General features: G+C 39.5%; 37 protein-coding genes and 1 tRNA gene. 16 read left to right on the forward strand and 22 right to left on the reverse strand.

Features of this window, described 5'->3' with window-relative positions:
* The 7 genes from ybeY to EO766_RS15635 all read left to right on the forward strand — a co-directional run.
* On the forward strand, positions 1–370 hold a 370-nt coding region (gene ybeY / locus EO766_RS15605; protein ID WP_287101495.1), incomplete at its 5' end, for an rRNA maturation RNase YbeY.
* A gap of 119 nt (positions 371–489) precedes the next feature.
* Complete coding sequence (gene mnmG / locus EO766_RS15610) at positions 490–2,358, forward strand: tRNA uridine-5-carboxymethylaminomethyl(34) synthesis enzyme MnmG (RefSeq protein WP_074420921.1); 1,869 nt, start codon at positions 490–492, stop codon at positions 2,356–2,358.
* Positions 2,359–2,395: 37 nt separating this feature from the next.
* Positions 2,396–3,436 carry a proline iminopeptidase-family hydrolase gene (locus EO766_RS15615; RefSeq protein ID WP_074420922.1) on the forward strand — a complete coding sequence of 347 codons (1,041 nt, stop codon included), beginning with the start codon at positions 2,396–2,398 and terminating at the stop codon, positions 3,434–3,436.
* Between the two features lie 159 nt (positions 3,437–3,595).
* Positions 3,596–6,670 carry an amidohydrolase family protein gene (locus EO766_RS15620; RefSeq protein WP_218330799.1) on the forward strand — a complete coding sequence of 1,025 codons (3,075 nt, stop codon included), beginning with the start codon at positions 3,596–3,598 and terminating at the stop codon, positions 6,668–6,670.
* Positions 6,671–6,721: 51 nt separating this feature from the next.
* Entirely contained in the window at positions 6,722–8,041 is a 1,320-nt protein-coding gene (locus tag EO766_RS15625; protein ID WP_287101496.1) for an amidohydrolase family protein, read from the forward strand.
* Between the two features lie 99 nt (positions 8,042–8,140).
* A complete protein-coding gene (gene polA, locus EO766_RS15630; protein WP_218330797.1) occupies positions 8,141–10,969 on the forward strand; it encodes a DNA polymerase I in 2,829 nt (942 codons plus the stop codon).
* A gap of 10 nt (positions 10,970–10,979) precedes the next feature.
* Complete coding sequence (locus tag EO766_RS15635) at positions 10,980–11,663, forward strand: peptidylprolyl isomerase (RefSeq protein WP_287101497.1); 684 nt, start codon at positions 10,980–10,982, stop codon at positions 11,661–11,663.
* 51 nt (positions 11,664–11,714) lie between these two features.
* On the opposite strand, the gene EO766_RS15640 is transcribed toward EO766_RS15635, so the two are convergent.
* The 5 genes from EO766_RS15640 to glk form a co-directional block, all read right to left on the reverse strand.
* Positions 11,715–12,113 carry a lipocalin-like domain-containing protein gene (locus tag EO766_RS15640; RefSeq protein WP_218330796.1) on the reverse strand — a complete coding sequence of 133 codons (399 nt, stop codon included), beginning with the start codon at positions 12,111–12,113 and terminating at the stop codon, positions 11,715–11,717.
* Between the two features lie 11 nt (positions 12,114–12,124).
* Entirely contained in the window at positions 12,125–12,631 is a 507-nt protein-coding gene (locus EO766_RS15645) for a DUF2480 family protein (protein WP_218330795.1), read from the reverse strand.
* 124 nt (positions 12,632–12,755) lie between these two features.
* On the reverse strand, positions 12,756–14,855 hold the full coding sequence (locus EO766_RS15650; protein ID WP_218330794.1) for a peptidylprolyl isomerase: 2,100 nt from the start codon (positions 14,853–14,855) through the stop codon (positions 12,756–12,758).
* 211 nt (positions 14,856–15,066) lie between these two features.
* On the reverse strand, positions 15,067–15,849 hold the full coding sequence (locus tag EO766_RS15655; protein ID WP_141676770.1) for a murein L,D-transpeptidase catalytic domain family protein: 783 nt from the start codon (positions 15,847–15,849) through the stop codon (positions 15,067–15,069).
* A 107-nt stretch (positions 15,850–15,956) separates the two neighbouring features.
* Positions 15,957–17,000 carry a glucokinase gene (gene glk / locus EO766_RS15660; protein ID WP_074419277.1) on the reverse strand — a complete coding sequence of 348 codons (1,044 nt, stop codon included), beginning with the start codon at positions 16,998–17,000 and terminating at the stop codon, positions 15,957–15,959.
* Between the two features lie 214 nt (positions 17,001–17,214).
* Here glk and EO766_RS15665 point away from each other — a divergent pair, with 214 nt between their 5' ends.
* A complete protein-coding gene (locus tag EO766_RS15665; RefSeq protein ID WP_141676771.1) occupies positions 17,215–19,581 on the forward strand; it encodes an ATP-dependent helicase in 2,367 nt (788 codons plus the stop codon).
* Positions 19,582–19,804: 223 nt separating this feature from the next.
* The gene (locus EO766_RS15670) at positions 19,805–20,404 is read left to right on the forward strand and encodes a NifU family protein (protein ID WP_074418088.1); all 600 of its coding nucleotides are present in this window, start codon (positions 19,805–19,807) and stop codon (positions 20,402–20,404) included.
* Between the two features lie 56 nt (positions 20,405–20,460).
* Here the strand turns inward: EO766_RS15670 and EO766_RS15675 are convergent, their stop codons facing one another.
* Both EO766_RS15675 and EO766_RS15680 read right to left on the reverse strand, forming a co-directional pair.
* Entirely contained in the window at positions 20,461–21,366 is a 906-nt protein-coding gene (locus EO766_RS15675) for a hypothetical protein (RefSeq protein ID WP_074419276.1), read from the reverse strand.
* A gap of 75 nt (positions 21,367–21,441) precedes the next feature.
* Positions 21,442–22,581 (reverse strand): AI-2E family transporter, encoded by a 1,140-nt coding sequence (locus tag EO766_RS15680; RefSeq protein ID WP_074419275.1) that lies wholly within the window; start codon positions 22,579–22,581, stop codon positions 21,442–21,444.
* A 646-nt stretch (positions 22,582–23,227) separates the two neighbouring features.
* Here EO766_RS15680 and EO766_RS18470 point away from each other — a divergent pair.
* A complete protein-coding gene (locus EO766_RS18470; RefSeq protein ID WP_218058131.1) occupies positions 23,228–23,398 on the forward strand; it encodes a DUF2200 family protein in 171 nt (56 codons plus the stop codon).
* 128 nt (positions 23,399–23,526) lie between these two features.
* Here the strand turns inward: EO766_RS18470 and EO766_RS15685 are convergent, their stop codons facing one another.
* A complete protein-coding gene (locus EO766_RS15685) occupies positions 23,527–24,423 on the reverse strand; it encodes a helix-turn-helix domain-containing protein (RefSeq protein WP_074418091.1) in 897 nt (298 codons plus the stop codon).
* Positions 24,424–24,580: 157 nt separating this feature from the next.
* On the opposite strand from EO766_RS15685, the gene EO766_RS15690 reads away from it, so the two are divergent.
* The 3 genes from EO766_RS15690 (at position 24,581) to EO766_RS15700 (ending at position 27,402) form a co-directional block, all read left to right on the forward strand.
* Positions 24,581–25,486, forward strand: coding sequence for an MBL fold metallo-hydrolase (locus EO766_RS15690; RefSeq protein ID WP_218836730.1), 906 nt, complete (start codon positions 24,581–24,583; stop codon positions 25,484–25,486).
* 100 nt (positions 25,487–25,586) lie between these two features.
* Entirely contained in the window at positions 25,587–26,354 is a 768-nt protein-coding gene (locus EO766_RS15695; protein WP_287101499.1) for a carboxymuconolactone decarboxylase family protein, read from the forward strand.
* A gap of 37 nt (positions 26,355–26,391) precedes the next feature.
* Entirely contained in the window at positions 26,392–27,402 is a 1,011-nt protein-coding gene (locus EO766_RS15700; RefSeq protein ID WP_245634890.1) for an aldo/keto reductase, read from the forward strand.
* A 206-nt stretch (positions 27,403–27,608) separates the two neighbouring features.
* On the opposite strand, the gene EO766_RS15705 is transcribed toward EO766_RS15700, so the two are convergent.
* Positions 27,609–28,580, reverse strand: a complete 972-nt coding sequence (locus tag EO766_RS15705; protein WP_074419274.1) for a phytanoyl-CoA dioxygenase family protein — start codon at positions 28,578–28,580, stop codon at positions 27,609–27,611.
* A gap of 199 nt (positions 28,581–28,779) precedes the next feature.
* On the opposite strand from EO766_RS15705, the gene EO766_RS15710 reads away from it, so the two are divergent.
* The gene (locus tag EO766_RS15710) at positions 28,780–29,628 is read left to right on the forward strand and encodes a helix-turn-helix domain-containing protein (protein ID WP_074418600.1); all 849 of its coding nucleotides are present in this window, start codon (positions 28,780–28,782) and stop codon (positions 29,626–29,628) included.
* A gap of 36 nt (positions 29,629–29,664) precedes the next feature.
* Here the strand turns inward: EO766_RS15710 and moaCB are convergent, their stop codons facing one another.
* The 12 genes from moaCB to EO766_RS15770 all read right to left on the reverse strand — a co-directional run bounded on the left by moaCB (position 29,665) and on the right by EO766_RS15770 (position 40,190).
* The gene (gene moaCB, locus EO766_RS15715; protein WP_074420308.1) at positions 29,665–30,573 is read right to left on the reverse strand and encodes a bifunctional molybdenum cofactor biosynthesis protein MoaC/MoaB; all 909 of its coding nucleotides are present in this window, start codon (positions 30,571–30,573) and stop codon (positions 29,665–29,667) included.
* 1 nt (position 30,574) lies between these two features.
* Positions 30,575–31,018: a molybdenum cofactor biosynthesis protein MoaE gene (locus tag EO766_RS15720; protein ID WP_074419272.1), complete on the reverse strand. Its 444-nt coding sequence runs from the start codon at positions 31,016–31,018 to the stop codon at positions 30,575–30,577.
* Positions 31,019–31,021: 3 nt separating this feature from the next.
* The gene (locus EO766_RS15725; protein WP_074419271.1) at positions 31,022–32,107 is read right to left on the reverse strand and encodes a HesA/MoeB/ThiF family protein; all 1,086 of its coding nucleotides are present in this window, start codon (positions 32,105–32,107) and stop codon (positions 31,022–31,024) included.
* A 2-nt stretch (positions 32,108–32,109) separates the two neighbouring features.
* Positions 32,110–32,337 (reverse strand): MoaD/ThiS family protein, encoded by a 228-nt coding sequence (locus EO766_RS15730; RefSeq protein WP_074419270.1) that lies wholly within the window; start codon positions 32,335–32,337, stop codon positions 32,110–32,112.
* A gap of 15 nt (positions 32,338–32,352) precedes the next feature.
* Entirely contained in the window at positions 32,353–33,078 is a 726-nt protein-coding gene (locus tag EO766_RS15735) for a sulfite exporter TauE/SafE family protein (protein WP_218330781.1), read from the reverse strand.
* Between the two features lie 12 nt (positions 33,079–33,090).
* A complete protein-coding gene (locus EO766_RS15740) occupies positions 33,091–34,266 on the reverse strand; it encodes a molybdopterin molybdotransferase MoeA (RefSeq protein WP_074419279.1) in 1,176 nt (391 codons plus the stop codon).
* An 11-nt stretch (positions 34,267–34,277) separates the two neighbouring features.
* The gene (gene moaA / locus EO766_RS15745; RefSeq protein WP_245634891.1) at positions 34,278–35,267 is read right to left on the reverse strand and encodes a GTP 3',8-cyclase MoaA; all 990 of its coding nucleotides are present in this window, start codon (positions 35,265–35,267) and stop codon (positions 34,278–34,280) included.
* Positions 35,248–35,859, reverse strand: a complete 612-nt coding sequence (locus tag EO766_RS15750; protein ID WP_074419280.1) for a nucleotidyltransferase family protein — start codon at positions 35,857–35,859, stop codon at positions 35,248–35,250. Before EO766_RS15750 ends, moaA begins: the two co-directional genes overlap by 20 nt.
* The gene (locus EO766_RS15755; RefSeq protein ID WP_074419281.1) at positions 35,856–36,959 is read right to left on the reverse strand and encodes an XdhC family protein; all 1,104 of its coding nucleotides are present in this window, start codon (positions 36,957–36,959) and stop codon (positions 35,856–35,858) included. Before EO766_RS15755 ends, EO766_RS15750 begins: the two co-directional genes overlap by 4 nt.
* 20 nt (positions 36,960–36,979) lie before the next feature.
* On the reverse strand, positions 36,980–37,390 hold the full coding sequence (locus EO766_RS15760; RefSeq protein ID WP_074418472.1) for a c-type cytochrome: 411 nt from the start codon (positions 37,388–37,390) through the stop codon (positions 36,980–36,982).
* A gap of 111 nt (positions 37,391–37,501) precedes the next feature.
* Positions 37,502–39,709 (reverse strand): xanthine dehydrogenase family protein molybdopterin-binding subunit, encoded by a 2,208-nt coding sequence (locus tag EO766_RS15765; RefSeq protein WP_074419282.1) that lies wholly within the window; start codon positions 39,707–39,709, stop codon positions 37,502–37,504.
* 19 nt (positions 39,710–39,728) lie between these two features.
* Positions 39,729–40,190 carry a (2Fe-2S)-binding protein gene (locus EO766_RS15770; protein ID WP_074418470.1) on the reverse strand — a complete coding sequence of 154 codons (462 nt, stop codon included), beginning with the start codon at positions 40,188–40,190 and terminating at the stop codon, positions 39,729–39,731.
* A 1,308-nt stretch (positions 40,191–41,498) separates the two neighbouring features.
* Between EO766_RS15770 and EO766_RS15775 the strand changes: the two genes are divergently transcribed.
* A complete protein-coding gene (locus EO766_RS15775; protein ID WP_218330777.1) occupies positions 41,499–42,182 on the forward strand; it encodes an IS982 family transposase in 684 nt (227 codons plus the stop codon).
* Between the two features lie 538 nt (positions 42,183–42,720).
* Here the strand turns inward: EO766_RS15775 and EO766_RS15780 are convergent.
* Positions 42,721–42,793, reverse strand: a tRNA-Lys gene (locus EO766_RS15780).
* 141 nt (positions 42,794–42,934) lie between these two features.
* Here EO766_RS15780 and EO766_RS18475 point away from each other — a divergent pair.
* Positions 42,935–43,091 (forward strand): carboxyltransferase domain-containing protein (locus tag EO766_RS18475; RefSeq protein WP_353744843.1); only part of this gene is annotated, 157 nt, incomplete at its 3' end.

The following is a 43,091-nucleotide window of genomic DNA, read 5'->3' on the forward strand; positions in this document are numbered from 1 at the left end:
TTTTCTTACTACCATTTTTAAAAAAGAAAAACATTTGGGCAAACGGGTGGATTATATTTTCTGTTCCGATGAACACCTACTGTCTATGAACCAGCAATTCCTGCAACATGATACTTATACCGATATTTTAACGTTCAATTTAACCGAAGAACCTGCTTCCGGTATTGTAGCGGAAATTTATATCAGTACCGATCGCGTGAAGAAAAATGCTGTGCAACATGGCACCACATATCAGGAAGAACTACTCCGTGTGATGATACATGGTATCCTGCATTTATGTGGGTATCGCGATAAAACGGCAAGCGAAAAGACCTTGATGCGGGAAAAAGAGGCCTTTTATATCAATGCTCTTGAATCCATTTCCCAATAAATCCTACCCGTTTCACGTGGAACAAATTAGTGTGATTGAATGGAGTGGTTTCACGTGGAACAATTCCATGCATCCATAAAACCCCTATTCGGGTGTACATTTGCAAAAAACAAAACAAGATGTTTGCTGAATACGATGTGATTGTAGTAGGTGCCGGACATGCCGGTTGTGAGGCTGCTGCCGCCGCTGCCAATATGGGCAGTAAGGTTTTATTGATTACCATGAATATGCAAACCATTGCCCAAATGAGCTGTAATCCGGCCATGGGGGGTATTGCTAAAGGACAAATTGTACGGGAGATAGATGCTCTGGGGGGCTATAGCGGTATTGTAACCGATAAAAGCATGATTCAGTTTAGAATGCTGAATAAGAGCAAAGGACCGGCCATGTGGAGTCCAAGGGCACAAAACGACCGTATGTTGTTTGCCGCCACTTGGCGGGTAATGCTGGAAAACACACCCAATGTAGATTTTTACCAGGATATGGTACGCCAACTCATGATTCACAACAACAAAGCCTGTGGGGTAATTACCCAATTGGGTCATGAAATTAAGGCCAAAGCAGTGGTAGTAACCAGCGGTACTTTTTTAAATGGGGTGATTCATATAGGTGAAAAACAGTTTGGCGGTGGCCGTGTAGCCGAAAAAGCGGCTATCGGTATTACCGAACAATTGGTAGCCGAAGGCATGGAAAGCGACCGATTGAAAACTGGAACACCCCCAAGGGTTGATGGTAGAAGTTTAGATTATACCAAAATGGAAGAACAAAAAGGGGATGACACCATTACCGGATTTTCTTATTTACCCCATGTACCCATTCGCCCCGAACAACAAAAAAGTTGCTTTATTACCTATACCAATACCACCGTTCATGATATTTTAAAAACAGGATTCGATAGAAGTCCGATGTTCCAGGGTAGAATTGAAGGTGTAGGCCCAAGATATTGCCCCAGTATTGAAGACAAAATTAACCGATTTGCAGAGCGCGACAGGCACCAGCTATTTGTAGAACCCGAAGGATGGCATACGGTAGAGATCTACGTAAATGGTTTTTCTACTTCTTTACCTGAAGAAGTACAAATACAGGCACTAAAGCAGGTTCCCGGATTTGAAAACTGTAAAATATTCCGCCCAGGTTATGCCATTGAATATGATTTCTTCCCCCCTACTCAATTAACCCATTCATTAGAAACCAAAACCATACAAAACCTGTTTTTTGCCGGCCAGATCAATGGTACCACCGGTTACGAAGAAGCCGCCTGCCAGGGTATTATGGCCGGTATCAATGCCCACTTAAAAACCAAAGCCGAAGCGCCATTTATTTTAAAAAGAAGCGAAGCCTATATTGGGGTGTTAATTGATGATTTAATTAGTAAGGGCACCGAAGAACCCTACCGCATGTTTACCAGCCGCGCCGAATTTAGAACACTGCTGCGGCAGGACAATGCTGACCTGCGCCTTACCGAAATAAGTTACCGCATGGGCCTGGCTGGTCAGGAAAGAATGGACCGGGTACAACAGAAAAGAATTGCTGTAGCTCAAATTACTGAACAACTGCAACAATACAATGTAGAACCAGATACGATAAATGATTATTTAGAAAGCGTTGCCTCTGCCCCATTGAATGAAAAACAAAAAGCGGCTAAATTATTATTGCGCCCTTCGGTTAATCTTTCAGCAATGTTACAAAGCTTGCCTGAACTACAGGCTGTTTTCAACAACAAAGATGCCGACCATTTAGAGCAGGCAGAAATTCAAATAAAGTACGAACGTTATATTGCTAAAGAACAAGAACTGGTAGAAAAAATGAGCCAAATGGAAGATTTAATCATTCCGGATAGTTTTGATTACGATAGGCTGCAAGCCCTTTCCTCTGAAGCCAGACAGAAATTTAAAAAAGTAAAACCACGAACCATTGGGCAGGCCGGTAGAATTAGTGGCGTAAATCCCAGCGATATTCAAATACTCATGGTGTATATGGGCCGATAATTCCTTAATTTTAAGGTATTCATCTAAACAAACACTTATGCACAAGAAAATTTGGTTACCTGCATTATTGCTAATGCTGATGGCCGCCGGTGGTTTAATGGCCTGTCATACATCGCCTAAATCTGTTACCGTACAAGAATACTTTGCACCACAAGATTCCGGGGTACAAACCGCCGGAATTAAAATGATCCCTATTCAAACCCCTGTGGGCACTTTTCGGGTATGGACCAAACGGATTGGTAACAATTCCACCATTAAAGTATTATTGTTACATGGCGGTCCGGCTATGACGCATGAATACTTAGAATGTTTTGAAAGCTTTTTTCCCAAAGAGGGATTTGAAATGATTGAATACGATCAGTTAGGCTCTTATTACAGCGACCAGCCCACCGATAGCAGTTTATGGACACTGCCCCGCTTTGTGGAAGAAGTAGAACAGGTTAGAAAGGCATTGGGATTGAATAAAGATAATTTTTATTTGCTGGGTAATTCTTGGGGCGGCATTCTGGCTATGCAATATGCCCTGAAATACCAGCAAAACCTGAAGGGATTGATTATTTGTAACATGATGAGCAGTTGTCCGGATTACGGCAAATATGCCGATCAGGTACTGGCCAAACAAATGGATCCAAAAGTATTGGATACCATTCGTGCCATAGAAGCCCGCGGCGATTATAAAAATCCCAAATACATGCAACTGCTGTTACCCAATTTCTACAAACAGCACCTGTGCCGTTTAGCCGAATGGCCCGATCCGGTAAACCGCGCCTTTAAACATGTAAATGAAACCATTTATACCATGATGCAGGGCCCTTCAGAATTTGGCATTGCAGGCCGCTTAGCCAATTGGGATATCAAAGACCGCCTGAAAGAAATTGTCGTACCTACTTTGGTGGTAGGCGCCAAATACGATACAATGGACCCCGACCACATGAGCTGGATGAGCAAACAGGTACAACATGGCCGCTATTTGTATTGCCCCGAAGGCAGCCATTTAGCCATGTGGGATGACCAGCAACATTTTTATCCCGGCGTTATCAGCTTTATTAAAGAGGTGGACAATGGCAATCTTAAATAATATAATATTTTAATATAATTAAAAGCGAGGAGTTTTTCCCTCGCTTTTTTTATGGCGTTAACCGTAAAAATCAGGTTTATCACCGAAAAAATGATGAGCGGTTTTATTCCTAAATCAAAAATAGTAGCTTTAAACATCCTTACTTCAAAACCAAAGATTATGAGAAAAGTACAACTTCTGCTACTGGGGCTTATTATTGGCCTACTGGTACATGCACAGGAAACCTTTCCGGTAAACGGGGTAGCAGACCCCCGAACCCGAGCGTATGCGTTTATTAATGCCACCATTGTTAAAGATGCGCAAACCACCCTTAACAATGCCACTTTATTGATAAAAGAGGGCAAGATACTGGCAGTTGGCAATGCAGTAACCATACCTGATGATGCGGTAGTAGTAGATTGCAAGAACAAATACCTTTACCCTTCGTTTATAGATGTCTATACCGATTATGGCGTAACCGAACCCATCCGTCCTTCCGGCGGCTTTAATTATATGGCTCCCACCCAGTTTACTTCGAATATCAAAGGCGCTTATGGCTGGAACCAGGCCATTAAGCCACAGGTAAATGCCATTGATCAGTTTAATGCCGACGATAAAAAAGCCGAATCCTATCGGATGATGGGTTTTGGTACCGTATTAACCCATGTAAAAGATGGGATAGCCCGCGGAACCGGTACAGTGGTTACTTTAGCCAATGAGGCCGATAATTTTGTGGTAGTGAAAGAAAAAGCATCTGCCCATTATTCCTTCAGCAAAGGCAGTTCCACCCAAAGCTACCCTACCAGTTTAATGGGTTCCATAGCATTATTGCGCCAAACCTATTTAGATGCCAAATGGTATAAAAATAAACCGGCCACTGAAGGTACCAATTTGTCTTTAGAAGCCTGGAATAATATTCAGTCGTTACCACAAATATTTGAAGCAGACGATAAATGGAACGATTTACGTGCCGATAGAATTGGGGATGAATTTGGAGTACAATATATTATTAAAGGTGGTGGTAATGAATATCAGCGCATGCCCGAAATAATTGCTTCTAAAGCAACGTATATTTTACCGCTTAATTTTCCCCAGGCATTGGATGTAGAAGACCCCAACGATGCCCGCTTTGTGTCGCTGGCCGATATGAAAAACTGGGAACTGGCTCCCACCAATCCCGCTGCTTTTGAAAAAGCCAATGTGCTTTTTTGTTTAACCACCAGCGATTTAAAAGATGTAAAACAATTTATGCCCAACTTACGGAAAGCCATTGCCGATGGTCTTTCTGAAAAAACCGCATTGGAAGCATTAACCAAAATACCCGCTACCCTGCTGAATGTGTACGATAAAGTAGGCAGCTTAGATGCAGGTAAATTAGCCAACTTTATTATTACCACTGGTCCGGTATTTGATGAGAATACCAAAATAGTTGAAAACTGGATCCAGGGAAAAAACTATGCCATTAACCCTGCAGAATGGAACACCGTTAGTGGAGAATATACTTTGACGATTCATACACCCAAGGGAACACAGCAATACAATTTGTTGGTAAAAAACAGCACTACTGCACAAATACTACAAGCCGATACCGTTGGTGTGAAATTGAGCTATGATGGTAAAGCAGTAAAAATGCAATTTGCTTTGGAAGGCAATAAAAAAGCTGAAGGCGAACGCCCACACCGAACCGGACAATATTTATTAAGCGGCCTGGCACTGAAAGAAAACTGGAGTGGTACCGGAAAAGATGATATGGGCAATGCCTTTACCTGGACAGCCACCTATACCAAACCATTACCTGCAGAAACAGCCAATAACAGAAAAAGAATGCAAAGCAGACCAATGGCAAAAGTAACCTATCCGTTTGATGGTTATGGCTTTGAAGAAATGCCGAAACAACAAACCCTGCTCATTAAAAATGGTACGGTATGGACCAACGAAAAAGAAGGGGTAGTTACCAATACCGATATATTAATTAAAAATGGCAAAATATCCAAAGTGGGTAAAAATTTAAGCGACCCCTCAGCCAAAGTAATTGATGCAACCGGTATGCACGTAACACCGGGCATCATCGATGAACACTCGCATATTGCTGCTGCCTCAATTAATGAAGGCGCACAATCTGTTACTTCTGAAGTAAGAATTGGCGACAACCTGAATCCTGACGATATTAATATTTACCGCCAGTTAAGTGGTGGCGTAACTACCTCGCATATATTACATGGATCGGCCAATACCATTGGCGGCCAAACCCAATTAATTAAATTACGGTGGGGCGCCGATGATGAGCAGTTGAAGTTTGCAGGCGCTGATCCCTTTATCAAATTTGCATTGGGCGAAAACGTTAAACGCACCACATCGCCTGCCAATAACCGTTTCCCTGATACACGTATGGGGGTAGAACAGGTATTGGTAGATGCCTTTACCCGTGCATTGGATTATGAAGCTGCCATGAAAAAAGATCCTGCAGGTACCCGGAGAGATTTGGAATTAGATGCATTGGTCGAAATTCTCAATAAAAAACGATTTATCACCTGCCATTCCTATGTACAAAGCGAAATTACTTCGGCAATGCGGGTAGCAGAACGTTTTGGTTTTCGTTTCAACACCTTCACCCATATTTTAGAAGGATATAAAGTGGCCGATAAAATGAAAGCACATGGTGCCAACGCTTCTACCTTCTCTGATTGGTGGGCGTATAAAAATGAAGTAAAAGATGCCATTGCATACAATGCTTCTATTATGCATAAAGTAGGATTGAATGTTTGTATCAATTCAGATGATGCAGAAATGGCACGCCGTTTAAATCAGGAAGCAGCCAAATCAATTAAATATGGCGGCATGAGCGAAGAAGATGCTTTGAAAATGGTAACCATTAATCCCGCCAAAGCTTTACATGTAGATAACAAAGTGGGCAGTATTAAAGAAGGCAAAGATGCAGATATAGTAATTTGGTCAGCAAATCCGTTGAGCATTTATGCTTCGGCACAAAAAACCATTGTGGATGGTATTGTTTATTTTGACAGGGAAAGAGATGCACAATTGCGAAAAAAAATTCTGGAAGAGCGCAACCGCCTTATTCAGAAAATGATTGGTGAAAAAAGAAACGGCACTCCGGTAATACCGGCACAACCCAGTTGGCAATATGTATTAAGTTGTGGTGATCACGACCATCATGATGGCATGATAACAATTGATATTAGCGAAGACGATGGTATTTCATCCGCCACTTTAGAAACCATTTCTCAAAACAAATAAATCAATTCATTCCAATCATAGAATGAACCTTACATCAAAAAATTAGGAATCATGAAAAATATTAAAATAACCCTCATGCTTGCAGCCTTGTTCCTGATGAACGCTGCCGCCTTTGCGCAAGATGATGTTTTGCCTGCAAAACCCTATATGGGTCGGTTGTTTATTACCAATGGTACCGTACATGTTGGCAATGGCAGTGTAATCGATAAAGCTACTATTGAAGTAAACAATGGAAAAATAGTGGCAATACATACCACAGAAGTTACCATACCTGCCGATGCCAAAAAAGTAGATGCTACCGGCAAACAGGTATATCCCGGCTTAATTTTATCCAATACCGATTTAGGTTTAAAAGAAATAGCCAATGGCGTACGTGGCAGTAATGACTATTTAGAATTGGGCGACTTGAATCCGAATGTACGGTCTATAGTAGCTTATAATACCGATTCAAAAATCATTAATACACTTAAAGCCAACGGTATACTATTGGCGAGTGTAACACCCGAAGGCGGCAGCATTAGCGGCTCCTCTTCTGTTGTACAATTAGATGCCTGGAATTGGGAAGATGCCGCTTATAAAATGGACAATAATATTCACATGAATATGCCCAGCTTTATTCGTCGCCCCGGTAGAAGATTTGGTGCCGTAAACCCAGTTAATATGACCGACCCCGCTAAAGCTGCCTACGAAAAAATAGAAGAATTGAAAAACTTCTTTCGTCAGGCTAAAGCTTATTTGGCAGAAAGCAAACATGCACAAACCAATTTAAAGTTTGAAGCCGTAAAAGGCTTGTTCAATCAAAGTAAACATTTGTTCGTTCATGCTGATCAGGTAAAACAAATGCTGGCTGCCATTGATTTTGCAAAAGAATTTGGATTTAAAGTAACCATTGTAGGCGCCAGCGATAGCTACCAGATTGCCGATTTATTGAAAGCCAATGATATTTCAGTAATTTTAAATCAGGAACACGCCTTGCCTACAACAGAAGATGATGATGTAGACCAGCCCTATAAAACCCCCGGCGAATTGCAAAAAGCCGGCGTTTTATTTGCTTTGAACGATGCATTTGATGAAGCCCGATACCGCAACCTGATGTTTAATGCCGGAACGGCAGCTACTTATGGATTAACCAAAGAACAGGCTTTACAAGCCATTACCCTAAACAGCGCCAAAATTTTAGGCATTGATGACAAAACCGGTTCTATTGAAGCAGGGAAAGATGCCAATATTGTTGTAAGTGATGGAGATATATTAGATATGCATTCCAGCATCATCCGCCATGCCTTTATTCAGGGTAGAGAAGTGAGTTTAGAAAACAAACAAACCGAACTGAACAGAAAATATTTAACCAAATATGGTTTAACGCAGTAGTGGAGCCCAATATGCACAAAAACCAAAAAGAGGTTGCCACACCACAAATGGCAGCCTCTTTTCTTTTTCGCCTCCGCGCATTTCTATACCTTAGCTGTTATGCAGAAAAAATTGTTTTTATTAGATGCGTTTGCGCTCATTTTTCGCGCTTATTATGCATTGATACGCAGCCCCAGAATAACCAGCAAAGGCAAAAATACCAATGCGCAGTTTGGATTTACCAATACATTAATTGAGTTAATGAACAAGGAAAAGCCTACCCATTTGGCCGTATGCTTTGACATGGAAGGGCCTACCGAGCGGCACACCGATTTTGCAGATTATAAAGCCAACCGTCAGGAAACTCCGGAAGATTTACTGGCTGCCATTCCTGATATAAAAAAAATTATACAAGCCTTCAACATTCCCGTTATCGGTATTCCCGGTTATGAAGCAGATGATGTAATTGGTACACTGGCCTGGGAAGCACACGATGCAGGCTATGAAGTATTTATGGTAACCCCCGATAAAGATTATGGCCAGTTGGTACGCGATGGCATTACGATTTATAAACCGGCCTACCAGGGGGGTAATGTAGAATTGATGGGCCCGAAAGAAGTTTGTGAAAAATGGAATATCGATAGCATTAGTCAGGTAGTTGATATGTTAGGTTTAATGGGCGATGCAGTAGACAATATTCCCGGTATACCCGGAATTGGCGAAAAAACAGCCGCCAAATTATTAAAAGAATATGGCACGCTGGAAAATGTATTGGACAACGCCGACAATATTAAAGGAGCACTGGGTGAGAAAATCAGAGCCGGGAAAGAAAGCGCCATCATCAGTAAAAAATTGGCTACCATTATTACCAATGTGCCGGTTAGCTTTCATGAAGAAAATTTTCGATTAAAGCCATTCGATAAAGAAAAACTAATTGAAGTATTTACCGATTTAGAATTTAAAACCTTAGGCAAAAGAGTATTGGGAGAAGATTTGCCCGCATTTACCACTGCGCCGCAGGCCATACAAACCGATTTGTTTGGTGCACCGGTGGCTACTCAAACAAACAATGGTAGCAAACCGACCACCTACGTCAGCCCTACACCGTCAGTTGAAAATTTTGGAATAAAAGACAGCAGCAATACAGAACACACTTATCATTTAGTGAACACACCTGCTGCTATTCACAATTTAGTGGGAACCTTATTGCAGCAAAAAGAAATAGCATTTGATACCGAAACAACAGGCTTAGATGCAAATCTGGCGCAAATGGTAGGTATGAGTTTTGCCTATCGCCCACACGAAGCCTTTTACGTACCGGTGTCCAAAGAAAAAATAGCCGCCGCTGCATTGTTACAACAGTTCCTGCCACTATTTAATCATGAAGCTGTTTTGTGGATAGGCCAAAATATTAAATACGATTTATTGGTTTTAAAATGGCAGGGTATTGAGTTAAAAGGTAAAATTTTAGATACCATGTTGGCTCATTATGTAATTGAGCCCGATGGCAAACACAATATGAATGGATTGAGCGAACAGTATTTACATTATCAACCCATTTCTATAGAAACACTGATTGGCAAAAAGGGTAAAGGGCAAGGCAATATGCAGGATGTAGAATTGGAAAAGATAAAAGAATATGCGGCAGAGGATGCTGATATAACCCTGCAATTAAAACAGGTTTTGTTGCCGTTGGTAAAAGAAAAACAAGTGCAGCAGGTATTGGACCAGATAGAAAATCCGCTGGTGCCCGTACTTACCCGGATGGAATATGAAGGCGTAGCCGTTGATGTTGATTTTTTAAATGCTTACAGTAAAACCTTAGCCACCGAAGCCAAAGCGGCAGAAGAAAGCGTGTACCAACAAGCCGGCGTTCGGTTTAACCTCGCCTCACCCAAACAATTGGGCGAAGTGTTATTTGATAAACTGCAATTAGACCCATCTGCCAAAAAAACAAAAACCGGCCAATACCAAACAGGTGAAGATGTATTGACCAAGCTGGCGGCAAAGGGCCATAAAATTGTAGAAGATATTCTGGCATTCCGGGAGCTCACCAAACTGAATTCTACCTATGTAGAGGCGCTGCCTGCATTAATTCACCCCATCACCGGGCGGGTACATACCTCCTATGCACAGGCCGTAGCTGTAACCGGGCGGTTAAGTAGCAACAATCCCAATTTGCAAAATATACCCATCCGCAGTGATCGGGGCCGGGAAATCAGAAAAGCTTTTATTCCCCGTGAAAAGAACCGATTTATAGTAAGTGCCGACTACTCACAAATTGAATTACGCATTGTAGCTGCCATTAGCGGCGATACCAATATGTGTACTGCCTTTAAAGCCGGAAAAGACATTCATACCGCAACGGCAGCGAAAGTATATGGCATTGATGAAACAGCCGTAACCAAAGAAATGCGCTACAAAGCCAAAAGTGTAAATTTTGGCATTATTTATGGTCAGGGTGCTTTTGGTTTAGCCGATAATCTGGGCATTTCCCGTACCGAAGCCAAAGAAATTATCGACAATTATAAAAAAGAATTTCCGGGCATTACGGCCTATATGGAAAATACCATTGCCTTTGCACAAAAGCATGGTTATGTAGAAACACTGATGGGCAGAAAGCGCTGGTTAAAAGACATTAATTCCGCCAACTTTACCGTTCGCGGATATGCAGAACGCAATGCCATTAACTCGCCTATACAGGGAACGGCAGCAGATATGATTAAATTGGCCATGATAAAAATAGATGCCGCCCTGCGCAAAGAAAAATTTAAGTCGGTGATGATTTTACAGGTACACGATGAGTTGGTTTTTGATGTGGTACCCGAAGAATTGGAAATGATTCAGCCCCTTATTTTAAACAACATGCGGGAAGCATTGATATTGCCCAACAAAATACCCATTGAAGCAGAAATAGGCATTGGTAAAAACTGGTTAGAAGCACATTGATGGATGGTGTATGGCAAACAAATATGGAATAACAGAATTTAAAACAATGGAACAGAAAGGCATGTCCGTAAATGGCAAAACCATGAATCAACAAGGGAAAGCCGGAATATGGTTAGGGTTATTGTTAGGAATGATTACAACCTTCTGGGGCTGTAAACCTGAAAAACATTATACCCATCCGCACGTACAAATTGAAACAACTTTAGGATATATTGAATTAGAATTATACCCCGAAAAAGCACCTAAAACAGTAGCAGCTTTTTTGAGTTATGTAGACTCCGGTTACTACAAAAGAGCCAGTTTTTATCGTGTGTTGAACGATTTAAACCAACCCATGAATGCGCCCAAAACCGAACTGGTACAGGGTGGAATCTGGAAAACCAATAATCAATTGGCCACTTCGGTACCCGGTATACCGCACGAAAGTACCAAAGCAACCGGTTTGCGGCATGAAGCAGGTACCGTATCCTTAGCCAGAATGGCGCCGGGCACGGCAGGCACAGAATTTTTTATTTGTATGGAACGAGAGCCCGGACTGGATTATGGCGGCGCCAATATGGATGACAAACAGGGCTTTGCAGCTTTTGGTAAAGTGGTGAAGGGGATGGATATTGTTGAAAAAATTTACAATGGGAGCGATTATAACCAGTACCTCGATCCGCCGATCGTAATTTTTAATATTCGGCGCTTATAAAAATGCGCACTTTAGCAATAGCAGCGTATTTGGTATTTAAATAAGCCAACCTTATTGTTTTTTCAATTCCATTTTTTGAATATTACCTTGACCGTCGGTAGTTTTCCAAACCTGGTATTTGGCTTTATTGGTAACGATAATCCATGATTTTGGGAACTGTGCATTATCGCTGTTCAATGTAATGTTTTGTCCGTTAATTGTCCAGGTAAAAGGTTTTTGATCGTTGGTTTGGTTACCCAAAATAGAATAACTCAGCGATTTTATACCGCTGCCATCTTTCTTAAACTGAATGGTACCCACATTACTGGCTTCTGCATTCTGCTGATTGATATTGGTTTCCTGAAATTTTACAATATTCCAGGTTCCGGTTAATCGTTGTTGTAAACTGCAGGAATTTAGTAATAATGTGGCTACCACAATTGTACTGAGGGTTTTTATTTGTTTTTTCATAATAAAAAATTTTATTTTTTCTTAAAAACAGGCACAGTACTGCAAGGTTCACCGTACATGATGCTTTTTACTACCGGCCGTAATTGTTGTGTGATGGCTACATACATGGCTTCGGGTATGGGGGTTTCTCCACAACCTTTAATTACTACCCGTTTATTGGTGTATTCAGAAACGGGTATGGCTTTAATTTTCTGCAGCCAGGCCCATTCCAAAGCTTTATCGGTTGTTCCCCAAAAAATATCTTTTGCTACCGGCGTTAAATAAGCACTTACCAGCATGTAGGCCCACATGGGAATGATGGCATCGGCACTGCAATGAATGGCTACAATGGCGCCGGTATATTGTTCCCAGTTTACTGCTTGTAAGTTGGTTCTGAAATCTTTTTCTTTTAAAATCAGCCCCATGAAAAGATACTCTTTCAAATCGAAAGAGCGTAGCGGTTCGCTGGGCGAAAAACCGGCTAAATCCAAAGTAATTAATCCGCTTTCAGCTACCTTATTAACAATGGGTTTTTCCATATTTTAATGTTATTATCATCACAAAGATACAATTTGTTATGGGGGTGGTTTTTCGTAATACGATAAAAAAAGGCTTCCGGAAACAACCGGAAACCTTTTGAAGTATTTGATAAAAAAGAATGAACTAATAAAACTTGCTGCGGTAATCTTTTACTACGGCCGATTTGCGTAGGGCATCCATACCTCTGTAAATAGCCATTCGTAATGATTGTAACAGGGTTTGCTGAATGGTTTGTGCTTCTTCAGGTGTTGAAGGTTTGCTATTAAGAGCATCTACCTGTAATGCAAAAACACCATTACTGCCGGCAACGGGCGGCGTAACTTTATTGAGATAAGATTTGTTAAAAGAAGCACCGGTAAATTTAGCATCGTTACCAATGCCGGTAATAAACGGACTGCTAAAAGAAACGCTATCTGCTTTTTGAACAGAACTACCGGTAGCGGTTGCATACACATTTAAATCAGCCCCTGCTTTAAACTTGGTGTCTAATAATATTTTCGCTTTCTTTTCATTGCGTACTATGGGCTCAATCAGCGGTCTTAAAACGGCTGCTGGCGGTAAGCCCGGTTTAATGTCTGCAATAACAATAGGAACCACATAATTATTGCCAATTCTTACCGGTTCTTCTTCTACATTACCTACACTATGGTCATAAATCCAGCGTACTAACTGGCGGCTATCACCCAAATTGGGAATATTGTAATCGTTCTCTTTAATGTCTTCAGCCGTTAAAATAGGTTTATTCATTTTAGCAGCAGTAGCATCAAAATCTTTTTTGTTTTTGCTGAGAGAGGCAAACTGAGCTGCTGCATTTACGGCTGCGGCATCGGTTTCATTGCTAACGATAATGGGTTTAGCATAATAAGCAATTTTGTAGGCAGGAGAAGAACCTTTTTGTCCCAATACTTCTACATAATGTAAGCCATATTCCGTGGTAATAACCCCTTTGCTACCCACGGGTTTTTCAAAACTAAAATCATTGAAGGTAGGAACCATGCGTCCTGTAGTAAAATAATCATAAACACCGCCGGTGCTTTTGTTACCATCATCAGAATATTTTAAGGCAACAGAATCAAATGGAACACCAGCCTTTAGCTGCATTTCAACGGTGTCCATAATTTTACGGGCGGCGCTATCTTCTCTCACTCTTTGTAATACACCTGATTGCGGGTCTTGCTGGTGGGTGGCCACTAAAATATGGCGCACTTTTGCAGAATCAGGTAATTGTTTAACAGCAATTAGTTTAGCAATTACATATTCATTCCCATCTAAATAAGGACCATACACACCATTAACAGGTAATTTAGCAATAGAGTCAATGCTTTTTTGTTTGATTTGATTTTTAGAAATAAAGCCATCATAAAAAGGCAAATCAGATGTGTTTTGTGCAAAGAAGGTGTTGATGTTGGTATTGGTAGCCAAATCTGCTTTTTTGGCCAGCACTTGTTGAAAGGCTGCCATTGAATCGGTCGCACTTGGGTTGGCATCAAAGGTTACATAAGCAATACTGCGGGTTTCTTCATCGTGTTTGTATTCATCTTTATGTTTGCTGGCATAAGCCATAATTTCATCGTCACTTACTTTAACAGAAGAGTCGGGTATGGCACTATAAGGCGTATATACATAAGAAACGTTGGAGATTAAATTGTTATCGGATGCGGTTTTGGTAACCAACCATTTAGGAACATACATGGCTTGTTGCAACAAAGCCTGATATTTGGCCTGTAAAGCCTGTTGAATGGCCGGCTTAATATAAGCCTCTTCTACCTGCGCCATTTGTTGTGTATTCTTCGATTTTTTCAATTGTTCAAAAGCCGATTTAGCTTCATCTACCATAAACATACCGGTTTTAGGGTCAGTAAATTCCCGTTTTAACGGCGAGGTCATGGGGTTAAATAAAATATCGCTCACTTCTTTTGCCGTTACAGTAAGTCCTAGTTTTTTGTATTGCTGATCCATAATAATGGAAGCCACTTCATTATTCCATAACTGGGCAATGGTTTGTTCGCGATTGGCGCCACGGCCACCATACATACTTACTTTTTCTTCAAAGTCGGCACGCTCAATACTTTGGCCATTTACTTTACCGATAACCGTAGTATTGGAAAAGAAATTTCCCCTGCGAAATGAACCATCCTGCAGAATAAACGCCAGTAATGCCAGTGCAATAATGCCAAAAACAAACCAGGCTCCTTTGTCGCGTATGCGTTGAATAACAGACATAACTATAATTGTTAGTAATAAATTTTATAAGGATGGCAAAAATAGGGGATTAAGTTTATTGCACAAATTGTGGAAAAATTACCAAAAGGCAATGTGGTTGTCTAAAACGGGTCACTATAACAATCTCATCCCAGTTTTTGGAAAATCGTTGTTTCGGGAAGGTTTAGGTGCTTTGTTCTGCAACAGAAACAGAGTACCCTAGTACCCTGTTTTATAAACTAAAGTTGGCTGCTGTGGAAAAATTGCCGGAAAGCGAATCGGGTAATTGGCTGATGATAGCAGATGCTGTCAGATAATGTTCACTGGGGCTGTAAGCAAAAATACAAGACCCGTTTTTAATGGTTTGAATAATAGCCGGTGCCAGTTTGGGAGGCAGTGCAGGGCAGCCCTCGCTGCGGCCCAGATAGCCTTGTGCTTTTATAAACTTTTCACTGGCATAAGGTGCTGAATGTATTACGATACCTCTTTTGTAGGCATTGTCATTAATACCCGGTTCTAAACCATTTAACCGTAGTGCAAAACCATGTTTGCCGCGATAAGTGTTTTCAGTAACATAAAAACCTAAGCTGCTTTTATAACTATTGGCCCTGTTAGAGAATTGGGTGGCCATTAGTTTGCCGGAATTTTTTCCATGTGCCACATAGGTATTGTACAACAATGCCCCATGCAACAAGTCAATTACAAATAATCTTTTTTGTGAAGAAGGTAAACTAAAATCAATAATGGTTAAAACAGCATCGTTTTGAATTTTACCTGCTTGTAATAATTCCTGCATTCCGGCCAATGCCATTTTGTAGGCTGTAAAGGATAGACCTTTGTAGGCTAAAGCCAATTGTTGGTAAAGGGATAAATGGGTAGACGGGGCAATATTTTTGAGCGGAATATGACGATTTTGAGGACTATACGCAAAGTTTGGCGCAAAACTAAACATCGCCGGAAGGGCAATGATACATAGGATAAATTGGACTGTTTTTTTACCTTTCAACAACATCATGCTGCACAAATAAATTTCAAGAAGAATGCAAACTACTTGAAATAGCGAAAAAGTAGCGCCATAGGCAATATTTATTAACCTTTCTTTAACAAAGCAAACACACCAAATTAATGCATTCCCAACCATGCATAGTAGCCGGCGCCCAATAAAGGCGCTTGTTGATTCAGTACCACATGAACGCTTACTTCTGCCAATAGCTGACGCATTCTGCCGCTGTTTTGAAACGTTTCATCCCAAACTGTAGCATTTAATAAAGGCAACACTTTTGGTACAATACCCCCGGCCAGATAAAGTCCACCGGTAGCTTTGTATTTCAGAATTATATTAGCCGCCTCAATAGAAAGGTATCGGTTAAACAATTGCAAGGTTTCCAAGCAAACCGGGCAGGAGCGATCCTTTGCCGCTTTGCTGATGGCTGCAGCCTTATCGGCTGCTGTTTGAATACCCGATAAAATTGGATCCGGACATTTCTTTGCCTCTTTTAGTACTAAAAAATCCCAGATGTTTTCAATGCCACCACCACTAAGCAGTCGTTCCCAGCTAACATGCGGATATTTTTCCATTAAAAAATGCATCAAGGCAATATCTTGGTGGGTGCGGGGGGCAAAATCGCAGTGCCCGCCTTCTGTGGCAAAGGGATGGTAAGCAGTTCCATCAAAGTACATTCCCGCTTCGCCCAAGCCAGTACCTGCCGCCAATATGCCAATATTGCCCGGTGTTTCATTTTTTCCCTTGTGTAATATGTGCAGCTCATTGGGAGCAACGGCTGCAAGACCATAAGCTGTGGCTTCCAGATCATTTAAAATGGCCACCGGACAGTTATGCATCAATCGGCTGATATCTTTTCCATTAATTTCCCAGCTTAAATTGGTAAACTTTACCGATCCTTCTATAATAGGGCCGGCTACTGAGAGGCAAATGCGCTCCGGCACGAGCTGATCTTTTAAAAAATCGGTCAGAATTTCATGAAAGGAATGATAGTCTTTACTGGTATACCGTTTTTCTTTTATAGAGGTAAATCCCTGGCCATTCACTTTAAACAAAGCAATGTTGGCTTTTGTACCACCAATATCGCCTGCTAATACCAAAATATTATCGGGTGCTGCCTGCAAATGAGGGAAAGCAATCGGAAGATGTAAAGATGGATTCATAATAAGCGGCAAGTTAGTATAAATGATTTATTTGTACCGCCAATAGCCTGTTGAAATTTTTGCCCGAAAGAATATGCACATACTGTTTGAATACCGGGCATAGCTGTTATCTTGCAGCGCAGAAAATGGTGGAAATATACGCCGGTGATCAGCAAAAAGAATTATATTGAATTTACTATAATCAGGTTCCATCAACAGAGCCGAATGAATGAGAATGACACAGCCCAATTACTTAAACGGATTAAATGAACCCCAGAGGGAAGCGGTAACCACCATCAAGGGTCCTTTGTTAATTATTGCCGGAGCCGGTAGTGGAAAAACAAAAGTATTAACTACCCGGATTGCGCATTTAATGGCCAATGGGGTAGATGCCTTTAATATTTTAGCATTAACTTTTACCAATAAGGCAGCGCAGGAAATGAAAGAGCGGGTAGAAAGGATTTTGGGCAATCATGATGCACGAAACTTGTATATCGGCACTTTTCACAGTGTATTTGCTCGTATTCTCAGGGGCGAAGCACATCGGTTGGGCTACCCCAGTAATTTCACTATATATGATACAGATGACAGCCGTTCTGTTTTAAAAACCGTGATTAATGAATTGAATTTAGATGATAAGCACTACAAGCCCAACATTGTACATAACAGAATTTCATCGGCTAAAAATGCATTGGTTGGTCCGGCTGAATATGCCACAGATTATTACATTCAACAGGAAGATATGCGTGCCAACCGCCCCGCTATTGCACAGGTGTATGCAGCCTATGCGGCTCGCTGTTTTAAAAACGGGGCGATGGATTTTGATGATTTATTGTTCAAAATGTATGAGTTGCTGAAAACCCATAATGAGGCGCTGTATAAATATCAAAACAAGTTTAAATATATTTTGATTGATGAGTACCAGGATACCAATCCGGTACAATATCAAATTACCAAACTGCTGGCGGCCATTCATGAAAATATTTGTGTGGTGGGCGATGATGCCCAGAGTATTTACAGCTTTCGCGGAGCCACCATCGAAAATATATTGCAGTTCCAAAAAGATTATGATGATGTAAAGCTGGTAAAATTAGAGCAAAACTACCGCAGTACCGATACCATTATTAAAGTAGCCAACGAAGTAATTAAAAACAACAAGGGACAAATACCCAAATTATTATGGACCGAAAATGCGACCGGCGAAAAAATTAAGCTGGTACGCACCATGACCGATAATGAAGAAGGAAAGTTTGTAGCCGATACCATTCAGGAACAAAAACTGCGCAACCATTACGATAATAAAGATTTTGCTATTTTATACCGCACCAATGCCCAAAGCCGTTCGTTTGAAGAAAGCCTGCGCCGCATGGGCATACCGTATAAAATTTATGGCGGCCTCAGCTTTTACCAACGGAAAGAAGTGAAAGATTATATTGCTTACTTACGGGTAATTGTAAATACCAGAGATGAGGAAGCGCTGAAAAGAATTATTAACTATCCTGTTCGGGGTATTGGCAAAACAACTATTGAAAAAGCAATGATTATTGCCAATGAAACAAACACCACATTATACGAAGTGTTGCAATCGGCCGCAGCCCATGGGTTTAAAGGCGCTACGCTGGAATCCATTCAAAATTTTGTAACCATGATTCGCTACTTTCAAACATTGATGGCAGGCAATAATGCGTATGAAGTAGCGGTTCAGGTGGGCAAACATACCAATTTGGTGAAAGAGTTGTTTAATGACAAAACTACAGAAGGCCTGGCCCGTTATGAAAACGTGCAGGAACTCATGAACTCAATAAAAGAGTGGACAGAGATGCCCGATAATGAAGAGGGCGAAATGGTAGATAAATCGCTTGGCAGTTATTTACAGCAAATAACCTTATTAACAGATGCAGATAAAGATACTGACCCCGATGCAGATTCAGTAAAACTAATGACCATTCATGCCGCCAAAGGGCTTGAATTTAAATGTGTGTTTGTGGGCGGTATTGAAGAAACGCTGTTCCCCAATGCAATGAGCATTAATTCAAGAGAAGAATTGGAAGAAGAGCGCCGCTTGTTTTATGTAGCAGTAACGCGTGCCAAAGAAAAGCTGTGGTTAAGCTATGCCAATGCACGCTATCGTTTTGGAAGCCTTGTTCAAAATGAACCCAGTCGCTTTTTGGAAGAAATGCCCGAATCATTGTTAGATAAAAGTTATGCCGGAGGCGGCGCAAGAAACAATGCCGGAAATGGGTACAATAACGGTAATGCCTTTCAGCGCATGCAAAGGGGTATGGGTTATTCCGATACAAACGCTGCAGAAAAACAATATGGCTCCCCTCCTTCCAAGAAACAGCCTTCCAAACCCGCTTATATGCCTGTTACCCCACCACCACCTAAAGTAACGGTGCATGTACCCTCTCCCGATTTTGAACCCGGTGATCCCTCTGATATGGAAGCCGGCCAAACGGTTGAACATCAGAAATTTGGTTTTGGAAAAATTATTAAAATAGAAGGTGGTGCACACAATCCTATTGCTACCATTCAGTTTGAGCACAATGGCGAAAAGAAAATTATGCTGAATTATGCAAAAATCAGGATAGTACAGAAATAATTAGGATCCCATTCCTGCTTTGCCGGACTTTATTTGTTGTTGGCAACCTGCCCTACAACAGCGCAAATTAACCTTAGTAAACTTGCGGTTACCGCTATTTTTTGAAACAAATGGCACCGGTATTGCTTTCGATTCCCGAAAAAAACAGCAGGTAACAGGCATTCGGGTGCCCCTTTCGCTGCTATTTGATTAATTTTGCGGTTGAAGCAATAAATCATTCGTTATGATAAAAACAGGCAACACCATTGTAAGTATTTATACAGAAATGACGCCCAATCCGGAAACAATGAAGTTTGTGGCCAATAAGCTTATGTATCCCGGAAAAAGTATTGACTTTCAGGATGAACGCAGTGCAGGGCCTTCTCCATTGGCAAAAGAATTGTTTAGTTTTCCGTTCATTAAAAGTGTATTTATTGCCAGCAATTTTGTAACCTTAACCAAAACACCGGATACCGGTGATTGGCAGGATGTGATTCCAACCATCAAACAATTTTTGAAAGATTATTTAGAAAATGGCGGACCTGTTATTAATGAAGAAGAAGTGGCGCAAATGAAACAGGAATCAGGTAATGTGGTAGCAGCCGATGATGATGATGTGGTAAAACGCATCAAAGAATTGTTGGAAAATTATGTGAAACCGGCGGTAGAAATGGATGGCGGTGCCATTCAGTTTCGTAGTTATAAAGAGGGAATTGTTAACCTGATGTTACAAGGCAGTTGCAGCGGTTGTCCATCTTCCATGATTACTTTAAAAGCAGGTATTGAAGGCATGATGAAGCGCATGATTCCCGAAGTGAAAGAAGTAGTTGCTGAAGCAGAATAGTTTTTCATTTTTTATAGTTTTCCCTTCTCTGAAAAAACAGAGAAGGGTTTTTATGTTTAGAACTTGAAATAGATCGTGAGTTCGGCATAGAATGAAGTTGCTAAATGCTTTTCTGAAGCCGGTGTGGTATTATTGGTAATGGTATAAGTGGTTCTGTTTTTTAAAGTGTAGGTAGTAGTAGTGGTGGTTTCAATTTTGTTCATGGGAATGGCATAGGTGGGTGTAAATGCAATGCCCCATTTCTTGGCATCGTACATAAGCGGTAATGAGGCCTCATAATCCAATAACGTAATACCGGAATTAGGAACAAGGGTGGTGGATTTTACAGAAACCACATTCGGGTTTATTTTTTTAATGGCCTTTCCAACTCTTCTGTTGGTATAGCCTTCATAAAAGTATAAGCTGCTAAAATTAGCGGTCAATGTTGGTGTAATACTCCATTGTTGTTTAGCTGGCCCCCAGCTAAAAGCATGGGCAATATTGGTATTAAAAGCAATATCTGTTTTGTTATCAAAAATTACATCAGCACTTATACCTGCTTGCAAAAAATTAAAATCATAGCTTAAGTCGGCTCCTATTCCACCCTTTATATCACTTTTAATTGCGGTACTTTGTGCATTGTAAAAGGCTTTATTGGCCCTTACATCGCCACTGAAATTTTGGATGGAGAAATTATATCCCGCATCCAACGAAAAATAATCAATTCTGTTTTCATTGGCTACTGCTGCATAAGCAACACTGGCACTAAAATATAGCCCGCTTTTGTGGTAATAACCAATTATAGGGGTAATATAAGGCAATACAGCAGAGTCTTTTCTGCCATTATACACAGCATTGCTTAAATAATCTACTGAAGCTTTCCAGTATGAGTGCGTACTATCTGAACTACTTTGCGCAAACGTTCTGGAGAGGCATAAAAACGAAATAAAAACGAAGAAGGTAAATATTTTAAGTTGTTGCATATGGAATGGTTACTCATTATGAAACTATGAGACCAAGTCAGCAGACATTCGTTTAAAAACCCAACACAATAAAATTTATGCATTATGATTTTTGCTGTTCTTTGAGCCGGTATTTTTTTTGAATAAATGCATTAAAATATTTTTTCTTTTTTTATGAACATGTTCTGAATTATCGCTATCATCACCCAACAAGTAACCCCAGGCTTGTAAGTGCTCTACAGAATCAAAAATAATTTTTAAAATAGCCAGTATGGGTAAGGCCAAAAACATACCGGGTATGCCCCAAAGCAGGCTGCCAACAACAACGCCTAAAATAGTAGCCAGTGCATTGATTTTAACTTTTGAACCTACAACTTTTGGCAATAAAATATTGCTGTCTATTAAATGCACTACAATCATTACAATGGCCACTCCCAATACAGCAGTAGGGGTATTATTGGTATATGTAATTAACATACTTAGCAACGTGGCGGTATATATGCCAAGATAAGGAATGAGGTTTAATATGGCTGCCACCACGGCCAATAAAATAGCATATTGTACACCCAAAATTAACAGGCCAATATAGTTGAGAACCGCTACGATCAATAATTCAATTAACAAACCAAAAACATAATCTTTTATGATCATCCTAATTTTATGTAAAACATCAATTACGGTTAACGCATGGGCATTGCCGAAGCTTTTTACAAAAAATCCCATCACAATATGTCGGTACAATAAGAGTAAAAAAGTATAAATAGGAATGAGCACCAAATACACCAATACATTGGATAAAGTAGAGAATGTGCTTCCCACAATAGCCGATGTGCTGGTCATAGATTGTGTAGTAACCGAGTCAATCAGTTTTTTAAAATGTTGGTCACTAATGTGAAAGTGTTGTTGTGCCCAGTTTTCTAAATCGGAGATGGCAATATACAGTTGTTGCCCTACTTTAGGTAAATCGCTTTTAAAGCCAATAATTTGCGATGAAATAAAATAAAAAACAATCAGCACCAATATAATGGCTAATAATACAGCCAACAATGCACTGATGCCGCGGGAAATACCCCATTTTTCAAAAGCATTGGCAGGGCTAATTAACAACAAAGTAAACAAAGCCGCAAAAGCAACCGGAATAAAAAAGGATTGTGCATGGTATAGCAACAAAATAATCAGGCAAATACTAATCAACGTATAAGCCAGTTTTTGTAAAAAAGTGAGCGATGCTTTCAAGTGGCATGTTTTTGATCTGTGTAAAAATAGGAAAACTAAATGTAGAAAGCAGGATAAAGCATAAATAACGAAGGCAATGTAAGCTTCTAAAAAATTGTTGTGGTAAATAACAAAATAGATGGTTAATTGAACAGGAAAAATGAAACGTTTGATACCAGTTCTTTTGGTTTCCTATTCGTTACAGGCACACAGTCTAAAAACCATTGTTTTATTTAAATGCCGATAGTAGTCGGTTTATATTAACTGGCGCAAGCGCTGCACATTTGGCTGCCTTACCCTTACGTTGCATACAATCCACCTATTAGGGTTTCCCAATTAATTACCTCGGCTAACGGGCTTATATTCGCAGCTCTCTATGTAAGGCCGATTTAAGCATTGGTGCATCATAGCCCGTGTGCAATCCTGCTTGAAATGTAAATGTCCAGATTGTCAACATCAGGACTTGTTATAATTACATTGGTGGTGCCGACTTGTCGGCAACCCCTGAAAACGATAAACGAGTTGTAAAGATGGTATTTGCATCCGTATATCTATATTATATTATATAACAAAAGTTGAGAGTAAATGCAGAACAAAGAAAGAATTGTATTTGGTGATAAAATGGTTGCCGGCTTAGACGACAAAAATTAAAAGAATTGATTAGAAAGTGACTTTTGAAACATTCTTCAGGGAAGCAACATTGAACCCTAACGCACATCTCATAATCGATATAATTTGCGGCTATCGGATAAAAGAAATTGAAAATCCTCTGTCAGGGCAATCTACTGACCAGTCGCTATTCCCAGCCCATCGCAAAGCCGCCCAACGTTGTGTGTAACCCTGTTTGGACACCCCGCAATTCACAAAGGGACAACTATAAATTCTAAAATAACCATCGCACAAACCCAACCTGCAAAAGACCTGCAATAGCCAACGCACCGCATTGAGTGCTCAATTGGAAAATACTTAATTTAACGTTCTATATTCAACCGGAGATTGACCAACCTTTTGTTTAAATAAACGGGTAAAATGTGAAGGATATTTAAATCCAAGCTCATAAGCAATTTCACTTACTGATTTGCTTGTATCAAAAATTTTTTCTTTTGCAATATCTATTAATTTCAATTGTATAAACTCTTGTGCCGACTTTCCTGTTTCTTTTTTTATTACATCTCCAAAATACTTTGCCGATAAATTAAGTTCACCTGCACAATAACTAACAGAAGGCAATCCTAAAGTTTGCGGTTTGTCAGAATTAAAATAATCGTTTAACAAACTTTCAAAACCAACTAATATATTCTTATGAGGATGTTCTCTCGTTACAAATTGCCTGTCGTAAAAACGTACACAATAATTTAAAAACAGTTCAATATTAGTCACAACTAAAGTTCTGCTGTGTTTATCAATAGCATGTGTTAGTTCATAACTAATTTTATTAAAACACTCTAACACAATTTGTCTTTCGGCATCTGAAAGATGAAGCGCCTCATTTGCATCATAGGTAAAAAAGCTATAATCAGTAATGTGTTTACCAAGATGTGTTCCCCGGATTAAATCAGGATGAAAAATCAATGCCCATCCTGTTGGCTGCACCATTTTTCCATTTTCCTCAAAACCAAATACCTGACCGGGGGCTATGAAAAGAAGCGTTCCATCTTCATAATCATAATGACTGCGACCATATTTTAATTCTCCGCACTTCAAATCTTTAAAAAAAATAATGTACAACTCCGAAATATAACGTGCTTCTACTACTGGTTTGGAAAATGACTGGTCAAGAACACTTACTAATGGATGCAGTGTCTTCTGCCCCCTGTCTTTGTTGAATTGTGCAACGCTTTCTATTTTGATTATTTTTTCCATGAATAACTCATTATTAAAATTAAAATTAGGATAAGTATTCTATAGCTTTTGCATTCGCCTTTACAACCGGAAATATTGGTAAGTAAAACAGGAATTCGTATAACTATTTAGCGCGAAAGTATAAAGAACTTTGCTTTTCAAAGCGCAACAAATAGAAATGGTAAAGACAAAATACATATTCTTATTGCTAATGATTGTTATAACCTCTGCTTCTACCTCACAGGTACAATCAGGCACCGATAGCACTGCAAAGAAATTTCAGGCAAAAGCACCAGCAACTCAACCTTTCAGCGCTGAAGCATTTGCATCATCAAATAATACAACAATACGGTGGTTGGGCATGGCAGGATTTTTTATCAATAGCCACGGCACAACGTTTATGATTGACCCGCTGATGGAAGGTTACGACATGCCTTTATTAATGGATTTTCCCATTAAGCCAAAAAGCGTTCCGCACCTTGATGCAGTGCTTGCAACACATAGCGATAATGACCATTACAGCGTTGAAACCTTTCATGACCTTGCTTCTGTAACAAAAGAATTCCATTCTACTATTTATGTAGATTCTTTAATGAAAAATGAAGGCTTTCATTCTTTTGGACATTACATAGGAGATACGTTTCATTTTGGAAAAGTAACCGCTAGGCTAACCCTTGCAGACCATGCCTTGCAGAACGATTTTCCAAAACCCGGTCAGCGCTATTATTCGCCGGGAGATGCCTGCGGCTTTTGGTTCAACACGCCGGATGGCTCCATCTGGGCTCCCGGTGATTCAAGATTTATGCAGGAACAACTGCACATGCCTAAACCTGATGCAATCCTGTTTAACTACTCCGAGGATGCTGCTTTTCATTCAGGATTGGAAGGTGCTGTAAAAATTGCAAATGCTTATCCAAACACACCGATTATACTCAGTCATTGGGGATTTGTTGATGCTCCGGATTTTTCACCTTTCAATGGCGACCCAAAACACCTGATTGACAAAGTTGTCAATCCAGAACGGATAAATGTTTTGGCACCGGGTGAGCCTTTTATATTGAAACGGTTAAAAAATAAAAACTGAAATTATGAAACATATACTCCTCGCATTTACAATTATTGTATGCTCATTGTCGCAGTCAATGTCGCAAAATACCATCAAACAATCTAATAAAAAAGATACTATGAACAGAATAGAAAAATCAAAACAGAAATTTGAAGAACTTTTCAAACAAGTTCAATCTGTATCAAATTCTGACGACCCTGAATTAATGAACATTTTACAACGCTTCATTTTCGGCGAAGTATTTTATATAGGCAATCTCAGCGACACCACCCGTGAACTCATCACGATTACAGCTCTTGCAACAAATCAGACGCTGCCACAATTGAAAGCACATACAAACGCTGCATTGAACATTGGTGTAAAGCCGATTGAAATCAGGGAAATAATTTATCAGTTAGCTCCATTCATAGGCTATCCCAAAGTATTAAATGCGTTAGATACTATAAACAGTGTTTTCAAAGACAGAGGAATAAAACTGCCTTTGGAAAATGAAGCAACAATAGCTGACAGTGAAAGATTCAATAAGGGAAAAGAAATTCAAACGCCGATTTATGGAGAAGGAATGAAACAAAACATGAAAGATTTGCCCGGCGAATTTGCGGAAGCAGTTCCGAGAATATTGACCGAATCATGTTTTGGTGATTTTTATACGAGAAGTGGGCTCGATCTAAAAACAAGAGAGCTTATGATATTTTGTGCCCTGGCTACTTTAGGAGGTGCTGACAAGCAAATGGGTTCTCATGCCGTTGGTAATATGAAAGTAGGTAACGATAAAGAAACCCTTCTTTCTGCTTTAATACAATTATATCCATACATTGGTTTTCCACGCATTGCAAATGCTATTTATGCAATTAAAGAGGCTAAAATTGAAAAAGATGTTCATTAGAAAACAACACAATTTCATCAAAGAAAATATTAGAAAAATGAAAACAATACAAAAAAGAAAATTGGGCAATACCGGGCTTGAAGTGTCTGCGCTTGGGCTTGGATGTATGGGAATGAGTTGGTCTTATGGTGCAGCGAAAGATAAACAGGAAATGATTCAGCTCATTCGTTCGGCAGTTGAGCTTGGTATAACATTTTTTGACACGGCAGAAGTGTATGGTCCATTTACAAATGAAGAATTGGTTGGTGAAGCGTTAGAACCATTTAAAGGTAAAGTAGCCATTGCAACAAAGTTCGGATGGGCGGCTGCAAATGAAAATGAGGCAAATGCAAGATGGAATGCACTAAATAGCCGACCTGAACATATAAAAAAAGTGGTGGAAGGTTCATTGAAAAGATTAAAGGTAGAGGTGATTGATTTGTACTATCAGCATCGTGTGGACCCAAATGTTCCTATCGAAGACGTTGCAGGTGCAGTAAAGAATTTAATTCAGCAAGGCAAAGTAAAATATTGGGGATTATCAGAAGCCGGCGCACAAACCATTCGCAAAGCACATGCAGTGCAGCCGGTTACTGCATTGCAAAGCGAATACTCTCTCTGGACAAGAGAACCTGAAAAAGAAATCATTCCAACATTGGAAGAATTAGGAATTGGTTTTGTTCCATTCAGTCCTTTAGGCAAAGGATTTCTTACAGGAAAAATTGATGAAACCACAAAATTAGATAGTGACGATTTTCGCAATACAGTTCCTCGGTTCAGCCCCGAAAACAGAAAAGCAAACCAGGCTCTGGTTGATTTATTAAACAAAGTTGCACAGGAAAAAAATGCAACACCTGCACAAATTGCACTAGCATGGCTGCTGGCGCAAAAGTCGTGGATAGTTCCTATTCCCGGCACAACAAAACTGGAACGTTTAGAAGAAAATTTGGGAGCGATTGACGTTGCACTTACAAACGATGATTTAAAAGAAATAGAAGAAGCGGCCTCTCACATTACCGTTCAGGGCAATCGTTATTCAGATTTTCATGAAAGCTTGACGGGACGTTAAATGCTTTGTTGTATTAAACAATAGTCCGTTAAGAATTTGATGTGGAAAAGTTGGATACTAATACTTAATACTATAGTGTGAAGGTTCTTATAAAAAAGTGTATCATTTCCGAACACTTTGTATATATCATAAAAAAACAGCCCAACAATTTGTTGCGCTGGTGTGGGGGATAAAAAGAACAATTTATATTCAGTTAGAAACGCATACTACCATTTTTCTAAACCCAATAATTTTTTTCCCAATGCATTTAATTGTGCTGTTCCATAACGGGTTTGTTCCCATTTTCGCGGATCTCCTGGAAAAGCATACCCCTCCGGAGCAATGCGATTTTTCCAGGAATCAACACGCCAGTTTTTTAATGCTTTATTTTCTTCTTCGGCAGGCATCATAGAAATATATTGTGCAATGCGCACTTTATTTTTACTATTATTGGGCCTGATGCCATGCGGTTGCAAGCTGTTAAAGATGAGCAAATCACCTGCCCCCATTTTTACCTTCACCAATTCAAATCCCATTATATCCGGTTTAAAATGATCACGATTGGCTGGTTGTGTGGTTTTCCAGGCATCATAGGTTCTAAATAATTCCGGAACACATTGAAAACCACCCATATCTTCATCTTTTTGATCGGCCAATGCCAGTACACCCTGCACATTTACCGGTTTTGTTTCCGGATCATAATCCCAATGAATAAAGCCTTTGTATTCAAAACCTGGCCTAATGGGGAAATTTAAATTCGCCCGATCAATGGTTGCCCATAATTTTTCCGTTCCCCAAATATCTACAAATGCATCGTATACACGCTGTGTCATACGGTTATTCCATAAATGTTGGTGGTTATATACTTCCACCATACCGGTATTAATCAGTTCTTTCATTTGCATGTCGGCGCGGGGTGCCGAATACCAGGTTGCAGGGTTATTGGGATCTTTTTCTTCAAACTCCCATAAAAACTGAGCCGTTGCTAAAGCCTGTTCTCGCGGTACGGCATTTTTAATAACAATATAACCATTGGTTATCCAAAACTGCCAGTCTTCCTCACTAAGTACGCGTAATGATTTACCATTACTTCTGTCGTTCAGTTTATGTTGACTTGATTTTGTTACAGAAGGGTTCCCGGGAATATCTTTATGTGCGTTTGTGGGCACCATCACTGCTGCCATTGTTTTTTCCTGCATACGCTAAAATTATTACAATGAATGAATCGTTTTTTAAGTGAATAAACGGTATAAAGTATTAAACCCCATAGCAACCGTTATTTTCATGCAATAAAAGTACAAGTATAGAAGTAAGGTTACAAATAGCCCATTGACCAATTTATATGCTGTATTGATAATTTTTTTCGATAAATTACAGTTTGTTTACAAATACAGCACCATGCGGGCTAAAAGAGAAAACTGCGAAACCGGCCCTGACAGTTCATTGCGGATTTTGCAGAATCCTAATTTAAATGATATTTTTTACTGGCATTTTCATCCAGAATATGAAATTGTATATGTAGAATCACCTAAGGGTTTAAGGCATATTGGTAATCATATTTCCAATTATGAAGGCAGTGATCTGGCATTGATTGGTCCTAATATACCACACCTCAATTTTGATTATGGTGTTAAAAACAAAGTAGAAACCGTTGTTATTCAAATGCGGGAAGATTTTTTGGGGAATGGAATAATTTCTATTTCGGAATTTGGTGCTATTAGAACCCTGCTTGAGCTGGCAAAGGAAGGTCTGGTTTTTTATGGCGATACAAAATTGAAGGTAGGAACGCTTTTAAAAGAAATACGAACATTACCACATTTTGAAAAATTAATCCGGTTATTGCAGGTACTTCAACTTTTAGCAAATAGTGATGAAAAAGAAACGCTGCATGTAAAACCCGTATCTGTTTCAGTATTACAAAAAGAAAATCAACGCTTGCAGCAGGTTTATCAATTTATTGAATTACACTATCAGCAATCGATTGACGTAAAGGATGTAGCCAGGCTATGTAGTTTAACTACTGCAGCGTTTTGCAGATATTTTAAAAAAGCAACACATTTCACTTTTACTGAATTTCTTAACCAATACCGCATCAATCAGGCAAAAAAATTATTACTGTATCATCAAAACATTACCAATGTTTGTTTTGAGTGTGGCTTTGGCAATATTTCACATTTCAATAAAACCTTCAAAGCAGTTACCGGAGTAACCCCTTCTGTTTTCAGAAAGCATTATTTAAACAGTTAACATTAAAGCAAGCGCTACATTCCATAATGCTTCAAATTAATGTGGCTGATTGTTTTTTATTTCCAAAGCATGCAATACTGCCGGAAACAAAGCTTCCAAGTATTCTGTAGCACCTCTGGTAGAGCCTGGTAGGGTTAATACCAAAGTGTTTTTAATAAAACCGGCAACGCTTCTCGACAGCATGGCATAAGGCATTCGTTCCTGACCGTAACGGCGGGCTTCTTCCATAATGCCCGGCAGTTCCATATCTAATAATGGGCGAACAGCATCCGGTGTTATATCTCTTTCTGAAACACCGGTGCCTCCAACAAAAAACAATAATTGAATTTCATCAATGGCATACCGTTGTATTTGTTCCTGAATGTATGAACGCTCATCGGGAATAACAGCATAATGCGCCGTTTGTATTTGAAATGATTTGAGTTTTTCTATTACGGCTAAGCCGGCCTTGTCTGTTACCTTTTGATTATAAATACTGTCGGAACAAACAATCACTACCGCCTGAAGCTTTTTCGTATTCAACATTTTACGATCGGTTTTTCCGCCTGATTTTGATAACAGACGAATATGCTGAATTTCTATTTGCGGATCAATGGGTTTCAACATATCATACAAGGTTAATGCAGCAACAGCAGCGCCATGCATGGCCTCTACTTCTACACCGGTTTTATAAATGGTATGCACTTCAACAATGATTTCTACCGATAATTCCCGGATAGTAAACCGAACATCGGCAAATTCAACTGGTAATGGATGGCAATCCGGAATTACCTCGCTGGTTTTTTTGATAGCAAATAATGCGGCTACTTTTGCGAATGAAAACACATCTCCCTTGGGCACTTTTTTTTCCTGAATGGCTACTATGGTTTCAAGAGCAGATGTTTTTACGTTTACAACAGCAATGGCTTTACGTAAGCTGTTTGATTTATGGGTGATGTTGACCATATTAATGATTTTCTTTCCAAACAGTATTTTGATTATTCAAAATTTCTTTACCCCAAATAGGTAATTGAAATTTAATGGCTTCAACCAATTCTTCACAGGCTGCAATAGATGCTTTACGATGTGTTGATGAAACAAATACAAATAAACTGATTTTGCCTGCCGGAACTATGCCTAAACTGTGATACACGTGCATACATGTAAGTTCGTATTTTTGAAATAAATCTTCTCTTATATCATGCATTTGCTGCAGAGCCATTTCTTTGTAAGTGGTATATTCTATTGCTTGCACCCTTCCTCCTTCTTTTTCATCGGCCCGTACCTGGCCTAAAAATATGCTGTGTGCGCCAATATTTTTTTGGGTGGCGTGTTGTGCAATGCTATTGGCAATTTTTTGCGGAGCAATGGCGCCTTCCACAAATATATTTTTAATACTTTTTGTTTTCATATACTACTGATTAAAATAGGCAGTTAATCCACCTTTTAAACTATATACTTTTTGTTGGGTGTGCTGTTGTAACTGCGCTGCTGCATACACGCTTCTAATTCCATGCTGACAAATTACACAAATATCTTTATTGCCGGGTAATTCGTTATTAAAAGCAGAGAGTTCTGAAGCAGGTACATGCAGATCTGCAAAATCAATGGTGGGATATTCATGGTATTCACGAACATCAATTACAAAAAATTGATTTTTTTTTTGCCTTTTTTTAAATTCAGGAATACTGATTTCAGGAATAGCTGTTTCAGTGGCACAATGCAATTCATAATCCATGGCTTCAAAAGTAGAACGGTCAATTGCAGTAAGCGCCTTATTTTTCAATAATTCAATTTCATAAACCACAGCATTCAAAACATGGTAGGTAAATAATCTGCCATCTAACAAACGGCCTAATCCTGTTATTAATTTAACAGCTTCTGTAGCCTGCATGGTACCAATCATTCCCGGCAACATACCCAGTACTCCGGCTTCTTCGCAGGATTTAATTTCATCTGCTGCCGGTGGCACAGGAAAAACATCCCGATACTGAATATCTCTTCCATTATTTTTTGTGTAATTGAAAACCGTCAACTGCCCTTCATACACGGAAACAGCACCGTATATCAAAGGAATATTTAAAAGAGCACAGGCATCATTCAACATATATTTTGCAGAAAAATTATCGGTAGCATCTATCACTATATCATACCCTGTCAGGATTTGTAGTGCATTGTGATTATTGATGTGAAAGGGGTATACCGTTATGTGTGTTTCAGGGTTCAATGCCTGCATTTTTGCTGCTGCAACGGTTACCTTTTTTTCACCCACTTCAGAAGTATTAAATAAAGTTTGGCGATGCAGATTATGCAATTGTATGGTATCCCCATCTATGATACCTATTTCTCCAACACCTGCGCCCACTAGATATTGCAAGGCAGGACAACCCAGTGCACCGATTCCCACAATCAAGATTTTTGCCTGATACAGCTTTTGTTGTGCTGCCAAGCCAAAACCAGGCAATATCATTTGCCTGCTATATCGTTTTTGTTCAAACATATTTATCCTCCTGAAAATGGTGGCATCAATGCCACCGTATCTCCCTTGTTTAAAATTGTATTTTCCTGCACCATTTTACCATTTACCGCTATAAAATATTTTGCTGTTTGCAATGGCTGGTATTTTTTTTCCAGCAACTGTTTTAATGCTGCTGTATCAGCAACGCCCTCTATCAATTCTTTAGGCTGCCGGGTAATATCGATGAGATTGCCAAAAAATAGTATTTCCATTTTTTAATCTATTGATTATACAAATAACAGTTTGATGGAAGCCATGATTAAAACTACGGCCAGCATGTACTTCATATTTTTTTCATTGAGTTTTTTTGAACCAGTATAAGCGCCCACCCACCCACCCAATAATACAATGATAACAATATAAATGATTTGTGTACTGAGCGGAAATCCTGTTTTAATTTGACCTGCCATGCCGGATAAAGAATTTAAAAATATAAAGATAGCACAGATGGCGGCTGTTTGTTTTTGTGTAGACCATCCCATCAGCAACAAAACCGGAGCCAATAATATTCCTCCGCCCATGCCAATCATTCCGGAAACCAACCCGATAATGGCACCTATTACAAACAATACATACCATTTGGGCGACGGATTTAAAGGTTTTTCAGAATTTTGATACAAAAGCCGAATAATAGAAATGAGTAATACTACCCCTAATAGCTTTTTATAAATTGAATCTGAAACTGGCATTATACTGCCAATAAACGCAAATGGAATAGAGGCCGCTATTAATGGCCATAACAATTTAGATTTGAAATGACCGGCTCGATAAAATGAAACAAAGGCAATGAAAGATACCAATGTGTTGAGCAATAAAGATGTGGGCTTCATTACAGCCGGACTAAAACTTAACAAGGCCATTACAGCCAAATAACCACTGGCACCACCATGCCCAATACTGGAATAAAAAAACGCTACCAAAAAAAACAAAATGTACAACCAAATTTCATGCATACAATGATAGTTCTATATAAATAAATATATTTTTACTTCCTGCTGTGCGGCAATGAATGTCCACTCTTCTTCCAGCTCTATCCAACAGTTCGCCTTTCCCAATGCACTTAACTGATAAGAAGCCTGTGCCGGCAAAACAGTTACTTCTCCTGATTCATAGTATCCTTTCAGGAATTGTGTAAGCGGAATTGTTTTTTTAAATGGTGCTTTTAGACGAGCAGTAGTTGTTTGAATAGTATGGGTTCCACACACTTGATCGATGGCGGGCAATACATACTGATACAAACAGGATAAAACTGCACTCGGATTTCCCGGCAAACCAAATACCAGCCGGTTTTGCTGTGTTCCAAAAAACAATGGTTTCCCGGGTCGTTGCTTCACCTTATGAAAGTGCTGTTCTATACCCGCTTTAATACAGGCGGCAGGAACAAAATCATAATCTCCCACACTTACGCCACCGGTCAGTAATATCAAATCATATTCTTGTACCACAGCATTAATGTTTGCAATGGTATCATTCAGGTCATCTTTTAAATAATGCACTGCAATATTTTCAATACCGGCTTGTTTTAAATGTGCCTGAATGGCGAATGCATTAGAGTCGAACACCTGCCCAAATTGTAAGGATTGGCCCGGCTGTACCAATTCGTTTCCGGTAAGTAAAATAGCAACAGATGGTTTTTGAATAACAGGCACGTTTGTAATACCGGCACTGGCCAACAAACCAATATGTGCCGGACGCAGAACAGTTCCTGCTTCAATTAAAACTGTATTTTTTTCTAAATCGGAGCCTTTTTCACGAATGTGATCGCCCAACTGAACTATACGATCGGATTGTATTTGAATAGATTGGTTAATTAGATTTACATATTCTTTTTGTACAACGCAATCGGCACCATCCGGTATAGGGCCTCCGGTATAAACGCGAATGGCCATTCCGTTTTCTAACGTTAATTGTTGTGAAGTTCCGGCAGGTAATGCATCCTGAATGAGCAATGTTTTTTCTTTTTCAACATAATAAATAGCATAACCATCCATAGAGGATTGACGAAATGCAGGAAACTGAATAGGACTTACGATGGTTTGTGCCAATGCATAGCCTGGCGCTTGAAGAATAGGACGCTCTATTGTTGGCAATGTTTTAGAATGACTACTGATAATTTGTTTTGCTGTTGCTACTGAAATCATATTGCTACTTGTTAACCGCCAATGGCAATCATACTTCTGTTGTGTAATGAATTGGCATCAATTAAATTAAATTGCTTGGAAAATTGTCCGCCCAGCGCTTTGTGTTTGGTTAAAAGATTCTGCCGTATAAGTGGTAACACATCCTGATGGTTGCGAAGTGGCGTTAATAAATCTGTTTCCTGTTCTGCAAACAAACAGTTTTTCATTTTGCCATCTGCAGTTAAACGAATACGATTACATCCTTCACAGAATGGTGCACTCATGGTGCTAATTACGGCAAAAGTACCGGCATAATTTTCAATACGGTATTGTTTACTGGTATCGTGTACATCATTTTGTATGGAGATGGTGGTATGCTTTTTTTGAATGGTTTCCAGCATTTGTGCCCAGGTAACCAATTTATCGCTTTTCCATTGATTTCCATCAAAAGGCATAAACTCTATAAATCGAACGTCAATGGGGGTATGTTGTGTCCATGCCACAAAATCCAATAGCTCATTGTCATTTACTCCTTTTACCACTACTGCATTTACTTTTACTTTAAAGTTGTGCTGTAACAATGCATCAATATTTGCTTTTACCCGTTTAAATTCATCGCGGCGGGTAAGTTGTTGAAATTTTTCTTTTTGCAAAGTATCTAAACTAATGTTTACAGATGAAATGCCAGCCCCTTTAAAACTTTCTATAAATTCATGTACCCGAACACCATTGGTAGTAATGGTTAATGTTGCCGGCAAGCTGCTCAGTAATTCAATAATTTTTGGAGCATCTTTCCGAACCAGTGGTTCGCCACCCGTTAATCTTATTTTGGTGATGCCTTCATTCACAAAAATTTTGGCCAGTTCTAAAATTTCATTCGGCTGCATTAATTTGGCCGATGGCATAAAAGTATAATCAGCCGCCGGCATACAATAAAAACAACGAAGGTTGCAATTATCGGTCAGTGAAATACGTAAATAAGTATGTTTACGTTGATGGGTATCATTTAGCATTGCTTTCATTATTAAGGAGGCAAAATTTTTCATAATCCTCCGGTGTATCAATATCAAATTTCCCTAAAGGAAAAGCAATAGTAGCCACATCTTTTCGGTATTGATGTACTATTTTTCTGGCACCCACATCGCCTTTCAGTTCTAATAACTTTGCAAAATATTGTTCTGCAAATAAAACTGGCGTGCCAATAATGCCATCATATTCTGCTGCTACAATGCCTTTTTGTGTATGTTGTTGCAAGGTTAACATGTTTTGTAAAAGGGTACTATTCAAAAAAGGCTGATCACTTACCAGCAAAAACAAATGTGTGACGGGTAATGGTTTTTGCATAACGTACTCAATCCCTTTTTGAATAGAAGTAGCCATCCCCTTTTGCCAGTTTTCATTGTACACAATATCCACATCCTTTTGCCAATTCATTTGTTCCAGAATAAGTTGGTGATAAAAGCCGGTAACAATCAGCAAATGTTGCGGCTGTATTTGTTTCACCTCCTGAACCAAATGCAGTAACAGGTTGGTAGATTGATACGGCAGTAACATTTTTGCTCGTCCTATTCGGGTTGCTGCCCCTGCCGCCAGTATGATTACACCGGTACTCATATTGTGGCAGCATGAATGGGTAATGACTTCTCTCTTAAATGAATGGGTGATTGTTGATGCATCACCGACATAATTTCTGCAGCAATGGAGAGTGCAATTTCTGCTGCAGTTTCTGCACCTAAATCCAGCCCCGTTGGTCCATAAATAGTTTGTAGCTGCTTTTCGTTGTAGTGAATACCCTGCAGTTCTAAATCATGTAACATTCTGTTTCTTTTTGTGACTGGCCCCAATAAACCAATATAAGGTAATGGTGTGGATTGCAAGGTTGAGAGCACAGCCAAATCATAATTATAATTATGCGTCATTAAAGCAACGGCAGTTTTGGCATCTGCCTGTAATTTTCCTGCTACTTCTTCAGGTTTACTTATCAAGATTCGATTTGCCATAGGGAAGCGTTGATGGGTTGCATGTGTTTTTCTTCCATCAGCTATTACCACATCCCATCCCAGCGTTGCTGCTATCTGCGCCAATGGCATCACGTCATTGCCAGCACCCACAATTACCAACTGAATGGAAGGCTGCACCCATTGAATAAAAAATTGGTGTTTTTTCCCCTCCCAAGCAACCATCACATGATCCGATTTTTCTGTTGCAATAACCGAGGCAATCGGTTCTGCTAACTGTTGTTGTAATGAAAGTGGTAGAAATTCAGCAGTAGTAGTACCGAAATGCTGATCATCTTCCAGTGCATAACCGCATATCAGTTGCGCAGGTTTTCTGTCGGCCACGGCTTTGCGTAATAGCTGAATAGGGGCATGTTCATTGGTATCGTTGATGCGTAAGGGTTCAAACAATATTGAAACAATGCCATTGCAACCTAACTGAATGCCCAGTTTAGCATCATCTTCATCGGTAGTATCATACACCACTATTTTCTTTTTATCCTGATGCATGGCCAACAATGCTTTTTTCAAAGCATCGCCTTCCAAACATCCGCCGCTGATGGCACCGGTTAATTCGCCCGTTTCATTCACCAACATTCTGGCACCGGGCCTTCTGTAAGAAGAACCATCCACATGCACCACAGTGGCCAATGCTGTTTGTTGTTGTAAACGGCAAGCCGCATCATACGCTGCAATAATATCTTTTATTTCTTTCATGCCGCTTCATGTTCTGCTGCTTATTCACGCAAGTGATTCACCTGTTCCGGAGTAACCATTCCCTTTAAGCGGTTGCCCCAGCTATTTCTGGTGTAATTTAAAATATCCGCAATTTGTTCGCTGGTTAAATAATCCTGTGCCGGCATAATATTGTTAAACGATACCCCATTCACGGTAATTGCACCGGTTTGCCCTTTTAATACCACATTAATTAATTCAGCTATCGGCTTTTGCATAAAATCTGATTTGGCCAAAGGCGGAAAAACGCCCTCCTGTCCCTTGCCATCTTCCATGTGGCAATTTTGGCAATACATGCCGTATACTTCCTTACCTCTTGCTATGCTTTCTTTCAATAATGCCTTGTCCTGTTGAAAAGAAACAGCCAAAACGCCAAGCGTTAACAATGCCATGCTACTGATTAGTTTTTTCATGTGTACATTTTATGTTTCCATTGGTTTTATGAAATAGCAGAATGATTCGTCCGGTTAGTTTGTAACATTCCACGGGGCTATTTCATGCACAATTCATTTATACTTGAATGGTTAAACAATATGGTTGATATCAAAAGGCAATTTGCGAATTCTTTTTCCGGTGGCTGCATAAATAGCATTACAGAGTGCCGGAGCAAAAGGTGGCAAACCCGGTTCGCCCACGCCTTTTATTTTAGGACCGCCATTGGCAATAATGTGCACTTCAACCGGTGGCATTTCATTGATGCGTACCAATGGATTGTTGTTGAAATTACTTTGAACCGTTTGACCATTGTTGAAGGTAATGCCATTTTTAATGGCGGCAGTTAAAGCCATAACGGCAGCTCCCTGCACCTGCGCTTCTACCGTATCGGGATTTACCACCGTTCCCAAATCAATTACAGCGTATGCTTTTTCTATTTGAATGCCATTACCTTTTTTTGAAACCTCTACCACATAACCGGCCAATCCTGCAAAAAACTCCCATTGTGCAACACCCCTGCCCCATCCTGCCGGTAAAGGTGTTTCCCATTTAGATACTTCTTTTAGTTTTTGCATAAGGGTTTTGGTGTCAGTATCTTTTGTAAGCATATCTAACCGAAATGCCATGGGGTCTTTTTTAGCTGCTACCGCCATTTCATCTATAAAACTTTCATGCGAAAAAGCCAGTGTAGTACTGGTAACCGCTCGCCATGCAGCCAATGGAACCGGCATATAATGAAACACGTACAAATTCTTCATATTCGGAATTTCGTATTTCTGTTCACTAATACCTTCCGTCATAGTGCCATTCGACTTTGTTTTATCGTAATTTTTATTGCCATCTAATGTTGGTGCAATTACTTTGTGTTGAAAGGCTAACGGGTTACCATTTGCGTCTAATGCACCTTTAAATGCCGAAAAAGTCATGGGGCGGAAGGGACCCATTTTGGTATCATCCTCTCTTGTCCATAATGATTTAACGGGTTTGCCAATTTTTTTACTGAGCTCAATTGCTTCTTCTACATAGTCGGGATACAATCTTCTTCCAAAACCACCTCCGCTAAATAATACATGAATGGTGATGTTTTCTTCAGGAATATTATACTTTTTAGTGAACTGATCCATAATTCTACCCGGTACTTGCGTAGATGCCCAAATTTCAATTTTATTGCCATCATACCAATTACAAACACAATTCATAGGCTCTATGGGCGAATGTGAAACCACAGGTGTTTCATAAAAGGCTTCTAATTTAACCGGCGCTTCGGCAAAGGCTTTATCAAAATCACCTGATTGATGGTCGATAGCCCCTTCTTCTTTAGCCGATTGGCGTAAGCTTTCAGCAAAATCTTTTGAATTAAAGGATTCATTCCCATCATAATCCCAGGTAACTTTCAATGCTTTTCTTCCCTGCAGGGCTGCCCAGTAATTTTCAGCCAGTACTGCAACACCCACGGAATGATGGCCATTAATATCGCGTTCACAGGTTTCAACTCCAATTACGCCTTTCACTTTTTTTGCGGCTGTATCATCATACCTCACCAATTTTCCGCCAAACACCGGGCAACGCTCAATAGAGGCATATACCATACCGGGCACTTTTACATCAATACCAAACATTGCTTTGCCGGTTGATTTTAGAGGAACATCTGGCCGTGGATACCGTTTACCTAGTATTTTAAAGTTTTTTGGATCTTTTAATGTTGGATTTTTAGGCACTTCCAATTTTGCGGCAGCAGCAGCTACATCGCCATATCCCAAAGTTTTGCCTGATGGACGATGCATAATTTTTGCATTATCGGCATAACATTCACTTACTGGTACACCCCATTGCTGCGCAGCAGCCATCACTAACATTTCTTTGGCGGCAGCACCAATTTGGCGCATTTGCATATAACTGGTTCTTACCGATGCACTACCTCCGGAAAACTGGCCATTGCCATATTTTTTTTGCCCTCCGGTTTGTTGAATGGTAACGCCTTCTAATGGTACTTCTAATTCTTCTGCAATTAATGACGGTACAGATTGATAAACCCCCTGACCAATTTCGGGACGGGGATTCATGAGGGTTATTTGTCCGGTAGGTTCTATGATTACAAAAGGCGATAAATCATACCTTGAACCGGCTCCTGTTAGCTTCTGTAGTGCTTTCTGTTTTTCCAGGTAAGACTGGGTAATTTTTTCAATTACAGATTCTCCATTTGCTTTTAATGATAGGCCAATCATAAGGCCGGTGCCTGTAAATCCTGATAATTTCAGGAAATTACGACGATTTATGGTTGAAGTAGACTCCGACATATTTTGATATTTTTATGGATTAAGCGTTCATGATTTCTGAGGCACGATGAATGGCAGAACGGATGCGCTGATAAGTGCCACACCTGCATAAATTTCCCTGCATGGCAGCGTCAATATCGGCATCAGTAGGTTTGGGCTTGTTTTTTAGCAGTGCTGTAGCACTCATAATTTGACCCGATTGGCAGTAGCCACATTGTGGTACTTGCAATTCAATCCAGGCTTTTTGAACGGCCTGACCAGCTTTGTTTTCATCTAACCCTTCAATGGTGGTAATATTTTTACCTGCGGCAGCAGCAACCGGAAAACTACACGACCTAACGGGAGTGCCATTTACATGTACGGTACAGGCACCACATTGTGCAATACCGCAGCCAAATTTGGTGCCTGTTAAATCAACATAATCTCTAATAGCCCATAACAGAGGCATTTCAGGTGCCACATCAATTGTATAGGTTTTATTGTTTACGGTTAAAGTAATCATGATTTACTTTTTTTATAGATTGAAATATTTTTTTTACAGAACAGTAGCTTTGAAACGATTTCATAAAACTTGGAATGCTATAATCTCCAAACAAAACGAACATACCGACCATGCAACAATCAAAGTTTAAATTTAAGCAAAACAATAGCGCAAACAAAACATTTGTACTGATGTTTAAATTTTAACAGAAAAATTAGACTGAGATAAATTTTTATATACTGCTTCGAGGATGACGCCAAACCGCCGTTATTGGATATAACGATTTTTGCATGAAAGGTTACAGCATTTGCTGAATTTTTTCTTTCACAGGTACCCGCCAAAAACGGGTTTCAACCGATACCATACACTTAGTTTTTCAACACCCGTTTTCTTCGTAATTGCTTTAGGGTATTTTATATGTAACATCATTTTGAAGCTGTTTCTTTGCAGGGTAAAATTTTGTACCCTAAACCCACTGGCAAATTGAGGACAGGGGGCATAATTGAAGCAATATTTAATATTATATTAAATTATATGTTTTATTTTCTGTCTTAAAATTATAAATTTTAGACGATAATTTTAATAATTAATTATTTTTTTGAGAATTTTATCAAAAAATAGAATAAAAAATTAAATATTTATTTTAATAATTTATTTTGGACATCACGTTAAAATATTCATAAGTAATTGATTATAATATAGTTATAATTATTTTTTTACTTTGGATATCATAAATTGATATAAATTATTGTTTGTTCATAATAAAAGAAACTTGCACTTTTACATTGCACAGGGGAACAAGAGAGAAAATATTTTTAAGATTTTTCATATGGCAAGCAATCGTTAGAGGCTATTCTGTTTCTACAGAATGGCCCTTTTTTCCCCTAATTAAATGTAAAGCCTACTTGCAAATTTCCACCAACTGAAGCAGGTGCATTGTTACCAAAACGCGTTGGAAATGATATCGAAAACCAATAATCTACATCCTTTGTTTGTAAATACACTTTATTGAATACAGGGGTAAAACCATACCTGCCCTGAGTTTCAAATGCTAACCTTGGTACAAAATTAAACCCATGGTTCCCCCTAAAAATTATACCGGGATCAAAAAGTAAATTATTGGTCTTGCTGAATGGGGCACTGCCTTCGCTTTTATACCATTGTACTAAGGGCGTAATTTCATAACTAATACCAAATCGTTGATTATAGTATTAGTATATAATTCAAGTTTCCTAAAATAGAAGCATTTGAAACAGAATAATTTTGAGTTGCGAAAACAAAATTTCTATTCAAATGCTTTAGGACAAAGTTATTAGTATTTACTGTTTAGTGGATGATATACTCAAAGGTATCCATCATGTCGAACACAAGGAGCGTAAAGTAAGTGACAGTGAGATTATCAGCACGGCATTAGTGTCCGCTCTTTCTTTTAAAGGGAACCAGTTCCATGCCATCAATTATATGCGGACACATAATATGGTGCCGGCAATGATTGGCAAGAGTGGTTTCAATAAGCGGCTCCATAAGGTGGCCACGCTGTTGATGTGGCTGTTTTTGCATATTGGCAGGCTGTTTAAGTATATGTGTGCAGAGCTGGAATGCATTATTGATTCATTTCCTTTGAAAGCCTGTGATAACATACGTATTAGCCGCAGTAAACTATTGAAGGGTGAGCAATGGTGGGGTTTTAATGCCAGTAAACAGGAATACTTTTATGGTGTAAAAGTACAGTTGATTACAACCAAAGACGGCATAGCGGTTGAACTTTGCTTTTCGCCTGGCAGCGAACATGATGTGAATGCCCTGCAAAAAATGTTTATGGATTTGCCGCCCGAAAGTACTTTATTTGGAGACAGTGCCTACACGGCATACCAACTGGAAGGAAGAGCTATACAAAGAAACAGAATTGATAGAGCTGAAGATATGCAGGAAGGCAAACAGCAAAGGAGCAGACAAACCTTATCAGAGGTTTATAAAGAATATCATGAGAAAACGCATAGAAACCACCATTAGCGAAATTGTAGAACTGACATCTCAGTCAATTCATGCAGTTACAAAGGGTGGATTCTTGCTTAAAATATTACTATTCGTTTTTGCTTTTCAAGTAAAGGCAATTATTTAAAACAGGAAACCTGGATTAAGTATTATTTATCCAGACAGAATACCTTTTGAATTTATAAAAATGATGCCTTTATTAAAGCAAGAACGAAGCAATGGCGATGTGACATCAACATTACTTTTAAAAAAAGTTGGCCGGGCATCGAGCCCGACCAATTTTAGCAAGAACTTTGCTACTGGCTCTGTTCTATCAATATATTATTACACAGTTTATTTTACACTCCCTAAGCGGACCGATAAAATCATCCAAAACAAAAAAGTTATTACATTGAATGCATAATGCTTTTAAAATATAATTAGCGTATAACCTTATTCAGCCAAAAAATAAAACCAGCTTCATCATAACATTAGTTACCCGATCAGGACTCGAACCTGAACTATCAGAGCCAGAATCTGAAGTACTGCCATTATACGATCGGGTAAATTAAAATCGTGACCCCGCAGGGACTCGAACCCTGGACCTACTGATTAAGAGTCAGTAGCTCTACCAACTGAGCTACGGAGTCGGTGAGGTTGCAAAAGTACTTATTATGATAATATAATAGTTGTTGTATTAAGGTTTTTCCAACCATTTATTTTAATATTCCTTTTATCAACACCTGTTTTCTTTGTACCTTAACCCTCCCTAAATTACGTTCATCATGCACATGCCTGCTGCCTTCCGTGTTTATTCATTGAGTGATACGGCTATTGTTATTGATTGGGGTAATACCATTGATGAAGCCATCAACCATCAGGTACAGGCACTTTTCCAATGTTTTCAACAAGAAAAAAAAGATTTTATACGCGATGTTATTCCGGCCT

The sequence above is a fragment of the Hydrotalea sp. AMD genome (genome assembly GCF_004100315.1).
In the GTDB taxonomy this organism is placed as follows: domain Bacteria; phylum Bacteroidota; class Bacteroidia; order Chitinophagales; family Chitinophagaceae; genus Hydrotalea; species Hydrotalea flava.

What these genes read in the sequence shown, in the direction of transcription:
- EO766_RS15695 (WP_287101499.1), top strand. Translation starts at nt 25,587, where the DNA reads ATGAACAGAATAGAAAAATCAAAACAGAAATTTGAAGAACTTTTCAAA.
- mnmG (WP_074420921.1), top strand. Translation starts at nt 490, where the DNA reads ATGTTTGCTGAATACGATGTGATTGTAGTAGGTGCCGGACATGCCGGT.
- EO766_RS15620 (WP_218330799.1), top strand. Translation starts at nt 3,596, where the DNA reads ATGAGAAAAGTACAACTTCTGCTACTGGGGCTTATTATTGGCCTACTG.
- moaA (WP_245634891.1), bottom strand. Translation starts at nt 35,267, where the DNA reads ATGAAAGCAATGCTAAATGATACCCATCAACGTAAACATACTTATTTA.
- EO766_RS15730 (WP_074419270.1), bottom strand. Translation starts at nt 32,337, where the DNA reads ATGGAAATACTATTTTTTGGCAATCTCATCGATATTACCCGGCAGCCT.
- EO766_RS15770 (WP_074418470.1), bottom strand. Translation starts at nt 40,190, where the DNA reads ATGATTACTTTAACCGTAAACAATAAAACCTATACAATTGATGTGGCA.
- EO766_RS15615 (WP_074420922.1), top strand. Translation starts at nt 2,396, where the DNA reads ATGCACAAGAAAATTTGGTTACCTGCATTATTGCTAATGCTGATGGCC.
- glk (WP_074419277.1), bottom strand. Translation starts at nt 17,000, where the DNA reads ATGAATCCATCTTTACATCTTCCGATTGCTTTCCCTCATTTGCAGGCA.
- EO766_RS15755 (WP_074419281.1), bottom strand. Translation starts at nt 36,959, where the DNA reads ATGAAAGAAATAAAAGATATTATTGCAGCGTATGATGCGGCTTGCCGT.
- EO766_RS15670 (WP_074418088.1), top strand. Translation starts at nt 19,805, where the DNA reads ATGATAAAAACAGGCAACACCATTGTAAGTATTTATACAGAAATGACG.
- EO766_RS15665 (WP_141676771.1), top strand. Translation starts at nt 17,215, where the DNA reads ATGACACAGCCCAATTACTTAAACGGATTAAATGAACCCCAGAGGGAA.
- EO766_RS15720 (WP_074419272.1), bottom strand. Translation starts at nt 31,018, where the DNA reads ATGAAAACAAAAAGTATTAAAAATATATTTGTGGAAGGCGCCATTGCT.
- EO766_RS15635 (WP_287101497.1), top strand. Translation starts at nt 10,980, where the DNA reads ATGGCAAACAAATATGGAATAACAGAATTTAAAACAATGGAACAGAAA.
- EO766_RS15725 (WP_074419271.1), bottom strand. Translation starts at nt 32,107, where the DNA reads ATGTTTGAACAAAAACGATATAGCAGGCAAATGATATTGCCTGGTTTT.
- EO766_RS15740 (WP_074419279.1), bottom strand. Translation starts at nt 34,266, where the DNA reads ATGATTTCAGTAGCAACAGCAAAACAAATTATCAGTAGTCATTCTAAA.
- EO766_RS15640 (WP_218330796.1), bottom strand. Translation starts at nt 12,113, where the DNA reads ATGAAAAAACAAATAAAAACCCTCAGTACAATTGTGGTAGCCACATTA.
- EO766_RS15710 (WP_074418600.1), top strand. Translation starts at nt 28,780, where the DNA reads ATGCGGGCTAAAAGAGAAAACTGCGAAACCGGCCCTGACAGTTCATTG.
- EO766_RS15625 (WP_287101496.1), top strand. Translation starts at nt 6,722, where the DNA reads ATGAAAAATATTAAAATAACCCTCATGCTTGCAGCCTTGTTCCTGATG.
- EO766_RS15690 (WP_218836730.1), top strand. Translation starts at nt 24,581, where the DNA reads ATGGTAAAGACAAAATACATATTCTTATTGCTAATGATTGTTATAACC.
- EO766_RS15675 (WP_074419276.1), bottom strand. Translation starts at nt 21,366, where the DNA reads ATGCAACAACTTAAAATATTTACCTTCTTCGTTTTTATTTCGTTTTTA.
- EO766_RS15655 (WP_141676770.1), bottom strand. Translation starts at nt 15,849, where the DNA reads ATGATGTTGTTGAAAGGTAAAAAAACAGTCCAATTTATCCTATGTATC.
- EO766_RS15705 (WP_074419274.1), bottom strand. Translation starts at nt 28,580, where the DNA reads ATGCAGGAAAAAACAATGGCAGCAGTGATGGTGCCCACAAACGCACAT.
- EO766_RS15700 (WP_245634890.1), top strand. Translation starts at nt 26,392, where the DNA reads ATGAAAACAATACAAAAAAGAAAATTGGGCAATACCGGGCTTGAAGTG.
- EO766_RS15750 (WP_074419280.1), bottom strand. Translation starts at nt 35,859, where the DNA reads ATGAGTACCGGTGTAATCATACTGGCGGCAGGGGCAGCAACCCGAATA.
- EO766_RS15765 (WP_074419282.1), bottom strand. Translation starts at nt 39,709, where the DNA reads ATGTCGGAGTCTACTTCAACCATAAATCGTCGTAATTTCCTGAAATTA.
- EO766_RS15685 (WP_074418091.1), bottom strand. Translation starts at nt 24,423, where the DNA reads ATGGAAAAAATAATCAAAATAGAAAGCGTTGCACAATTCAACAAAGAC.
- EO766_RS15645 (WP_218330795.1), bottom strand. Translation starts at nt 12,631, where the DNA reads ATGGAAAAACCCATTGTTAATAAGGTAGCTGAAAGCGGATTAATTACT.
- moaCB (WP_074420308.1), bottom strand. Translation starts at nt 30,573, where the DNA reads ATGGTCAACATCACCCATAAATCAAACAGCTTACGTAAAGCCATTGCT.
- EO766_RS15735 (WP_218330781.1), bottom strand. Translation starts at nt 33,078, where the DNA reads ATGCATGAAATTTGGTTGTACATTTTGTTTTTTTTGGTAGCGTTTTTT.
- polA (WP_218330797.1), top strand. Translation starts at nt 8,141, where the DNA reads ATGCAGAAAAAATTGTTTTTATTAGATGCGTTTGCGCTCATTTTTCGC.
- EO766_RS15760 (WP_074418472.1), bottom strand. Translation starts at nt 37,390, where the DNA reads ATGAAAAAACTAATCAGTAGCATGGCATTGTTAACGCTTGGCGTTTTG.
- EO766_RS15650 (WP_218330794.1), bottom strand. Translation starts at nt 14,855, where the DNA reads ATGTCTGTTATTCAACGCATACGCGACAAAGGAGCCTGGTTTGTTTTT.